This window comes from Lysinibacter sp. HNR, from assembly GCF_029760935.1.
Lineage (GTDB): Bacteria > Actinomycetota > Actinomycetes > Actinomycetales > Microbacteriaceae > HNR.
Map to the genome: position 1 here is coordinate 229622 of NZ_CP121684.1, position 56942 is coordinate 286563.

Genomic DNA, 56942 nt, shown 5'->3' on the forward strand with positions numbered 1-56942 from the left:
CCGACCGTCCCATTATCCTCGGACGGGTCACCTACCGGGGCGACGCGTACCGCTTCGAAGCCTCACTGTTTCGAGAGGCCTAAGAATGCACACCGATGCTTCGCGTGCGGTACTCGGTATCGACGTTGGCGGTACAAAAACACTCGTGGGTCTGGTGGACTCACACGGCAAAGTTTTAGTGCAGGAACAGTGGCCCACTCGGAATACTGCGCGGGCCGTGTCCGACGTTGAACACCTCGGCACGCAGGTCGAACGGTTTCTACGGGGTGTGTGTTCCGGGCACTCTCCGCTCGGGCCGGTCTCGATTGCCGCCGTGGGGGCGGGATTTCCCGAGTATGTGGATGCCCGGGGGCGGCTCACAGCCTCCGAGGTGATCTCCTGGCGACAGCAGCCGAGCCGGGTATTGGAAGAGGTCTTGCAGCGTGTGCTGGGGGACTCCGCGGGCTCGGTGCCCGTGCTGGTGGAGTCGGACGTTCGGGCCGGCGCCGTCGGCGAGATGCTGTTTGGCGCGGCGCGTGATCTGTCCTCGTTTGTGTACGTGTCGCTCGGAACGGGGCTCTCCAGCACCATTGGTAGTGAGGGGCGCATCCTGACCGGTTATCGGGGCGAGGCGATCGCTCTGGGGGAGTGGCCCGTGTCTCCGGGGGAGTTTGAACTTTTGGGTGCTCATAACCTGGAGCAGTACGTGTCGGGAGCCGGTCTAAGCAGGAGGTTTGCCCTGCTCACCGGTGAGCACTTGATAACCCGCGAGATTGCCTCCCGTGCTGCGGCAGGGCCGGGAATGGAACGTGACTTTTTGAGTGACGCGGGCCGGGCCCTTGCCGGGGCGCTCGACTCGATCGTGAGCTTTATCGACCCGGAGCGTATTGTGCTGGGTGGGGGTCTTGGTACCGCCCCCGGGGTGCTTGCGGATGCCCTCGATGCGGAGTTTATGCGTTTGATGACCCGTCGGCCGGGTTCTCCGGCACTTGTGCGTGCCCATAACGGGTCACTTTCGGGACTGCTCGGTGCGGCGGCAACGGGTTGGCGTGCTGTTACTTTTAACGTTTAGAAACTTGTTTACCTTCGAATTGGTAAGTATTGAGCGGAATGTTATGAAAGTGTTTTTGGCCTCGGGTTTCCGCGGTTAAATGTGCGTCTTCTGTGCGGATTTTAAGTGTTTAAGTATTGCAAAAAGAGCATATTTCGTCTTCACTTTGCCAGCGGTTGTGAACACTATATTTGAGTCAACTGTTTTTGACCCGCCTTACAAGTGGGCTGAGTTTATGGCAATGAAAGTGTCACGAAGACCGATAAAAGAGAGAGCTTGTCTATTCAAGTATTGCGCTATTTTGGTGTGCTACTTTAGGGGAAATAACGAAGTGAAATTTTGGAAACTTTCTATAGCTACCCGTGCTCGCGCTGTGCAGGTTTCTTTGGGTTAGTGTTGTAGGTGGCGCTGCTTGCACCGTTGCTGGTAATACGAAAAACATTGCTGCTGTTGGGGGGTATCTGGCGTGTTGCGTCATCTTTTCAGAGCCAGGAGTTGTCCCTTCTTCTCCGAGCTGTGAGGGTGATGGTCGGGCTGTGTTTTCTTAAGATAAAGATTGCGCCTGCGCGGTCACTGCGCTACCAATAAGGCCCATGAGGGTAACCCTGGGTGGTGATGGCCGGCGGGACCGCGTACACGCCGTGCTTTATGTCATTCTTCAGATGGATCCCTTGAGATAGTGCCTTCTGGGGGCACGTCACGCTCTACTGAACCGGACTTTGCCGAACCAATAAATCTCCAGAGCGCTCACTGAGCGTTATCAGAACATTATTTTTCTGGGAAAGTTATGTGAGCGGCCCAGGGGATGAGGTGGAGTGACCTACATTTTTAAGATCGCGCTCTCGACCAAAGAGGGTCTCGGGAGAGGGCGGACGCCTGAAAAATCCGCGGCGAGAGCGAGCGGTCTTGACGATGGATGCCGAATTTGGACCAGATTGTTGTTGCGCGGAGATGGCCCCCAGTCTAATTAAATATTATGAACAGTCTTTTTAAGTATGCTAACTTATCTAATACAAAAAGTTAGATTAAGGAAAGGGTGTTGATGATGCGTAAACAACTAGTTGTGGGACTTGCTTCTGTGGCAATTACACTGCTGGCTCTCACTGCCGGCGCTGTAGGCGCTCAGGCACAAGGGATTGAACATGACGGCGGTGACACGGGGGGCAATAGCGACGTGCCCTACGTGATCGGGGGCGGAGATGCCCGCAAGGGTGAGTTTCCGTTTGTTGCCTCGGTGCAGAACAAGGGTAAGCACGAGTGTACAGGCTCGTTGATTAGCTCGGGTTCTGTTCTTACCGCATACCACTGTGTTAGAGAGCCCATGGATGTTGCCAACTTGACAGTGGTTGTTGGCAGGAATGATCTTAACGATAAATCCTCGGGACACGTCCGAAAAGTTGAACTCATTTTTGCTGACGATAAAAATGACACGGCTGTTCTCTATCTTGACAAATCCATTGACGATATTTATCCGGTAAAGTTTCCCACGCCGGGAACTGATGCACTGCTCCGTCCCGGGAGTCTTGCGACGCTAGCGGGATGGGGCAATATAGATCCGCATCTTCCACATGACCCATCAATTCTTCAAAAAGTGCAGGTGCCACTCCTGAGCCAGAATGAATGTGCGGCTGCCTGGGAACATGTGTCCGGTATGTTTACCGATAAGAACATCTGTGCGGGAAGAGCGGGAATTGGTTCGTGTTATGGTGACTCTGGTGGGCCCCTGTTCAAAAAAATAGGTAGCGACTTCTATCAGATTGGGGTTGTTAGCCGAGGTGGAGGAACTTGTGCACAGCCGGGCGAACCAGGTATTTATGCCTCGACCTCAGTGACAAGCTTCCTGGAGGACATGGAACAGGTTTATCCGAAGCCTGAACCGGTAACTGCCGCTGATTCATGATGAGTGCGAGAAGCACGTGTGAATAGGGCAGGTGTTACTCACGGGAAAGCGGCGGTGGATAAATCGCTGCCGCTTTCTTTTCGGGTGAGAGCCCCGCTCCACTCGTTGCCTTTGAGACGCTTTATCCCCTCGGCTGTGAACAAAGATGTGTCGTCACGGATCTCGCCGTGTTTATACGGTGAGGTATGCTCAGACACGTGGAGTTGCAGGTGCGACCGTGCATTCCACCTACCTCACTTATCAACAGAGGAGGCTTCTCGTGCAGAACTCGCGAATTGCCGTCGTCGGCTCCCTCAACGCCGACCTGGTTGTTCACACCGAGCGTTTTCCCCAGCCGGGCGAGACGCTCCAGGGTTCAGAACTCGCGATTGTATCCGGCGGTAAGGGAGCAAATCAGGCGGTTGCGGCGGGCAAGCTCGGCGGCAACGTTACTCTGATCGGGGCGGTGGGCGCCGATGCTCACGGCGACTTCCTGAAGCAAAGCGTTGCGCGCGCCGGGGTAGACCACACTCACGTGAGAACGCTCGACGGGGTGGCAACGGGAACCGCCGTGATCACGGTTGACGGGCGCGGAGAAAACACCATCATCGTATCGCCCGGAGCCAACGGCCAAGTGGGGAGGCAACACCTGGACGAGGCCGAGGCCGCGTTTAACGATACCGCGCTGGTGTGCCTGTGCCTCGAAATCAACACGCGAACAGTTTTGGACGCGGCCAGGCGCGCGCATGCGGTCGGCGCACGGGTGCTGTTTAACCTGTCCCCCTACGCAGAGGTTCCCGGCGAGATGCTGCGGCTCACCGACATCCTTCTGGTGAATGAACACGAGGCGCACAGCCTCACCGGGATATCACCAAGCGACGGGGGGTGGCTTGCGATAGCGGATGCCCTACAGCAACACGGTGTTGCCGCGGCCGTGATCACACTGGGCGCGTCCGGCAGTGTTGTCATCACGGAAAACCGTGAGATTCACGAGATCTCCTCACCTCGGGTAACGGCGGTTGACACCACCGGATGCGGCGATGCGTTCATGGGTGCGCTTGCCCTGCGTCTCGCCGAGGGGGAGTCGCTGGTTGCGGCAGCCCGCTTTGCCTCAACGGTGGCAAGCTATGCGGCCACTGGCCACGGCGCGCAGGCGTCATACCCCACTCGGGAACAGCTCGTGGAGTTCATCCGCGGTCGGCAGGAGTAACCCGGCTTGGCGAGCCGCCGGAGAGACCAGGATAGTCAGAAGCCCCTACCCAATAGGATTTAGTCTGTTTTCCCCGGTGACAAACTGGCTGTCGCAACTGTCTGCAACTGCTTTGTGGTGAGTGGCCACAATAAGCTGATGACCGTGATCCTGTTTGGTTGTAGTGTTTCTGGAAAATAAGTACAGTCTGTGGAGGTTCGGTTCTGGAAGGTCGACTCGGGTCCTCTTGGTTCTCGGAGTTGAGCGGGGATATTTTGTGTGCAGAAAGATTGTTTTTGACACACCATCGGGTCATGTTGCACGCAACGAGCGCTCAGCAACATTCAAACTCTTATATCTCTAAGTGTGGTCAGGAACTCGTCTCTCATTATCTGCAAGACTCGGAACATGCTCTTTGAAGCGTCCTGGGACGGTCCTAATAGAATGTCAAGCCTTTTGTTCTCTACCGGGCTTGAGGCCACCCGGGATAAGCTGGGTATAGTTCTGGTCAGACCTGATAAGCCGCTTTTTTGAGTACGCTATGAGGGTGTGGAAAAGGTTGCTATGAGGCTTTTGCGAAGAAGTATTGTATGTGTTGTATTAGGAGGACTCTTCTTCACCACCGGGTGTACTACATCGCTGGTGGAGGAAAGCTTCCTGGGGACCCCCGAGAACGCTCCTGCTGATCCTTTAAGCCCCAATGGTGCGCCTGATATTCTCGTGCTGTGGCAGGAGGATAAGACAAAGCTTTCTCTGACGGTGTGGGGTTCTTCTAGCTGCGCAAATTTCCCATCGGCAATTGACTGGAATACGGGGTCGTCTAACCGGGTTAATATTACGCTGGAGGCGCCCGCCGACGAGGTGTGTACCGCAGACTTTGCGCCGAAGACATATATTGTTGCGGTTCCGCAGCGGGCTCAAGGAGCGTCTGTAGACGTGACCGTGACCGGTCCCCAAAAGGGCGATCGATTCACAACCGTTCTTTCGTGAGTGTGGGAATCCGTCCACCTCGGCGACTGCCCAGCGCCCCTATACGCCGGAGAAAGTAAAGACTGCGGAAGAGAAACCGGTGGCAATCGTGACCGATACCGTTTCCTTGGTGAGGGTGATAACGGATTTGTCACCGGCTGCAACGTTCATCGACTTTGAATAGCCCGCAACTACGGCTGCATCAGCAAACGCATTGATCTGATCGAGAGTGACGTTGGTGGTTGTGATGTTGGGTGAACCTTTGGTGGTCACGGAGAGCGTGATCTTGCCGGGCGGGGTGGGGAGGTCACTGGGCCAGGCCGCGGGAAGATCAACGCCGTTTCCCGTATCAACCTGTAGCTCGGAGTTCTCGCCCAAAATCCCGGTAACCGCTTCGTCTGCCTTCTGTGACACCTGATCCGCGATAAAATCCACGGGGTTAGTGCAGGCCGTGAGTCCCCACAGGAGCACTCCCGCGGTTGTTGCCGTGGCAATCTTCAGCGATGTTCGTGCGAGAACTGTCGAAGCCATGAGTTATCCCCTCGTGTTGTATTCCGTCGTGCCCGTTGTCTGCTTGGTTAAGCATCCGCTTTTCTCGGTTTTTGCGACCCTACAACTATTTCGTGATTTCCTCCGTTTTGTCTGTGTTTTCTCCTTGGATACAGTTTTCCCAGTTATTTGCTTACGCGGCGGCGTTACCTTATCCGTAACACCTTCCGCTCATGTTGGGTCCATTGCCTTTTTGTATTTGCTTCTCGAGCGATCGATGTGTAAATGCGTTGATTGCCTCATGAGTATACGTCTGAAGAACTAATCATGCTGAAAACGTGCTGATACCGTCTAGTGGTGTAGAAGGCCCGTGCTACTCTTTAGGCGGGGAGAGGGTTCGCCGCTTTGAGGCGGACTCAATTTTTGCAGTCATTTTTTGGGATTAGGTGAATTTGTTTAGTTCTGCACGTCATAAGGGTCGTTTTGTTTCTGCGCTCATAGCAATCGGCGTGTTAGGTGACGGGAGTGCTGCTTGGGCTGCCCCGGATTTTGGTACGGGACCGATTAAGGGGGGTGCTGTGACGGGAGAACCTCTGGGGGTGCCTTTTATAGGGATCAGTGCGGGTACGAACCACACGCTGGCAATTGGTGAGGACGGTAATACGTATGCGTGGGGCAACAACGCTAATGGGCGTTTAGGTAATGGCGGCACCACCGGTCGCTGACCCCTGTGCCGGTGTCGCTTTCTCGCGGGGTGAAATTTACTCAGGTGAGTGCGGTTAGTTCGTATTCGCTGGCGGTGGATGATGATGGCAGCGTCTATGCCTGGGGGTCGGCCAGTAGCGAACACTCGGTGGTGCTGAGTGAGGATAGCAAAGTCTACGGCTTGGGTCGCAACGCCAACGGACAATTGGGCGATGGTACTCTCGACAACAAAAGTGTACCGACAATGGTGCCACCCCTGGTCTTTGTGATAACAGATGTCACTTTTGATGGTGTATCGGGTACCGGATTGACGAATAATCTTGACGGTACGTGGAGCGTAACGACACCGTCTCATGCCGGGGGTTTTGTTGATATGCATGTGTTCTCAACCCTTGCCGGTACCCCACAGCCTCCGCGTATTTACTCCGACGGCTTTATGCTTGAACTCAGTCCGACGATTTCCGGCCTCCCGGACGAAGCTACCGCGGGCCTTGCCTATGATTTTGAGTTTACCGTGGTGGGGTTCCCCGCCCCGGTTGTGAGTGTTTCAGCGGGTTCTCTTCCCGGCGGGTTTGCTCCGTGGGAAGAAGTTACGTTTTTAATGTACTCGGATCCTGTTGATCTGGGTTCTGTGGTGGCGGATACGGAGGGTAACGTTTCTCTCACCTTTACCGTGCCGAGTAATACGGTTGCGGGGGCGCATCGTGTTGTTGCGATGCAGGGCGGAGTGGATGCTGAGGCCACCTTTACTGTGCTGGAGGGGGCAGACGAGCCTCTTCCGACTCCTCCCGCGGAGGTTGTTCCACCCGTCGATGATCCCCTACCCACGGGGAATGACGGGGATTTGCTGCCCCCGAACGCTGAACCCCTGGAGCGCCTGTCCGAGACGGGTGCGGATCTGGGACGGATTGCTGTCTGGGCGTTAGCGCTTTTGCTCGGTGGTGCTTCTCTGGTTGGTGCAACGGCCTGGGTGCGCAAGCGGAGACTGAGCCTGACCCGGTAACTCCTTCGCCCTGAGGGGTGACCAGCGTGTCCTCTCAGTAACGCCACCACGATGACTAGTGCACGTGGTGGCGTTACTTTTGGGCACCTACCCAAAGATCATGGGGAGGTCGTCCTCTGATTCGTAGTCGTCGTGATCGCTCAGTGAGAGGTCCAGGTCGACCACCACCGGAACGTGGTCGCTGGGGGCATCGCCCTTGCGTTCGTCTCGGTCGATGTGGGCGGCTATCACCTGGTCGCGGAAGGCTTCCGAAGCCATAATAAAGTCGATGCGCATGCCCTCGTCACGGGGGAAGCGTAGCTGTTTGTAGTCCCAGAAGGTGAATCCCTCGGGCGCAAATGGGCGTACCGCGTCGCTTACCAGCCCCTCGAAGCTGTGGAATACGCTGCGCTCCGGCTCTGATATGTGAGTGGAGGTTCCCGGTACAAAGGAGGGGTCTCCCATGTCCGAGTCGAAGGGGGCGATGTTCCAATCGCCCATGAGTGCCAGACGCAGTGCCGGATCTTCGGTAAGCCAGCGTTCTGTGTTGCGGTGTAGTGCGCGCAGCCACTCAAGCTTGTAGGAGAAGTGATCGTGGTCGAGCGAACGGCCGTTGGGAACGTAGAGAGACCACAGGCGCAGCCCGTCAACGGTGACTCCCAGCGCGCGGGCCTCCAGCGGGAGATTGTTGGTATCGGTTACGGGGCCCGTCCCGTCGAGGGTGGGCTGTACCGGTTCGCCAAAGCCCGGCATGCCGTCGAAGGTGGTGGTCACGTCCGTCATCTCGTGTGTGCTGGCAAACGCAACGCCGTTCCACTGGTTGAGCCCGTGAATTTCGAGGTGGTAGCCTGCGGCCTCAAATTGCGCGCGCGGAAACTGGTCGGGGCGGCACTTGATCTCCTGCATGCCGAGTACATCCACTTTTTCGCGCACGAGCCAGTCCACGACGCGATCCACACGGGCACGAACAGAATTTACGTTCCAGGTAGCGATTCTCACGGCATCAACTCTATCGAGCGCAGCTGGGGTTGTGTTGCTGCTCTTGCATAGCGGGTGTGCGATTTTTCGTCGCTGGGGTTGTGTTGCTGCTCTTGCGGCTTGGGGTTTGCAGGTTGGGTGTGTGCGGGCATTTTTGCTGGCCGGGCTTGTGCGATTGGTGGGTGTGTGATTATTCCTCAGCGTAGAGTGTGGCCGATAGCCTGCGTATCTCTTCGCGAACGCGCCGATGCCTGGGGCGAAGACGCGCGTACACGGCCGCATTGGCGGAGGGGAGCAACGGGTCGGAGAGACGCGTCATGGCATCCACCGCGGTGTCCCAATCGGGGTGCGTGCCCGATCCGACCGCCGCGCAGATGGCCGCACCGATTCCCGCGGCATCGTCGGTTTCTGCACTGCGAACGGAAAGGCCCAGCACATCGGCCATAACCTGCGGAAGGATACGCGAGCGCGCACCGCCGCCAGAAACGATGACGGTGTCAAACGAACGGTTCAGTTCTGCCGCCATAGCCTCGGCGTTATCGGCCATGGTGAGGGCGATTCCCTCGAGGATGGAGCGATAAATGTGGGCTCTGCCCTGCGTGCCGGAAAATCCGAGCAGCGCGCCGCGGCGGGTGGGGTGAGCTGCCGGGGCGAGCCAGTCGAGCACGGCAAAGAGCCCGTCGCTGCCGGGTGGGAGGGCCGCTGCCTCCGCGTCGAGCAGAGCCTCCATCTCGTAGATGCGGTCACCGCGGGCTGGGGTGCCCTCGCGTGGTGTGCCCTCGGGCGCGGTTCCCTCGGACAGGATTCCCGCGCTCAGCATGTCCTCCGGCGACGCACCCTCAAGCAGCGAACGAAACCAGCTCACGGTCCACATGCCCCGGCGAATCCCCTCGCTCTCGGCTAGGTATTGGTGGGGTCGGGAGGCAAAGTTGCTCCAGTACGAGGTGCCCTCCGTATACCCTGTCGCGGGGGTCAGAGAAGAAATGTAGGTGCCCAGTGAGAGCAGAAGCTGATTGGGTGAGGTGAGTCCCGCCCCCAGCGCCTCTACCGCTTTGTCGTTGGCTGTGGCAAAGACGGGGAGTCCGATGGCCAAACCGGTTGCGGCCGCGGCCGCGGGGGTGATCGTGCCGAGCAGATCGCCGGGGTCAACCAGATCGCAGAGCATTTCGGGTGACATGCCCGTGCGCATAAACGCGGACGGGTCCTCGGACCAGCGCCAACTGTGCTGATCGATCGGCCACATCCCCTGATACGCGGCGGCGGAGTCGACAAAGCGGCCCACCAGACGGTGTGTGATGTATCCGGAGGATGCGGCGAGTTTTGCAACTCCCGGGTGGGTGGCGCTGTGGGGCAGACCGACCCGCTTATCCATCCAGCTCAGCACGGGCTCCACGAGGGTTCCGTTAGTCGCGATTAGCGCTCTGCAGTATCGAATTGTGCACAGTCCCACCCCGACGATTTTTTCTCGCGGGCCGGCAAATCGGGACAGGGCGGTCTGGCAGGCGGAGGTGATGGATTCCCACAGATCATCCCCGGGGTGCACCGCCAGGCCCGGGGATGGGTGCTCGTAGGGTTTCAACCCGATGCGGGCGGAGGCGTGAACCGTGCCGCCTTCGTCAACAACCAGCACCTTTGTGCTCTGGGAGCCGCTATCAATCGCGACAAAATAAGAGGTCACGATTGCTACCGCGCGAGGGGGAAAATGGTGCCGGGGTTCATGATTCCGTTGGGGTCAAGAGCGGTCTTGACCCGGGTGAGTAGCTCGTAGGCGGACCCGTGCTCCTCGGACGTCCACGCCGTGCGGTACTTGCCTATGCCGTGGTGGTGCACCATTGAGCCGCCCAATTGCAGTGCCTCTTCCACGATGATGGCGTTGAGTGGTTTGTGATACTCGGTGATTTCGTTTTGTGGTTCGCAGCGGATCCAGTAGTCATACACAAAGTAGAGATTGGTACCGGTCTGGTAGCTGTGCGAGGAGTGTGCGCCGAGCATGGTGAGGTCGTCTGCGTGCGGAAATTCCGAGCGAATACGGCGCATTACCGAGGTGTAGAGTTCACCCACGCGAGACCAATCGATGGATACCTCGGTTGTGTATCCGAGGTGGCTGCGGGCAACCATGTCGGCCTTTTCCGCATCGATGGCCGACTGATCCCAGTTGAGACGGTTAAACCACTCCTCGATCAGGCTGTCCTTCACCCGAACATGGGGGATTGTGGAAAATGTCTCTTCGATGGCGGTGGCCGTTGCCTCGGCTAGCGGGCGCGGCCCCTCGGCCACCAAAACCACAACGTTTTTTCCCTCGGAGAAATGAGCAAAGTGCTGGTGGGCATCTTCCGGTGAGTAAACCCGGCACACGGAGGGGCGATAACCGGCGGTGACCAGCGTGCGCAGAGCTTCAATTCCTGCCGCAAAATCGTCAACCAGGTACCCGAAGAAACGGTTGTTTTCCGGTTGATAGGGAAAAATCTTGACGGTAACCTCCGTCACATAGCAGAGCGCGCCCTCGTTGCCGATCACGAGATGGCGGATGTCCGGCCCCGCCGCGCGGCGGGGTACGTTTTTAATACGGGTCACGGTGCCGTCGGGTAGAACCGCCTCAAGCCCTACGACCATATCCTCGATCCCGCCGTAGAGCGTTGAGAACTGGCCGATTGATCGGGTTGCAGTGAGGCCCCCGTATTGTGCGAGGGGCTTTGACTGCGGGGAATGTCCCGCCGTGAGTCCCTGCTCGCGTAGAACATCCTCAAGCTGCTGTAGTGGAACGCCGCACTGCACGGTTGCCATCATGTCGATTGGGTTCACCGAGAGGATACCGTTCATTTGCGAACCGTCCAGAACGATGGAGTTGGGAATCACGATTTCCAGCCCGCCCTCGGTTGCGGTGCGCCCGGTGCGTGGAACAATCGCGATCTGGTTCTCGTTCGCGAACTTTAGCACGGCGGCGACCTCCTCTGTGCTACGCGGGTAGGCAATTGCGCTGGGGAAGGGTCCGTTAAAAATGCCGTGTGCCGCGGTGTACTTTTTGAAACGATCAACGCTGGCCGCGCGGAGGGCGGACTCGTCGGTGTCTACCTGTTCCGGTCCGAGCATCGCAGAGAGGGTATCCGTAATCTGCTCACGGTTCAGCGCGGAGCGGGACGCAAAGCCGGTAGTGCTGATGGGGCCGCCCGTGTTGATGTTGGTGCCCTCGGCGGTGCTACCAACGGTTCCGGTGACGTCCTCGCCGGTATTCGGGGTAGCGTTTGTGCGGGATGAGCTAGCGGACAAGGTATCCTCCATCAACAACAAGAGTGTGCCCGGTGACATAGTTGGCAGCGGGACTGCAAAGAAAAACGAGGGCCCCCATCAGATCGGCGGGAGTGCCCCAGCGACCCGTGGGTATGTGGTCAATAATGCGAGCGTTTGCCGCTTCGTCAGACCTGGTTTTTTCGGTAAGCGGTGTCGCAAAATAACCGGGAGCGAGTGCATTTACCTGGATGCCAAACTCGCCAAGTTCATCGGCGTAGGCTCGGGTAAACCCGACCAGACCCGCCTTAGTAGCGGCGTAAGCCGGGGATTGTTTGCCACCGAGGAATGAAAAGAGTGAGGCAATATTAATTATTTTACCGGAGCGCTGTGGCAGCATAACGCGTGCTGCGGCATGGGCAAACTCAAATGCCGCGGTGAGGTTTACGGAGACCATGGGGTCCCACTTCTCACGGCCAAACTCGGTCACGCTGTCAAGAAGGTTGATGCCCGCCGAGTTGACCAGGATGTCCAGGCCCCCCAATTCCTCCACGCACCGCGTGATCACCCGTTCGGCAGCGCCGGACTCGGTGATGTCGGTGACCATAAAGCGGTAGCGTCCGCCCCTGTCCGTGACCATTTTCTCGGTTGTGCCGTCGTCATCGACGAGGCTCGGAACAAAAACATCGGCGCCCGCCGCCGCGAGGGCCACGGAGAAGGCGCGCCCGAGGCCGCCGTTTCCTCCGGTGACGATGGCTTGTTTGCCGCGCAGAGAGAAGAGACCCGTGTTGAAATCGGTGATGTCCATGGGTTTAGGCCTCCCGTGCGGTCAAGGAGCCCGGTGTAAAAGAAGCTACGGGTGCGGCAGCGGGTGTTGACTCAGACCCGGGTGTCGCTTCCGCGCCGGGTGTCCCGAAACGTAGCGGAGTACCAATCGAGTCCTCATATAGCTGGAAAGGTGCCATCTCTCCCGCATGGTCGCCGTAGGAGACGCGTGCCCTACTGAAGATCTGTTCAACCAGGGCGGAAAGATCTGCCGAAACACCAACGGAGCGGGCCAGATCGCTCGAGAGGCTAAGGTCCTTACACGCGAGAGCCAGGGCAAACCCCTCGTCATAGTCACCGCGTTCGAGGATGCTGAGCACATCACGCTCCACAAAGGTGCTGTTGGCTGGGCTGGCAATCAACGAGTTGCGGAGTACCCCCAGGTCAACACCCGCACGCACACCCACGCTGAGCACCTCTGCCGTTGCAACCAGGTGGGAGAACCAGAGTTGATTAATCATGAGCTTGACGGCGTATCCGGCACCGTAACCACCCACGTGAAGAATCTTTTCGGAGTCTCCCATTGCCTCAAAAACGGGTCGTAGACGCGTGACGTCCTGAGCTTCGCCGCCGATAAAGATTTGCAGGGTACCCGCTGCGGCGCCCGCAGACATGCCGCTCACCGGAGCGTCGAGGATACGCAGATTGCGTGACGCCGTTGCCTCACGAATGGTGTTTGTCACCTCGGGAATCGAGGTGGACATATCCACCCAGGTGCCGCCGTCTTTGATCCCCGCGAGGATGCCGTTGTCGCTGGTGGCGACCTCGTTGACGTGGCGGGGAGTGGGTAGCATGGTGATCACCAGGTCGCTGCTGGCGGCAACCTCGGCAGCTGTTCCCGCCCAGCGAGCGCCCGCCGCGACGAGGTCAGCTGCGGCCGCCCGGTTGAGATCGGTAATAACGAGGGGGAAGCCCGCCCTCTGGAGGTTGTGCGTCATCCCGCTGCCCATGCTGCCGAGGCCGATAAAACCGACGGTGGGGGTTGTGATTATTGTCATTGTTTCTTTTCCGTGAATGGGTCGCCGGTGGGGGCTGTGTAAAAGGGGTTGTGCGGTCGGTGGCGTGCGGCGAGCACGGTGTCGATATGCGGTTCGCCGATGAGGCCGTTGCGGAGCGCGCGCGCCGTAGCTTCGCGATTATTGCGGTATACGGTATCGGCATCGTCCGCGTCGGGGTTGACCCACACCGCCGCGATCACCACGTTTTCTTCGATGGTTGCGCCGGGGAGGGTTCCATCCGCCACGGCGTCTGCAACACCCGCCGCTACGCCCGCTTGGGCCGGACCCCAGATGAGAGTCCCGTGTGTGTCGTTTGTGGGTGCCGCCTTGGTAACAAAAAGGGTGAGTGGTTTCACCGGAACGGAGGGGGCAAGAACGGCAACAAAGGGAACGTGTCCGGCGCTGGGTGAGGCCAACGAGCTGGCCCAGGCCGTGCCGGCGGGGCCGGTGCGTGCCCCGAAGACGGTGTTGATGTGAGCCGCGTTGACGCCGCTACCAATAAAACTTTCGCCAATGTACACTGATGAGTCCTCTCCGCGTTGAGTGCGTGACCCACTCACCATAGAACATAATGATGCCAATGTGCCACTAGGAGTTGTTTATATGGCAATTTATCTTGTTAGAATCGCGCTATGACGGTCGAGAGAAAACCACGCCGCAACGCCTCTGGCCTGGCCCGTGATATTGAAATCCTTGAACTGCTTGGTGGGGCAGAGGCTGCAGAGTCGGGGGGCCTTGGAGTGGTGCGTCTGGCCCACATGACGGGACGAGACAAGGCGGTTATTTCGCGCTCGCTCGCAACCTTGGCCGACGCTGGCCTCGTGGAGCGGAGCGAGGATACCCTGGCGTATCGTCTGGGCTCTCGTCTTTACGCTCTTGCCGGTCGAACGGTAGAAAACCGTCTCATACGGGAGTCGCGACCGGCACTGCGGAGGCTTTCCCAAACGACAAAGGAGACCGCTCACCTGTGCGTTTTGCGCGGTGGAAATGTGCTCACCGTTCTCAGCGAATTGAGTCCGCACGAGTTTCGCACAACGGGCTGGGAGGGGGTGACCACTGCGGCCTGGCGCACGCCCTCGGGTCGGGTACTGCTTTCTGATTGGGATCGCGCCTCGCTTGCCGAGTGGTACGGGGAGCACGGGCGGGATAATCCCATCGTTGGGCCGATACCGCCGAGCGTGGGTGGCTTTTCTGTTCTCACAATCCCGCCGGAGGGAAAAGCTATCGTGACGGATTTTGAGTCTTTGCTCACCGAGATTGGACGTATTCGGAGAAGGGGATACGCGCTTCTTGATGAGGAGTTAGAGTTGGGTGTGGTGGGGGTATCTGCGCCAATTAAGGATTTTACTGGACGAATAGTTGCTGCAATTAACGTGAGTGCACCCAAGGTTCGCATTGGCGATCGCCTGGAAAGTCTTGGCCGCTACGTGGCGGCAAATGCGAGAGAGCTCGCGCGCGCTCTGGGGTATGAAGAGAGCTAAAGCTTGCCATATGCGCAACTCTATTTGTTCTAGAGAAAACTAACAGTAGTGTCGTGGATACCGATGTGCGGGCTCCGGCCCCTCGACGATGAGATTGGTATACAACTATGTCCTCACCCACTCCCACCGGCTTCCTTGACGCACAGAGTGCCTCAGCCGAAGTAATGAATCCGCGAGCGCGACGCTTCCTCACCCGGTTAACCCTGGTAACGGCTGGCGGCATGTTTATCGACGGATATATTTTTGCGGTCATCGGGGTCACTCTGGCGTTACAAACGTTCAAAACCGAGCTGGGAACGGATCCCTTCTGGTTGGGTATGATCTCCTCCTCGACCCTCGTTGGAATCTTTGTTGGTGGATTTTTCTTTGGTTGGCTCACTGATCGTTACGGTCGACGCCCCCTGTTCATTGCCGATCTGTTTTGCTTTGCGGTCACGGCGGTGCTCATGTTTTTTGTCCAGGAGCCGTGGCATCTGTTTGTGCTCGGGCTCTTGATGGGTCTGGCCATCGGTGCCGACTATGCTATTGGCACCCCGCTGCTCTCCGAGTTTTCTCCCCGAGCCATTCGAGGCAGGCTCGGGTCGAGTTTACAAATCGCCTGGAACGTCGGCTACGTTGTAGCCTTTGCCATTGGTTTTCTGATCACAGCCTCTTTTCCCGAGGCGTGGCGCTGGGTGCTTGCCTCCGCCGCGATTCCGGCTATCATCTGTTTGATCGCTCGTCACGGTTTACCCGAGTCTCCGCGGTGGTTGCTCAGTAAGGGCAGGGTTCAGGAGGCACGTGCTGTGCTTGCCAGGCTCGGCTGGACCCTTGAATCGGGAGATTTTGAGGCTGAAAAAGACACCCGCACCCGGGTTTCCGCACTGTTCCACCCCGGTCAATTGGGTCGCACGTTTTTTGTGTCCGCTTTTTGGGTGTGTCTGGTGCTGCCCTACTTCGCGATTATTTTCTTTCAGGCAGATGTTTACGCCACGCTGGGTATTGATAACCCCATTGCTACCGCTCTTTTTGGAACAATCGTCGTTCTTGCGGGCGTAACGCTGGGTTGCCTGCTGGTTGATCGGGTGGGAAGACGCAAGCTTCTGATCGTTCCGTTTTGGGCCACTGCGGCCGCCCTGCTTGTGGTGACATTTGCCGAGTTTTTGCCCGCACCCATAATTGTTATCTGCTTTTTTGTTTACCTGTTCTCGTACGGTGTGGCCTCTGTGCTCTGCGGCGTCTATCCGATGGAGCTTTTCCCCACCGCGATTCGCACCACCGGTGTTGGTTTTGTGACCTCCGTGAGCAGGGTGGGTGCCGCTTTTGGGACTTTTGCGTTTCCCGTTGTTTTGGCGTGGAACGTGCCGTTTGCGATGGCCGCTATGGCCGGGGTGTGCGTGGTGGGTGCTCTCGTTTCGCAGTTCTTTGCCCCGGAAACCAGGGGGCGTTCGCTGACCGATGTCGCTACCGCCGAGCTCTCGCGCCGATCAGTGCGTGAGAGCGGTGCGATGCGGGAACACGCAACCGCTGCACCGTAACCGACTGACACCTCGCTCTTTAGCGGGTGCCTGCGCGGTTACGGAACAGCGAAATAAGTGACACCACGACCACCCCGGCGGCAAACACGGTGATGTGCAGCCACGACGGGAGGTTTGTGCTGACCCAACCGCACATCACAATGATGGCGATGGCGGGTAATAGCCAGCGCACAATTCGGGAGATCGTCTCACCGAGTTGAAGCGAGGCGATGGCGTTGGTGAAGTAGAAGCCGAGCACTCCGACGAGGAGCATGGTTTGCTCCCCCTGGGGCAGCGGTGTCTCGGGTTCCCGAACTGCCGCCCCAATGGCGGCGGATGCCAGTGCCAGCGCGGCGATGATAAAAAACGGAAGGTACATGGTCGAGTCGCGAATGATTCGAAATCGTCTTTTCTGCTGGGCGATTATTAACCGCTCTTCGAGCGTCCGCAGCCCATAGAGGAACGCAGCTCGGGCAAGGAGGGCAATGAGGAGAAAGCTTGCGATCCCCGCCACCCCGCCGAGAACGCTCGGATGGTTTGAGAGCCCCACGATAATCAGGTAGACCGACTCTCCCACAACGATGACGAGAAATAGGCCGAGCCGTTCGACCAGGTGAGTGACGCCGATAATCCCGTAAAAGGATGAGGTCATCCCGCTGGGGATAGCCAGAAGAACGGCCTCAATCACTATTGATGCCAGCCAAAACCCCCAGCGCCATTCTGCGGGGACCGCTATCGAGGCCAGCCAGATGAGTGATGTTGCAAGGCCGTAGCTGAGCGGGCGCCAGAGGCCGATCTGTACCCCGTCAATGATGATCGGGAGTAGCCAGGCGACAAAGAGTATGAGCCGTATCCATGCGCCGCCCAGGGCAAAGAGCCACCCGAGATCTCCGAGAGCGGCCGGCATCGCGATCGCGAACATTGCAATACCGGGCATGGCCGCGATGAGGAAAGCTTGCGTTCGTAAAGAATCCGCCCCAAAGAGATTGATGGTGGCCGTGAGGTTTATCCATGCCCACCAGGGTGGAAACAGCAGGAGGACAAAAACGAGAATGGTTCCGGGTGGGGGATTGTCGTGGGGTACATGAACCGCCACGGCGATGAGGGCTACAAATGCCAGGTCAAAGAAAAGTTCTACCCAGCCCGCGTGCCTATTGGCATCCGGGCTTACGCGCCTGTTGAGGATGTCGTTTAGCGACACGTTTCTCCATTCAACTCTCACATTCCATGACGGAGGTGGGGTGTTTATTGTCTTTCGGGGTTAGAGCCTCATCGCACTCGACTCTACGGTGAGAAAGTAAGGCTGAGTCCCTACGTGTTGGGGGATGAGGGCGGTATTTGTCATAGTTAAAGATTCTTTAGGTTACCAGAGTAATCCATTGAGATTGGATTGGAATTAAGATTTTTCCAGTACTCATATTTTGAAATTCCCTGCGTTAGTGCCCAGGCTATGCTTGAGCTTTGTCAAGAGCTCAAAATTGTGCTTACGCCGAGGCCGGGGCGGGTCTTTGATATCTATCCAGAACGATATGCTGGGAGTCATGACTGATACACGTGAACAACTGATACAGCATATTCGTGAGGAGGCCGTTTTCCACGGTGACTTTACACTGACCAGCGGTAAGAAGGCAACCTACTACATTGATCTGCGCCGTGTGAGTCTTGATCATCGTGTCGCCCCGCTCATTGGGCGGGTGATGCTGCCTCTGATTGATGGAGTGGATGGGGTGGTTGCGGTTGGTGGTCTCACTATGGGAGCTGATCCCATCGCCTCCGCTATTCTGCACCAGGCTGCTGCTCGCGAGGGCAAACAATACGACGCTTTTGTTGTGCGTAAAGAACCTAAAGACCACGGACGGGGTCGTCAGGTGGAGGGGCCCGATCTTGAGGGTAAGCGCGTGATCGTGGTGGAGGACACCTCAACCACCGGAGGCTCGCCGCTCAAGGCGATTGAGGCTCTCGAGAAGGTGGGTGCCATTATTGCTGGGGTGGCCGTTGTGGTCGATCGCAATACCGAGGCCCGTGCCCGCATTGAGGCTGCCGGATATCCGTATCACTACGCCATCGGCCTGGCCGACCTGGGGCTGGAACAGCAGTAACCCACCACGGGGTTGTAGGATCGCTCCAGCCGGTTCGAAGGCTTGATGGAAGCCAGTGTTATGGCCGGTCATAACACTGGCTTCCTGGGGAACTTGTTTAGAGAGCGGTTTCCGCGGGTTCGGTGTTGAGGAGGTCTGCAACGGAGCCAAGCGTTTCGTCTGGGCGGAACGGATACTTCTCAATTTCGGCTTTATCGCTAATGCCCGTCATCACCAAGATAGTGTGAAGCCCGGCCTCGATGCCCGCCACGATATCGGTGTCCATGCGGTCACCGATCATGGCGGTATTTTCGGAGTGGGCTCCGATGCGATTGAGCGCCGAGCGGAACATCATAGGGTTGGGTTTACCCACAACATAGGGTTCCTTACCGGTGGCCTTGGTGATGAGTGCCGCAATGGCACCCGTTGCGGGGAGGGGGCCCTCCTTGCTTGGTCCGGTGGCATCCGGGTTTGTTGATATGAATCGGGCACCGTTATTGATGAGGCGGATGGCTTTGGTGATGGCCTCGAAGGAGTAGTTGCGGGTTTCGCCCACAACAACAAAATCGGGTTTGGTTTCGGTCATCACAAATCCGGCATCGTGAAGCGCGGTGAGGATTCCTGCCTCGCCGATGACAAATGCGGTCCCCCCGGGTTGCTGCGATTTGAGAAACGCGGCGGTGGCGAGGGCGGAGGTCCAGATGGCTTCTTCGGGAACATCTAGGCCCGAAGCGTTGAGCCGTGCGCTCAGGTCACGGGCTGTAAAGATGGAGTTATTGGTGAGTACGAGAAACGGGTTCCCCTGGTTTTTCCACTGTTCAATAAGCTCCTTAGCCCCCGGGATAGCGTGATTCTCGTGAACGAGCACCCCGTCCATATCGGTGAGCCAGCACTCAACTTCATTACGACGTTCAATCACGTGCGCCTCCTGTGACTATTTTGTCCTTCCAGATTAGCCCAGATGTATGGGTGTTGGCTCATTGTGATACCGCACCGCAGTCCGGGCTGCAAAGCGAGCCGGGAGCTGCGGTGCACGAGCGTGTGGATTGTGTGGTGTACGAGCGTTTAGCTGCGAAACGCTGAGACCGGGAGGGAGCTAGGCGCTTTGACCGGTGCTCGCCAGAACGATCTCGCGGACGGTGACGTTTGCCGGTTGTGAGTTGGCAAAGAGGATGGCTTCGGCAACTACCTGAGGGTCGAGCACGCCACCGGCGGATTCCTTCCACGTCTCGTAATCATCTTTGATCTGCTGGTTGGTGGTGTGTGAAAGTAGTTCGGTTTCGACCGCGCCCGGAGCAATTGTGATGACGCGCACTCCTGACCCGCTTACTTCTTCACGGAGGTTTTCGGACATAGCGTGTACTGCAAACTTTGTTCCAACGTAGGCGGTGTGGTTGGGGAACGTCTTGCGACCGGCCACCGAACTAATGTTGATAATGGTGCCGCTACCGCGATCAACCATTCCGGGGAGTACCGCTTTTATGCCGTTGAGTAGGCCAAGAACATTGACGTTAAACATCGTGTCCCACTCCTCCGCAGCCTGTTCGGCAATGCGTCCGAGTAGCATGATTCCGGCGTTGTTTACGATGGTTTCAACGGGACCGTAAACCTCCTCTGCCTCGTGAACCGCCGCTGCAAGAGCGTCGCGGTCAGTGACGTCAACCGCTCGCGTCATGGTGTGGGGGAGGTTTAGCGCATCGAGGCGATCGGCCCGGCGAGCGAGCAGGAGCAGGGCGTGACCGTTGCGAGAGAATGTTTGGGCGGTGGCAGCCCCGATTCCCGAGCTGGCACCGGTGATAACAACGAGGGGCTTGAGCATGGTGATGACCTTTCTAGGTAAAAGAGAGACTGTCGCGGTCGCAGGGAATTCTGGTGTCGAACCCGGATTACAATCGGGGGAGAGATGATGCTGGCTTTCGAGAAATCGGACCAGATACGGTGCCTAGTTTACTAGGTTCCTGGATTATTGCCCAATTTATAATAGGGAAGATATAAGTTTTTCTCGACGCTTTCTCCTGCGAAGATTTAGTGTCGCTAATAACGTGAATTGAGCAAAATATTGACGGTCATCTCCCTGCTTCTGATGCCGATTTTTCTTTAGCTGGGGCTCCTTAAAGCTCAGGTAGCCGTTTTGTCAGCCTCTGTATTAGAGGGCATGTTTGAGGCAGGGCTTGCGTTTGGATGAGTAGATGAATAGGTGTGTTCCGGGTGGGGTGGCACAATCGGGTGGGGTGGCACAAAAGGAGTACGGCCATTGTGAGGTTGGCTTTGTCCGGTATCACATCCCTGTGAATCGTGGGATATTTTATGGTTGCAACCTGGCGGTTTGATCCCCATTGCTATAGCGTTTCTTGGGCCACCCCAAAGGCTATTGCTTAGAAGTATTATAATTAAGGAAAACAAATATTTTTTATTTGGAAAATTACTTGCTCTAAGGAGGAGTGGTGTTGACTGACACAGAAGAGAAAGCTGGACGATCACCGAATAGAAACATTCCGGGTGCTTTAGCAATTACGTTTGGCGCTGCGTCACTGGTATTTTTCTTTCCCATCGTTCTGACTTTGTGCCCATCAGGGTGCTTTCCCGGTTCAACTAATGATTTGGGGATGGCCTTTGGGACTGTGGCTTTTCAAGCCGCTCCATATTCGGTGCTTTTGGGAGTAGCTGGGCTCGCGTGCGGCATCGTTGGGCTTATGATGAGGGAGTATAAAAAAAGAACGGCGGTTATTGGGCTGGGTTTGTCCACCATTGCTCCCCTGAGCGTTGTGGTGCTGTGGATCTCTATGTTCGTGTCCGCGAGCTCCTATGGATCTGACATAGATTCGAGTTCTTGGGGCGACGAATCGCAGGTAGAGGAGGAGGCTCCGCAGCCCGTAGAAACTGTAGATTTAAGTGTGCGCTATGAGGTAACGGGTGTTGGCGAAGCGCGACTTGCTTATCGCGACTATACGGATGGTGATGGTGCTATGGCGGAAGTTTACGGTGAGCTTCCCTGGGTTCTTGACACACGCTCCTCGTGGCCAATTGATAGTGAAATTTTTCTGTATGCGTCTAGTGAAAATGGTGAGATTGCTCAGTGCACGATTACGGTAGATGGCACTATAGTTTCTCTACAGGCATCAAATGGTACCGATGTCGAGTGCAGTATCGCGACCGCGAGCCTATTGGGTGACTGATTGGGAAATCTCTGAACTTTCTGGAGACAGGTCGTCGCTAAAAGGATTGCCTCGGCGGGGCGCGTTGTATAGCTCCTCATCGAGGATGCCCTCGCGTTTAGCCACAATCGTGGGTATGAGTGCCTGGCCCGCGACGTTGACCGCGGTGCGTCCCATGTCAAGAATTGCGTCCACTGCCAGCAGCAGACCAACACCCTCGAGCGGCAACCCCACCGTGGTGAGGGTGAGGGTGAGCATCACGATTGCACCGGTTGTTCCTGCGGTCGCGGCGGAACCCACCACCGAGACCAGCACAATCAGAAGGTACTGCACAATGCTGAGTTCGATGCCGTAGAACTGGGCCACAAATATGGCCGCAATGGCGGGGTAGATAGCCGCGCAGCCATCCATCTTTGTGGTTGCCCCCAGGGGGACGGCAAACGAGGAATACTCGCGAGGAACCCCCAGGTTGCGCTCGGTGATGCGCTGCGTGAGAGGCAGAGTACCGATCGAAGACCTGCTCACAAAACCGAGCTGCACGGCGGGCCACACGCCACTAAAGTACTGCTTGATCGAGAGCTTATTGCTACGGATGATCACGGGGTAGACCACAAAGAGCACGAGCGCCAGGCCGATGTATACGGCGGCGACAAACCAGGCGAGGGAGCCGATGGTGGTCCAGCCGTAGGTGTTCACGGCGTTGCCGATGAGAGCAAAAGTGCCAATGGGTGCAATTCTGATGATCCACCACAGCACCTTCTGAATCACCACGAGGGCTGACTCGTTGAGGCGCAGGAAGGGCGCGGCCTTTTCGCCCACTTTAAGGGCGGCAATTCCCACGGCAACGGCCACAACAATAACCTGCAGAACGTTAAAGCCCACCGTTGAGCTGGCGGTGGCGGTATCGCCCGTAACCGTCACCGCGGTGTTGACCGTTGCACCCACGAAGTTTGCGGGAATAAGTCCCGTGAGGAAGCCCCACCAGGAGCCCACCGAAGAGGGGTCGCCCCCGACCAGAGCCCCGTGATCCGCACGATCCCCGGGCTGGATAACCACACCCAGAATAATGCCGATTGTCACCGCGATGAGCGCTGTGATCGCAAACCACAGGATGGTCTGCCCGGCTAGGCGCGCCGCGTTGGTGACACGCCGCAGATTACTGATGCTCGATACGATGGCGGTGAAGATAAGCGGAACAACCGCTGCTCGGAGCAGGGAGACGTAGCTGGTCCCGAGGGTGGACAGGGTGGCGGCCAGTCCGTTGGGGTTGTCTTCGGCATCCGGTCCAATCTCGCGGGCGATGATACCCGCGATTACTCCAAGCACAAGGGCCACCGTGATTTGAACACCAAATGACTTTGTCCAGGCGGGTAGGCGTGAGGATAAACTGCTCCGGGGTGGGGTGGACGTGGGTGTTGTGGAACTCACCGTAAAACCTTTCGCTCTGCGGGGCTGTACGGCCCACTTGACCAATATGGTATGTACCCCGGTGGATAAAAGCTACAAAAATGACGTGATATTACACGCTGTGGGTAACCAGCTGTCTGTGGAGGAGCGCGCGGTTACCGGGAATGCAACGCAGCATCCACAATCTTTTGGGCTTCCACCTGAACCTCACGCAGGTGCTCGGCACCCGCAAAAGACTCCGCGTAGATTTTATATACGTCTTCGGTTCCTGACGGGCGCGCGGCAAACCAGGCCCGCTCCGTGGTGACCTTCACTCCGCCTACGGCAGCACCGTTACCCGGGGCCTCGCTCAGCACAGCGGTAATGGGCGAACCCGCAAGGGTGGTTGCCATTATTGCGGAGCCCTCAAGTCTGCCTAGGGCAGCCTTCTGTTCCGGGGTGGCTGCGGCATCGACCCGTTCATACACCGGGTTACCAAACTTCTCGGTGAGTTCCCGATACAGCATTGTGGGGGTTTTACCCGTGACGGCAACGATCTCAGCTGCGAGCAGGGCGAGGATAATGCCGTCTTTGTCCGTGGTCCACACCGAGCCGTCCGCACGCAGGAAACTGGCCCCTGCGCTCTCCTCCCCACCAAACGCCAACGAACCGTCAAGAAGCCCGGTAACAAACCATTTAAAACCAACCGGCACCTCAAGAAGCTTGCGTTCCAGGGTGTCGGCGACCCGATCGATCATGCTTGATGAAACCAGGGTTTTACCCACGGCAGAGTCGCTCGGCCACGACTCTCGATTGCGGTACAGGTAATCGATACACACGGCTAAATAGTGGTTAGGGTTCATGAGACCGCCGTCGGGCGTCACAATGCCGTGTCGATCCGCGTCGGCATCATTGCCGGTGATGATGTCATAATCATTGCGGTGCGTAAGAACCGAGGCCATCGCGCTGGGGGAGGAGGGATCCATACGGATCTTGCCGTCCCAATCCAGCGACATGAAGGCCCACTGCGGGTCAACTCCGGGTCCGAGCACCGTGAGATTCAGATCGTAACGCTCTGCAATGGCCGCCCAATAGGACACGGATGCCCCACCCAGCGGGTCGGCACCAATTCGGACACCCGCCCGTCGGATCGCATCAATGTTGATAACGCTCTCGAGGTCTCCCACATAGTTTTCAAGAAAATCGTAGCGGCCAACGCTCAGGGGGGCCTCGCGCTTTACGTCCACAAGCCCGTTCTCAATGAGGGCGTTGGCGCGTGCCGCAATCCACGCGGTGACGTCACTATCGGCCGGCCCCCCGTGTGGCGGATTGTATTTAAAGCCGCCGTCTTGAGGTGGGTTGTGGCTGGGGGTAATGATAATGCCGTCGGCGAGATCGTGTGTGCGGTTACGATTATGGGTCAGGATAGCGTGGCTGAGCGCGGGCGTGGGAACATATTCATCGTCGGCGCTTGCGAGTATATCGACGCCGTTAGCCGTGAGAACCTCTAGCGCGCTTTGCTCGGCGGGGCGGCTGAGGGCGTGGGTGTCTCTGCCGATGAACAGCGGCCCGGTAATGCCCTGGTTTGCCCGGTGCTCCACTATGGCCTGCGTGATGGCGAGGATGTGTGTTTCGTTAAACGAGCCGTTGAGCGACGTGCCGCGATGTCCAGATGTACCAAAAACCACACGTTGTGCGGCCTGTGAAGGGTCGGGGGTGAGGCTGTGGTAGGAGGCGAGTAACGCCTCAACGTCGATTAGATCGGTTGCTGCAGCTGTGGTTCCGGCGCGTTCATGCATACCCCCAGTGTGCCAGTGACTCTCGTGAGATGCATCTGTGTTGCCCAATTTTTATGAATTCGCGATGAAATTCCTGAGGGTTGCGGAGCGTTGCCGATGGAACGTGCCCCTGGAACTCCGCGAGGGAACGGGCGAGGCCAGCCTCACAGAAGCCACAAAACGAATTGTGGGCGGGGCAATATTCGTTATGCTCGAAGCATGGTAAACGACACAAATCTTCCTGAGGCCTCCCGCACCTACAGTTATCTGGGTCCGTCGGGGACGTTTACCGAGGCGGCGCTCGCTCAGGTTCCCGAGGCCCAGGGGCAGGTATGGCGCTCGGTGAACAACGTGGGGGAGGCGCTGCAAGACGTGGTGACCGGTCGTAGCACGGCCGCAATGATCGCGATTGAAAATTCGGTCGAGGGCGGAGTCTCCGTCACGCAGGACGCTCTCGCCACCACTCCCGGCCTTCAGATCATGGGCGAGTACCTGGTAAACGTGAACTTCGTGCTTGTTGCCCGCCGGGGAACAACACTCGATCGGGTTAAGATTATTAACGCTCACCCGGTTGCCTACGGACAGTGTCAGCGCTGGATTAACACGCACCTGCCCGACCACGAGCACATTCCCGCAAGCTCAAACGTGGCCGCCGCTGCTACCCTCTTTAACGGTTCAATCGCGGATGCCGCAATCGCCCCGCCCGCCATCGTCCAGCACTACGATGTGGAGCTTTTGGCGCAGAACATCGGCGATAACGATCGGGCCGTTACCCGCTTTATCCTGGTGGGTCAAAGAATGCCCGCCTCCGAGCCGACGGGGTCGGATAAGACCAGCCTGATCGCCGAACTGCCCGAGGATGAGGCAGGTTCGCTCAACTCCCTCCTCGATAATTTCTCCACTCGGGGTGTGAACCTGGGCCTTATCCAATCGCGTCCGATCGGGGATGCCCTGGGACGCTACCGCTTTGTGCTCGACATTGACGGCCATATTCGCGATGAACGCGTTGCGGACGCCCTGCTCGGTATCAAGCGCTTCAGCCCGCATGTTATCTTCCTCGGTTCATACCCCCGTGCCGACGGGATTGTGAGTTCCCCGGGGCCACGTTACAGCAACGAGGCATTCACGGATGCTCGAGACTGGTTGCGCGACGTGATCGCGGGGAAACCCCCCGCCGACTAGCCACCTCAGTCTCGGGCCGCGTTCACAACCCCGTGGACATCACGGTCAGGGCACCCGAACCAGTAGCGCCCCCGGATCAACAAAACCGTGCGCGGCTACGGCCTCACCAAACTCGTCCCCGTCGAGTTGCACCGCCTCGGGGCGGTCAAGGGTAACCTCAAAAGTGCGCCCGGTGAAATAGGACACTTCCTTGGCATCATTGGTGAGATCAATGATCCTGCGACCCGTCTTGGTTCTGCGCAGCACGCCGTTTTCCCAACCGATGATGCGCCCGATATTAAACCACGAGAATATGCTGCGTGGGCGCAGCGCAACCAGGTCAAGAATCCCATCATCGGGCTTCGCGTTGGGGATTAAAAGGACGCCACCGGGCATCAGTCCACAATTGCCAATCATGACGCTGTAGACAGACATGCTGCTCTTCGCGGAGGAATCAATCTGGTAGCGGATTTTAATCGGTTTTTGCACGATGAGGGCGCGGACTCCCCCCTCCACGTAGGCCAGCCACCCCACCCTTTTTTTCAATCCCGATTGGGTAAGCTGAATGGCTTTGGCGTCGATCCCCAACCCCGCCAAAACCAGAAAAACATGCTCGTCCTGATAGCCGCTCTTGCGGACGATGTTGACGACTCCCAGATCGATCGAGCGGGTTTTTCCCGTAAAGACTGTTGCTACGGCATCGTTTATGTGGCGCAATTCAATACCGAGGTTGCGGGCAAGAATGTTCCCCGTTCCCTGGGGAACAATACCGAGAGGAACCCCACTACCTCGCAGTCCCTCCGCAATCGAGCGAACCGTGCCGTCCCCGCCGGACGCAATAACAAGATCTGCCCCGGCCTCAAGCGCCGCAAGTGCGTGATCTTTCCCCGACTCCGCAATGCTCGTTTCATACCACAGCGTTTCTGACGGCTCCGGCCCGTGCTGTTGTGCTAACACAGCCCTTTTAAGCGCCTGCACCCCGGTTTTTCGCGGATGATAAATCACCGCAACGCGGGAAAAGGACAACTCGGGAGTATCAATAGGGGTTTCTACCATGATAAATACGCTACGTTATCAGCGGGGATTACGTATACCACGCACTAGACTGGCAGGATGATCGATCCAGTACTGCTCCGCGAAAATCCCGACGTCATCAAGCTTTCACAGCGCGCTCGCGGAGCATCGGAGTCCCTTGTCGATGAGGCGCTTCACGCGGATTCTGTTCGGCGCGAGGCCATCACCGAGTACGAGACCCTGCGGGCAGAGCAGAACGCGTTTGGCAAGACGGTTGCTCAGGCGGCGCCCGAGCAAAAAAAGGCCCTAGTGGCGGAGGCTCAAGACCTGGCCGCCCGAGTGCGTGAGGCAAACCAGAGGGTATCTGAGGCGGAGACCGCTTTCACCACGCTGGTTCGAGGCATTGATAATCCCGTTATTGAGGGGGTTCCCTCGGGCGGGGAAGAAAACTTTGTGACCCTCCGCGAGTACGGTGAGCACCCCGATTTTGATTTTGTTCCGCGCGACCACCTCGAATTGGGTGAGCTACTGGGTGCCATCGATATGCCTCGTGGCACCAAGGTGAGCGGATCGCGTTTTTACTTTTTGCGCGGTATCGGTGCCAGACTTGAGATTGCCCTCATGAACCTGGGTCTCGACCGTGCGCTTGAGGCCGGTTTTATCCCCCTCATTACCCCCACCCTGGTGAAGCCCGAGGTAATGGACGGCACGGGTTTTCTGGGTGAGCACGCTAGCGAGGTGTATCGGCTTCGCGACGACGACCTCTACCTCACGGGAACCAGCGAGGTTGCGCTCGCCGGATACCACTCCGACGAGATTCTCGACCTGGCAGACGGCCCCCTGCGCTACGCGGGCTGGTCCACCTGTTACCGTAAGGAGGCGGGCTCCTATGGTAAAGATACCCGGGGAATTATCCGGGTGCACCAGTTTAACAAGCTTGAAATGTTTGTCTACACCACGCCCGACCAGGCGGAGGCCGAGCATGATCGTCTCGTGGCCTGGCAGGAGGGTATGTTGCAGGATCTGGGCCTGAGCTATCGCGTGATCGATGTGGCCGCCGGTGACCTGGGTTCGAGTGCCGCCCGCAAGTTCGATATTGAAGCCTGGATTCCCACGCAGGGTGCCTATCGTGAGCTCACCTCTACCAGCAATTGCACCACTTTTCAGTCCCGACGCCTGGGCACCCGTTTCCGCGCCGAGGGAGGGAAAACCACGCCGGTTGCCACCCTGAATGGAACGCTCGCTACTACGCGCTGGCTGGTTGCTCTCCTTGAGACCCATCAGCGAGCCGACGGTTCGGTGGTGGTGCCCGACGCGCTGCGCCCGTATCTGGGGGGCCGTGAACTCATGACCCCGGAGAACTAACGATTATGGATTCTGAGATAACACCCGTTACCCCGTCTATCGCTGGGCAAAAGTTTATTGCTCTTGACATTGATGGAACAATACTCGACGAGAGCGGAAATATATCGCAGGCCGTACACGACTCAATCGCGGAGGTGGCTGCGGCTGGACACACGATAACAATCGCAACGGGCCGCTCGGTGGCCGACACCCTCCCGATAATGCGCAGGCTCGACCTTGAACCCGAGTATGTGGTGTGCGTCAACGGTGCCATTACGCTGCAGCGCGACCCGGCACATCCGGGCGGGTATCGGCGCGAGTTTGTGGAAACATTTGATCCGCGCGCCGTCCTCACCCAGATTCGCCCCTATTTGGCAAATGCCCACTACGCGGTGGAGGACGAAACCGGATTTTATCGCTACACCGATAACTTCCCCGAGGGTGTCTTTAACGGTTCCGGTGAGAGGGTGTCCTTTGACGGACTGCTCGCGACGCAGGCCACCCGCGTGGTGGTGATCTCACCCGATCACGCGATAGAAGAATTTCTGGCAATCGTTGAGGAAATGGGCCTGCACCGGGTGAGCTACTCTATCGGGTGGACGGCCTGGCTCGACATCTCTCCCGACGGGGTTAACAAGGCCACCGCCCTGAGGCGGGTTGCCGACCTGCTTGGATTTCCCGATGACGTCCTGGTCTCTGCAGGCGATGGTCGCAATGATGTTGAGATGCTCGAGTGGTCCAGCCGACGCGGGATTGGGGCCGCAATGGGTCAGGCACCCGACGAGGTGAAGGCCGCCGCATCACACGTTATCCCCTCGATCGAAGACGACGGGCTGGCACAGCTGCTCCGCTCGCTCACAACTGAGTAAATACGCCTTAGTTGTGCGTCGCGAGGGTGGACAAAACACGCGCCACCCATTTTTACGTTATGCTCTTTCTCGGAGGGCTGTCCGAGCGGCCGAAGGAGCTAGTCTTGAAAACTAGTGGGCGGAAACGTCTCGTGGGTTCGAATCCCACGCCCTCCGCCATTTTTGAGTCTTATCGCTACCTCTCGAATATGTGAGCGATGAGGCTTGTGATCTTCGTTCGGGTTCCTTGCTCTTGTCCGCGGGATGCGACTTTTCGGTGGTTTTGCTTCGCTTAGGGTAGTCCTTGGAAGCTCGTGTGACCCGCCGCCGAGCCCCCGTTAAGATGCAGTGCCAGGTCTGTGCAGGACGCATGGAGGGGCTAGCGGTGAGGAGCAAGATAAACTCATCAAGATTTTTGCCCTCAAAGAGGGCATCAAGGCGTCTTTGCCTTTATTACTTTTGTTCTCGTACACTCACGACTGATCTGTTGTGGAGGGGTTGCTTGCCATCAGGGTCCGGATCGAGAAGGTGGCTGTGAATAACAGTAGGGTGTGAATGCCCAGTGTAGATAAATCTGGATCTCCCGGCAGGTGCGATAAAACGTGCTCGATCCCGCATCGGTTACTGATTGACTCCTCACAAAGTGCAAAGATTCTCAGCCTTTTCTCGACTCTTTCACTACACTGGAACGAGGTCTCCGTGATGTTCTGTGGGTGACCAGCCTGCTGAGGCTATCTCCACAGATACTCGGGTATACCTCAAGAATTTATGGATTATTGCCGAGAACTTAGATTTGGTGGTGTGGATGTTGGCTTCTCATAAGCGTGCACCAGAAGATAACGTACGCCCTTCTGTGAGACACGGACGCCTGAAACGCTCAGCGAGTTGGCGCAACCTCCTCAAGCTGACGGCTACGGGTCTGGCCGTTGTGCTGGTCAGTGGAGCCTCGGTGGGTGCCTACGCTTTTTGGGATCTGACCAGCAGTCGTAAGAGTGACGTTCAGCTTGTTGCCGGGACCCTTGATCATGGAAATACCGATGTCGTTGAGGCGGGCGCGCTTGATGGTGCGGTATCCATTCTTCTTGTGGGAACCGACAGCCGTGCGGGACAACAGCTTGACGATGGGGAAACCGGCGAGCTCAACGATGTAAACATGCTCCTCACTATCTCTGCTGACCACACAAAAGCCAGCGTGACAAGCTTTCCTCGAGACCTGATGCTGCCCATACCCTCGTGTCCGAGCGACACGGGTGAGCTTAACTATTATCCGGCGATGAGTGAGCAACCGCTTAACTCCGCTCTCCAATATGGTGGGCTTGCCTGCGTAGCCCTTACTATTCAGGAACTTACCAAGGTGCAGATCGATCACGCGGTGACCATCGATTTTAACGGGACAATTGCCGTGTCAGAAGCTGTGGGCGGGGTTAACGTGTGTGTTTCTACCCCTATCAACGACCCGATGTCGGGTTTGCAACTCAGCGCGGGGGAGCACACCCTTGAGGGCGTGGAGGCCCTGCAATTTCTTCGCTCACGCTACGGCGTAGGTGATGGCGGGGACCTCGGCCGAATCAGTAACCAGCAGCAGTTTATGTCTAACCTGGTTAAAAAGGTTAAGAGCGAAGAGGTGCTGACCAACCCGGTTCGTCTTTACTCCCTAGCAAAAGCCACCATTGAAAACACGAGCACCTCAACCTCGCTCACTCTTCCCACGATTCTTTCAATCGGTGAAACGGTGAAAGACATCGACCTCAATGACATCAACTTCTACCAGTTCCCGGTGATAACTCACCCATACAACGCTAATAAAGTTGTGCCAGACTACACCACCGCAACCCTTCTCTTTGAGGCGATTCAGAGTGGTACGGCCGTGCAGGCTGGGCAAACAGGACCGGCAACCCAGGTTGACCCCAATAGCATTCCTGCCGAGCAGCCCGCAGCCCCCGAGACCCAGGCAAACGCTCCGGTAGCGTCGCAGCCCGGGGAGACAGCTAACCCGTCCGCTAGCCCCAACCCTGGCACTGAGGTCATTGACAATCTGCGTGGTCAGAGCGCTAAAGAAGTTACCTGCACAACAGGGCGGTAGTGCGCCCTACCTGTGCAGTATCGAACTTTTTCTCCCGAAAGTGCTCTTTCAATTCGAGAAGAGGTAGGGGATTGGTTATGATAGTCGTTGTGCGTTCTATTGAACGTGTGGAGACGTCGCATAGTCAGGCCTAGTGCACCACCCTGCTAAGGTGGAGTCCTCGCAAGGGGACCGAGGGTTCAAATCCCTCCGTCTCCGCCCATTTAGCCCCGGAAAATCAACGATCTTAAAGCCGGTGGTAGGATAGAATTGCAAAATGGTAGGATAAAATCTACCATTCTCTTATGGCTTCTATCAAACAGCGGTTCCTTAAGAGCGGGGAAAGCCGTTTTGATGTGATTTGGCGTGTCAAGGGTGACAGGGTACCGAAGAGCGTAACCCTCAACGCCAAAGACTCAGCCATTACTATGAAGACGCTGCTCGAAGCTCATGACCATGACATCAACCGCGTGACGCGCTTGATCGCCCAGAGCAAAGTTTCCGGACCTATGGTTGATGAGCTGGCGCAAGAGCATGTGGGGGCGCTTCTCCGTCCACAGGGATCCACTATCCGCGACTACGAAGCATACGTCAAAAACCACATCAGTAAGCATTTTGCGGGAATCCGTGCCGCATCCATTGTGCATGACGATATCGTGAGGTGGGTACGATACATGCAGGAGAAAGGGATGTCCCCAAAGACCATAGCCAACGTCCACGGTTTCCTCTCAAGTGTTTTTAAAACAGGGGTTCGTCAAAAGATTATCGAGACGAACCCTTGCCTCGGTATAGCCATGCCAGTGGATGATGAGGCGGGCGACGCTGAAATGTTTCTCACCCTCGATGAATATAGGCTCATTCTTGAACACATTCCCGAGCGCTGGGTTCCTATGTATGAATTTTTGATCGGCACGGGGGCGCGGTTTGGCGAGGCTTCGGCGCTGTCGGTTGACGATTTTACCCTTGATGCAGAGGTGGCCACCGTCCGGATTTCAAAAGCATGGAAAACAGATCGCGACCGTCAGCCCTACATCGGATCACCTAAATACCAATCCCGCCGCACCGTCTCTTTGGAAGCCACGCTGACTCAAATAATCGTGCAGCACATTAAGGAAAATAAGCTCGGCAGTGGGGATTATATATTTCAACGCCCCAATGGGCGACCAGTCGATAATCAAGCGTTCTCAAAGCAATGTTGGAAAAAGGCTGTATTCGCTGCCAGGAGTCATAAAGACGAGACTAGAAGGCTTCGGAAGAGCCCCACGCCTCATGACCTGCGACACACACACATCTCATGGCTACTGAGTGCAGGTGTGCCGCTTTTCGAGGTTTCGCGAAGGGTCGGGCATCGATCTACTGATTTTACGGCCAAAAAGTATGGTCATTTTATGCCCCAAGCTCAGCGGCGGGCGGCCGATGCTATGGCAGAGATAATGGGACGGTAGATACCGGTGTAGCTCGGAGAAACATCCGACAGTCGTGCCCAAAGCCAAAACGTTCTTTCCACGAACAGGGAAGTCCTTACTGCGCTAGAATAATTTTTCTACAACGATAATGACGGCTCCAGCTGCAATTGGAAGCATCGTGGCAGGAATAAGGAGTTTGTCAAACGCTCGAAATAGTGGGGGTCTATTGTGGAGCACGACTTCAAAAAGGCATCTGACGATTACTGTAAAGATGCCGATAGCCAAGCCCACGCAAAGAACAATTTCCCCGGCGGTGGGAGCATGTGCCAGCATACGATAAATGGTTGTAGCTGCTATAAGAGCAGCGTAAATGTTCAGCGTTTGTGTATACCCAATTACTGCCCACTGCTTGCGATACGGCTCAACGCGCCACGCTGTTTTTGGGGTTTCTGACGCAAGAAAGAAAGTACCAATGAGGGCGGTAGCAGACAGGGCCAAAAAGATATCAAGGAAATTTAGCGGGAAAAAAGTTGCTTTAAGTAAAAACATTCCAAGAAGGAAAGCGATTTGCACAATAAAGTATGCCCGATTACCGCAACCCAAGACTCGATCAATGCGAGAGTAAAGCTTTTTGGAGTTCACTAAAAGGCTCAGTGAGAATGCCAGTAAAGATAATCCAAGTGAGAGGTTTCCAAATGCTATAGAAGCTGCGGCACCCATCAGCATCAGACTAGCTAATATGAACATTTTCTCTTTTATCTGCCGTTGCGGCCGTAAGTACTAATCCAGCACCTGCTAGCAGGATCATGAAAAGCGTTGTAATTACAAGTGCACCATCAATTTTACTGAAGGTGGCATAGGTGACTGTCCCAGTGGCCTCAAAAATAGTACCTGAAATGCGAATGACTGATGCTATGCCCCCACTTAGAAAGCCAGTTGCCAGTAGAATCAACGACCCACGCTTCAAGAGATTTGGTGTCTGTTTCAGTGCTGGTGTAACATATCGAACCACTTCAGCTGTGGCATAAATTGCGTAAACGTTCAGCGCTTGGGTGTATCCGATTACCGCCCATTGTGTGCGATACATTTCCACGCGGTGAGAAGTCTCGGGGGTTACTGCAAGCAGCCAGAATATGATAATTGCGGCCGCTGTCGCACCAAGGATTATGAGATCGCGATTCATGGTTTGAACTCGAGCCTCGGTTGTGACCGCTCCCCTGAATGCAAAGAGCCCGAGGAGGAAGGAAAGCTGCACAACAAGATATGCCCGGTTACCACCTCCCAGTGCACTATCAAAGGCTGGGTAGAGTTCCGCAGAGTTAACCACGAGACAGGCCCCGAAGCTCATGAAGCCGAGAAAAACCATTCGAATGCGTAAATTTGAAGCGTATAGCAGGCGGAGAATTGCCACTGCGATGAGAGCAAGGCCGAGAAAGAAAATTATCATTCCCCAGGGGTCATTTACACTCACAGGTAGTCCTCGGTTTCAGAAAGGGATTTTCGTGAAAGATCGCCCCGTAAAGACTTAGCTAATCTTTTAGCCGCACTTCTTGCGGTTTCTAGTGATTGAACCAGTTGTTCGCAGTTTGCAACGGCTGCTTCGAGATCGTTGATGTGTTGTCGAATATCCGCTACAGGCTCTGCCGATTTTATCGGTGAGCCGATAAGCATAGAGGCAAATTCCTCAATGGCATGTTTAGACCCATGTCTGACTATAAAATCTGCGGGAGGATCGTCGTCGATAAGGCGGTCTACGGTTCCTGGTGACCATCCCAGGCCAGATTCGATTTTCCCCTTCGATATCTCCGAGATGTTGACTTCATCGCGCTCGTATCTACCGAGGGTGATCGGCTCAACATTCACGATCTCCGCAAACTGTGGGCGCGAAAGACCCATATGTGCCCGTTTCTGCTTAAGAATGAAGTAAAGAAGAGACCGTCCTCGGGCTTCGATTGTCATAAAATCAAAAATAGCACATCCCATAACAGAACGTGCCTTTTTGTAACTTTATGCATCTTTATGTTTCTTGACATATCTTTTCGCATCTGAAAGTATCTTTCCAAGTGCTTTACAAAGGAAAAAAATGGAAAACATTGTAGTTCCCGAAAGTAAATCTCTCTGTGGAAATACTGGAAAAAAATGCATGTGTTCACGTGGGTTGCGCGATCTGAAGTTTGAGGATGCTATGGGATGCCCTACCATGCGTGACCTCCTTATTAGTGCGGCACGTGACAATGTGAGCATAAAGCGCCGACTTGCTATTGCTCTTCGGTCGCCCGAGTAAGTACATCGTCTGGGTCTACACCGATTGCAGCACAAAGGCTTAGGAAAACCCTGATTGGCATTTCGCGCTCCCCAGCAACATAGCGACGTATTGCAGGATAGCTGAGTCCTGCACGCTTAGCCACTGCCTTCAGGTTGTCACCACGTTTAGCCATTTCGGCTTTAAGTTGGGAATTTATTGCGAGCACTTTAGTGTCAATGTCTTCTGAGGGCATGAAAATGAGTATACCCATATGGTGCCTTGAGTTTACCGAATGAACCTTTATTCTTCATCTGTACACCCAATTGGGTTTACTAAATATCCAAACAGGTTTTTCAATTGCCCAAGCGGACGTTTTTCTGGCTTGCAAATTCCCAAATGGTAAACTAGAGTACCCATATGGTAATTCGAGAAATGCGTATCAGTGAAGAAATAAAGGTATCCCTGGAGCGGAATGACCGATCATTGAAGTGGCTTTCAGAGAAAACCGGAATTCCTTATCAAACCCTCACCCGGCGCATTAAACATCCTGCGCAATTCACGGTACGCGAGTTGCTTCTTATTGAGGAGCTTTTCGGGGTCAACCTTATGACAGGACTTAGCCGAGATGTCTGAAATGTTAGAAAATCTGGTTCGGAAAGAGGACGAAACCACTATCGGTGAACAACACTTCACCGTTAAAGAGGTAGCCACGCATTTCCGCACGTCCTCAAGTTTTGTGCTGAGTCGTATTCACGGAGAAGGCGGGGAAGTGTGGCCGCACAAACGACTTAGTTCACGTCTTTTTGTTTTCACGCAAAGACATATCGATGCCATTGATCGCCTCACTGATCGGTGGCCCGACGGTCTTGAGCAAGAGCAACATCAGCATCGATCTGCGGCTCAAAGCATAAGATTCCTACTCAACCAAAAATGAAGAAAAACTTTTATGACAAACATAAGATTTTCCGCTGATAACCCCATTTCAATGGTCATCCGCTACACCCGTCTTGCTGAAAACCTTATTCTCCCCGTTGTAGGGCCTCGCACGCAAGACCAAGACATCATCCTCAGAAACCTTGCTCACTGGCAGCGCAAACTAGAAATTTCTCTGAACACGGTCAAAGCCGAGACCTCGACGGACACGAAACGATTGGAGCAGGAACGTGACACGTAATTATGCCCCCGGATCACAACTCCTTGTGACCTTTATGGCGCCCCTCCGAACCGCAACCCTTGCAGTGTATCTCGGCGTGGCCTGTTCGCTATGCGTGACAGTTATTTTGTCAGTCCTGCTCGGTCTAGTAGGACTGCTTCTATCCGTACCCATGGTGATTGGTGCTGGTTCTGGATTTATTGTGGTGGGGCGTGATAAAAGCCGAATCATTCTGTCGCTTTCCACCAGGACACTGATTACCGTTCCTCGCTCAGTTCTTGAGCGATTAGATGGTCCTTTCCTCACAGCGGACGCCAGGGAGCACCTCGCTCAGGCTATGCGTCGTAAACGCTTCGTCAGAACCTCTGAGAAAGTTTCATGATGGAGAGCCTGAGGGAGTACGGATCGATGGGTGATCACGTCAACATCGGGGAACTGCGGGCATTGTCGGATGCAGCTACTCCGGGGCCATGGTTCCGCCGACCGGTGCGCGTCTCCTGCCGGGTAGAGAGCAAAAATCTCCTCTGTCAAAATTTCGACAAACCGCTCATCGAACGCCGATGTGACCCAGATGGCACCGAGTTTCATGAGCATGAGGGGACTAGCGATCATGACATTGAGCCTGAGGTAGCAGGAAATTATGATCCCGAGGACGGCGGGATTATAAACGCCGCTGATACTGCCTTTATTATTGCGGCGCGGTCTGCTGTCCCGGCGCTGATCGATCTAGTGGATGAGTTACGGGCTGAACTTAAGGACACACGCCTGTGGGATGAGGTCAGTCGTGCGCGTGCTGCCGCACATAAAAAGCACGGGGAAGAGTCCGTCGATGCGCTCCCGCTCAATGATCCGCGCTGGCTATCAATCCTTGTGGAGGAGATAGGCGAGATAGCGACCGAGCTACACCGACCCGAGGTCGATTCGTCAGCTCTGCGGGCCGAGTTGGTTGATGTGATGGCTCTGGCGTCTGCGTGGCTAGACGCGATAGATGAGAGGCGGGTAGGGACTGATGAGAATTGATCTTGATCTTGATCCGAAGCTGATTTTTCAGCTTGCTGCTGTGGCTGAGCGGGAAAACATCACCGTCGCCCACCTTATTGCAGATCAACTCAGCGGCGTCGTGAAAAACGCCACCGGGTCCTCTGTTGCGCGACTGGTGAGGGCTGGACTCGATGACGGGGCGATCAGTGTACGACTCGGAATGACTCGCCAAGCGGTCGCAGTATCTCGACGTCACGCCGGTCTGAGCCCGAATCGACCGCAAAGGGAAAGCCAATGAACTTTGTACACGCTTCCCAAGATGCAACAGTATGTCTTCGCTGTGACACCCGTGTCCTTTTCCATGACCTGGGGTGGATCTGCCCCGAATGTAGAGCGATATGGTCAATCGGCTTCTGCGACAAAGAAATTTAGTCAGAGAAAGGAACCTACACGTGCTGTGGCAGATATTACGAACCCGAGCAGATAGAAGGAACCGAAGTGGAATTAGTTAAGTATTTAGGGCCGTTTGACACGGAAAAAGAGGTGCTGCAAAGCATGCCGACCCAACCTAAAAATCGGCGAGACGAGATTGTAATGAATAAGAGGCTGCTGGATAGCGCTCTAGTTACCGCACAGGTTACACCAGGCGGCTATGGCATGAGGGTGCTGGACTGGCTCAGCTTAGCGTCTCCACAAACAGTAGTAGTGATCGCGGACATAATTCTACGGTCGCATAATTCCTCCACAGAGCACCCGGAACCCAAATCATAATAGGGCTGCCGCGCAAAACTACGTTTTTTTGGCAGTGAGAATGGGGTCTTTCTGGATTTTCCTTATCTCACTAAGTCGCGCGAAAGGAATTAAATGTTTTTACTTGATCTTTTGAATAATGTGGCGGTGACTGGGCGTTGGGGGAGTCTGTATGTGACGTGGCCAGCGATCCTGGTTGTTATTGCAACGGTTGGGGGAGTGGTTAGGGCGGTTTCGATTAATAAACCCGCCGGCGCAGTGGTGATCGCTGTGATCGGACTGATCGTGGCTGCTTTTCTGGCCGGGGGTTTGGTTGATCTTCTTATGCAGAATATAGGGAGAAAAATCCAATGAAGGCTCTTTCTATTTTCCTCGGGTTAGCCGTCGTGGGGCTGGCCAGTGGCGGATTTGTTTTGTCTTTTGATGCCCTACGGGATCTGGCCATACGATCAGGCACTGACCGGTCACTAGCCTGGATATGGCCGCTCGTCGTTGATGGTTTTATCGTGATTGCGACGGTATCGGCATTTGCTCTAGCCCAGGCGGGCCGCCGGGTGACATGGTATCCCTGGGCTGCCCTCGGGCTTTTTTCGTGTGTGTCCGTGATCGGTAACGCCATTCACGCGGTCAACCGTGTAGACACGTTGGGAGTGGCCACCCCGGTGGCGGTGGCGGTGTCCGCGATCCCTGCTATCGCGCTTCTTGTGGCCAGTCACCTCCTTGTTGTCATGATCGGATACTGGACACAAAAACCAGCCACAACTCCCGTCACGGTCACGGACGTGGCTCAGGAAACGCAGGAGGTAGTGTCTGTGGTGACCGGTCACGGTCAGGTGTCTGCTGTGTCCGGTCAGCCATCTTTAGCGGCTGTGCAACCGGTGGACACGGTACCAGACGGGGTGCTGACGAAAACTGATCGGGTACAGATTATTGCTCAGGATCTCGCCGACGGGGTTGTGTGGACAAGCACACAAATCGCACAGCGGTTCGGTTTGAGTGATCGCACCGCACGGCGGGATTTGGGGGCCGCACGAGAGATAGCAGGAGGTACAGCAGCATGATTCGTCGGATGGATCCGTCCCGGGCGCAGGCCGCGTTGATTGTAAAAACGGTGGCGAAATTTACGCCGCTGATTCGAGATCGACTGGCGCAAGTCGGTCTGGGGGCGGATACGCCATTAGTGATCGCGGAGGTGCAGTATCGGGCCTGGTGCGCTGCAATCGATGTCACAGTGCCCGAGGTCGAACGGTACGTACAGGGCACTATTGCGCTTTGGATCCGTGACCATGTGCGGCGCACGGTTCGTGAGAGCATCGCACCGAGTACTGCCGCAGCGGTGGTGTGTGCGGACCCAGCAGATCAGGTAGAGAGTTCGTGGGAAGCGGAGCGGCTGAGCACGTACATGATTCGGTATATCGGTGGGGAGACGGTACACCGAATCTTTCGTGGTACGTACCGGCCTTCTGCAACCGGTAGTGTCGCCCGCACCACACGAGTTATTTGCGCAGCGCTTGACCTGGCTGATACTACGCACACCGTCAGCCGAGATGCTCTGGTTGCGTGCCTAGAGGAATCTGACTCGCACGCCCTGTACGAATCTGCCTCGGCGCTGGCATCACAGCGAGCAGTCAGCATGAGACACGCGCACTCTCTGAAAAACGTTGCTCGTGATCTGTATTTTGTCGCGGCAGGCGTTTACCGAACAGAAAAATCGTCTGCCGCTACAAATTTCCCATCAGATTGGGACACACCATGAGTAACCCAGATACTTGCTTGCGTGCGGAGCTGGCCCAGACACTCACAACGAGTGAGGAACGTCGGATCGACGTGATTGACGAGCTGCATAAGCATCTCGCGGTTCAGGTGCGGCGCGCTGAGCGCGCAGAAGCCGCTCTCACACGCTTGCACAAGGACCGTAATGTCTGAGGCCTGGCAGCTCACCCGTGCGATCGCGCGTCGATCATCGGTACGGGTAGCAGTTGTCGATAGCTACGGCACGATCCTCAACGACTACTCCCACCGACACCGGCTGAGTGCGGTCGCGCCCACGGTACCCTGGGCGGTCAACCTCGCCGACGCGAGCGGCGAGTTCCATTTGCTCGCGTTTGACCTGGACACAACCCATGCCAGCGCCGAGATAGTTCAGCAGGAATCCGACCAGCTCACGGCCTGGCTGGCTGAGTGGGGTGTGCCGGTGCTGGTATGCCGGTCAGGGCCGACCGGCGGTCGACACGTCTGGGTCGGCATGGCCGAACCCTTACGGACAGAAACCGTGGCCATGCTCGCCACCGCTCTCAAACGTCGCCTCACCACATTGGATATTGCTCCGTTGATGAACCCCTCGACCGGGGCTGTCCGGCCCCCGGGTGCCCCACACCGGCAGGGTGGACACTCAGAAATCTTGTCCGGCCACCTGAGGACACTCACCCATCCCATCACCCGATCAGAGCCGATCGAGCGCTGGGTTGGCGTAATGGCTGCTGCGGACATGGCCGAGGATATGGCCACCATCGGCGAAACTGTGACCACCAGCGCCGCGCGTACAGTGGCGCGTGATGCCACGGGCCGGTCACACATCAGCGGTCAACACCGCCCACTACCTGCGGCCAGCCAGACAGCGTTGGCCACCACGATCACCGGGTCCGAGGACGCATCAGCACTCATGATGCGTGTCCTCGTCGGCGCGGCCGCTGCCTGCTGGACGCTCGACCACGTGCGTCAGCTCGTGACTACGGCCCCCGGGTTAGAGTATGCGCGGACGCGACGCGAGGGAAAGACCCGCACACCGCGCCCGCCACACGGTCAGCAGTCCACCGAAAGCATTCTGATCCGTCAGTGGGAGCGCGCCGTCAAGTTTGTTGCCGCAGCGCCGCAACATCGCGGCTGCGATGTTGAATTTGATGCACGTGCATCAGCGATCACGGACCTCGTAGCGCGAGTGCAGGAACGGGCAGACGCTATGCCCGGACGATGGGCCACCGGTGCCGGACCCACCATGCGCCGTGTCCTCGACGCGCTCTGTCTATTCGCGCTGCGCGGCGTCACCGCCACCGTCGAGGCCGATCAACGCCGCCTGGCCCTACTGTGTGGTATCGGCGCTCAAACCGCTCGCCGTAGCCTTGCGCGGCTCACAGAGGACGGCTGGCTCGCTCTTGACTCGGAAGCGGTCGGGAGCCACGGCCACCGATGGACGCTCGCCCCGACAGACGTTTTCCACACCCCCACAACAGATGGTGGGCCACAAGGAAACCCGCCCCCCGCAGGGGCAACCCGAATCTCTCTCCTGGCAACCCTCACCGACAGACTGACCCTGGCCGCGCACGATATTTTTACACCTCGCGGACTGGGTCACCACGCAGGAAACCTATACGCACGCGCAAACGAACAACCAACTACCAGCACAGAAAACCCCACGTCGCTTCGCGACCTGGTAAAAGCAGGCCTGGTCACGAGTACCCCGTCTGGCTGGATACGCACACCCCCACACACTCGTGACATGGTCGCCCTGTGGTACGGCACCACCGGCACCCTCTCAGCACGAGCCCTACGTTTCGCAGATGAACGCGAACTCTGGGCATGGTGGCGGGCTGAACTCACCTGGATGTGCGCACCACAACCCAAAAGACGCCCCAAGCCCTACACCAGCCTCTTCGTACTCGGGCCAAACGAAACCATCCACGGTGCCCATCCGCGCCATGACCGAGGCCGAAGCCGCGGCCGCGCGGACTTCGCCGCAGCACGAAGAATACTCACCCGCCCCGCCCAGACGATCACCCGAGCATACGAGGACATATACCGCACAGCCACACGAGAAGCGGAGTTCACACAATGACCCCGGATCTCACACACTTTTTCAGCGGGACTGGGTGTTCCACCCAGGCGAGGGTAACCCCTCGCGCTCCCAAGGAGGCGCTTCGCGCCCGTCTCTTTATTTTTGTTTCTTCCTGGCATTCCATTGTCGTTCCTCCGCACACGGGCCACAAGCGCTGCGCGCCAGCTCCACCGAAAATTTTTGCACGCGGTCGCAAGCTCCCTTATTTCGCGCAAAATTTTTCTCCCCGCTGCCCTACGGGTTGCACCCCGCGCGCTGCGTCTCGTCAATTTCATTACCAGGAAGCAACAAAAAATATTCAGCACAAGTGAAGGGGGAACACATGTCTCAGCAGCACGTCACGGTTTACACCCAAGACCGATAGTGCTGAGCGACGCCATCGCCGCCGAAATCCGCACCATCGTAAACCAGCTCTACATCGGATACCTAAAAACATCCACTAAACAACACACAAGGAGAAGAAACAATGAACACAACAATTATCGGCGCTCTCACCGCAGACCCCGAAGTACGCACCACCACGCAGGGCAAACCCTACGTAGTATTCACCGTGGCGCAAAACCGGAAGCACCTGAACCGTGACAAAACCACCACCTACGTACGTATCACCGTCTGGGACGAGTGGTCACAAAACATTGTTCAGTCCCTCACAAAAGGCATGCGAGTAATCTGCGTAGGCACCCTCGACACCCAAACCTGGGAAACCCGAACCGGTGAAAAGCGCTCCACTCTCATCCTCGATCCCATCGCCATCGGCCCCGATACGCGCTGGGCCACCATAACCACCACCAAAAACCCACCAGCAGCCCCGGTGCCGCCAGCAACTCCGGCACCAACGGATACTCCCGAAAACACCCTCACCGCCTGGCCCACCACCCAACCCGGAACCGACATCACCCACTAAAACACCCGGCGCTGGCAGAATAACCACTCACACCAAAGGAGATAAAGCAATGAAGGAATATTTCCGGCTTCAAACAGAACTTTTCGGATACTCAAAGCAATCGATTCCGACGAAGGAAGGGCGGCATGAAATCACGTAAAATAGCTACTGCAGTGCTGGCAATCTCGGTCGGCCTGCTCGCAAGCGGTGTATGGCTTCTCCAAAACGAGCCCACAACTTCAATCTATACTCCACCGGTGGAGGCCGATATTACTTCGCTCCCGAGTATCCCCGTGGCCGAGGCCCGCGAGCTGCTGGACAAGTTGCCGGTTGCCGAGTGGGACTGGTCCCAGGATTACGATAGAGCCGGGCAATTTGGGGACGGGTGGCAAGATCCTGATGGGAACCGCTGCGACGCCCGTAACGACGTTCTGCGTCGGGATCTGAATCAGACTGTTTTCGACACAGACAATTGTAGAGTGCTCTCGGGCGAACTCACCGACCCCTACACCGGCCAGGTGATTGCGTTCACGCGCGGCACCGAAACCTCGTCCGAGGTGCAAATAGATCACATCGTACCCCTACATAACGCCTGGCGCACCGGTGCGATGCAGCTCACCCTAGAAGAGCGCATCGCCCTGGCAAACGACCCCATGAATCTTGTCGCGGTCCAGGGCCGAGTAAACCAGCAAAAACGTGACAGCGCGGCCGATACATGGCTACCGCCCTCAACCGAGTTTCACTGTACCTATGTGCAAACCCAAATCACCGTCAAAGCAAAATATGGACTCGCGATCACCCCACCAGAAAAAGCCGTGATGCATAATGTTCTGTCTACCACGTGTGAGTAAGCATGAAGATTATGCAAAGAAAGCCATCTGAATTCGATGAAACTGTAGGGGGTATCCGACTTTCAGAACTCGCAGCACTAAAGTCACGGTGGGACGGTAATGCCGCAGCACAGATCTCATCTGCTGCGCTTGAAACCGCCCGGATATTTCTACAGTCCACCGAGAAAATGAAGATCAAACACCCTGGCGTATTCCCCACCGAAGAAGGGGGCGTACTCATCGAATGGGCTGATTCTTCTAGCGTCCACAGCATCGAGGTTTTCAACGGCGGCCGCTTCGAGACGTTCTCGCTACGTGCAGGTATTGATAGTAAACTAGAAGAAGACTGAAGGAGGCTTGTAGATGGTAATGCGTACAGACACAGCAGTGGTGAATCCTCGCGAGCGTGCCCGCCGCATCGACGAAGGCATCCATAGCGCAGCTATGGAAGGACTACACCCCAGCACTCAATGGCGCAAAGATGCCGCCGAATACTCAAACGGGCATATTGACACACACGAACTCGTCGCTCGTACCCGTGCCCGGTACGGTCTTGACTAAAATTCACGACCCCTACATCGACCCCCACACCGGGCTACTCCGTAACCTGGTAGGAGCGAAAACAAAGATCGACCTCGACACCGCCGAGGTCGATCTTTCACTGTCACGTCTCGCCGAACTCCTCGAAAACCCACCCCCACCCACCGGGGATCTCGACGAGCTACAAGCCATCCACTACCACCTATTTCGTGACGTGTATGACTGGGCCGGTGAACTCCGCACCGTAGACATCTGGAAAAACACCATCGGTTCGACCGCTTTTCAATCACGCACCGCCATCCCCATCGGAGTCAACTACGTCGCTCAACAGCTGCGCGATGAAAACATGCTACACGGGTTAAACCGCCAACAATTTATTGACCGCCTGGCGGTGCACTACGACGAACTCAATTACGCCCACCCATTCAGGGAAGGTAATGGCCGCACTCAGCGAATCTTTTGGAGCCGCATCGCGGCTGATGCCGGATGGCACCTCGACTGGCGCCGCACCAGCGGAACAGAAAACGATACCGCTTGCAGCCGTGCAATGGAACACGGCGACCTCACACTACTCCAACATATGTTTACCCGTGTCGTGCAAGCTCCGATAGAGATCCCCGGGAACGCCACGGTACAGCGCGCTGAGCAGATCTCACGACTATCACTCTAGAATCACAACCACACTCAGCGTGTACGCGTCTGGGCATTGCCGCCCAGACGCGGGCGTTTCCCTCGTGCTCCCCGTTCAATTTGGCAATAAAACCATAAATTACCAACGGTTCATCCCCGCTGCGCGGAGAACATACGACCTCGAGCTATTTGGGAGGAGTCTACGAAACGGTTTTTCTAGTCCCCACGAGGTTGAATAAATGAGCGGGGGTATTCCTGTGTGGGTCTGGGCATTGCCGCCCAGACGAGGGCGTTGCCCTCGTGCTCTCCACATAAACGGACGCTACGCGTCTGTGTTCCCTACCCGCTACGCGGGTAGAAATAAAGCTCTTTCGCCATGCTGGACCATGTAGAGTACCACCCACTCCACCACTCCACGCAAGCGCTGCGCGCCAGCTCCACCGAAAATTTTTGCACGCGTCGCTTCGCTCCTTATTTCGCGCAAAATTTTTCTCCCCCGCTGCCCTACGGGTTGCATTCCGGGCTCCGGGGCGGAATGAAGGGTCTTGCCAGCAGGCAAAAAAAATTGGCTGCTACGCAAACACAAGAACACCCGTAACCAAGGAGCCCCAATGTCACACGTCACCGTTTATAGCAAACCCAATTGTGTTCAATGCACTGCCACCTACAGGGCCCTTAAAAACGCTGGTATTGAATACACCGTTGTGGATCTCATCGACGACCCTACCGCTCTCAAAATGGTGACGGATCTTGGACACCAACAAGCACCCGTAGTCGTCACCGCCAACGATCACTGGTCAGGATTCCGACCCGACCTTATCAATAACATCCGCTAAACCAGACCTGTCTAGATGTAAAGGATAGAGAATAATGGCCCCTCGCATAAGCACCCCCGCTTCCACTACTCTCACTGAGTGGCTAGATCGTCTTATGACCGGTCAAATCGGTCTTCAGGATCTCCCGCCCGAAGTTGCCGCGTTTTACTATCTCGGGCACCACCACGGCACCCAGACCCAACAGCCACTCATTGACCACTTGCGCACACACCGCTGGATCAAATCCGACGAAATTATTAACGTGGCGTACGAGCTTATAGACACAATCAGCAACAGCGAAATCAATGTTGGAGAAATCGACTTTGCAGTACTTGTCCTCGGTATTCTCTGCCCCCTCGCACGCGGAGAACGCCCCAGCGATTACATCCACTAACCCTAAGAAGAAAGAAAAGAAAAACCAATGATCAACACCAACACCACCATTACCCCCGGAACCATCTTCTACAGCTCATGGGGATACGAGCAAACCAATATTGACTTCTACGAGGTGGTGCGCGTCACCACCAAAACGGTCACCCTACGCCCTATTGGTGCGAGTAGAACGGAAACGATTAGCGCCATGAGCGGCACTGTCACTCCGAAACCGGGTGAGTTCACCGGGCAGGAGTTCCGCCGTACAATAATCAACTACGGCGATGCCCCAATGGTGAGAATTAACGCGATTGCAAACGCTAGCCTGTGGGAAGGCAAACCTCTGTTTACATCCTCCTGGTACTAAATACGTGAAGGCCCCCGGCACAACCGGGGTCCTTCACGTTTAACCGAAATCGCTTTCAGACCACAAAGGCGTTTGATCTGTTTCAGAAACTCCTGCGGCCAACACCATTTCTAAAGACTCACCGCGCAAGAGCGCATCACGTAACGCTAAGGATCGGCCCCGAGCTCCACGCGTATCCCTCAACGGCCCTGCGGGTCGGTGCCGACGCTGCGCCCACTGAGCCCGATTCTCTTGCGGCGTGGTCGGCATCATATCGGCCACGTTCTGACACAAAGGATTATCGCACTGATGCGCCAACACCGGTGTGTCACGTACCGACTGCACACCGTAGGCCAACGCCCACGCAAACCGGTGCGCTATCACAACATTCCCGCTCTCTATCCAAAACCTTCCGTGACCACGGCCGGAAATCGCACCAACCCACCAGAGACAGGACGACCCCGGAACGAGCCGAATAAACGACTGATAGCGCCGCACGGTCCGTTCAGACCGTATCGCCCGATCAAACGGTTCCACCGTCACCCTCATAAGCAGCACTAGAAATAGGGAAAGACGCAGCCCCGCTATCGGTGTCCATAGTATGCACCGGTGCTGACACAGACGATTCTTCTTCGGAAAGCGATTCATCAACCTTCTTCAACCGACGCAACTCCACCCGTGAAATTTCAAGCAAATCCGCAATCCGAGCATCCGACTCGCCCAAGACACTTAAATCTAAAATAATTTTCCGTTGCTGCGCAACTATCCCGAGCCGCTCCGCTTCCAATCCAAGAAGTTCTTCCTCCGCGAGAAAGAAACCAGTGAGGGCATCATCAATTTTCGTCTCGCGTTCGATACGTTCCGCATCCAACGCAAGACGACGTTCTCGGGCGCGTGAACGCGCCCGAGTTTTATCTATATTTCTTGCCAACTTTTTCCTTTCTCTTAACTATTTCTTTTCATCAATACCTAACACCATAACAAACTTTTTCCGTTGCTTTCTTCACATCTTACATATCATCTATGTGTATTTTTCTCGCTCTGCTACTTACACACCTCATGCACTACAGTGAGTGGTGGTCGAAAAACACGATTTTCTGCGTCATAATGAGTTCATGATGACTGTTCATAAGCTGACCGCCGGTACCGGTTATACGTACCTGACGGATCAGGTTGCGACCGGTGATTATCTCCGTGACCCTAACCGGGAACTTACCGATTATTATGTAGTGGACGGTCAGCCTGCGGGACAATGGTTCGGTTCTGGTGCACAGATTCTAGGCCTTAAGGGTGAGGTTACTGAAGAGCAAATGGAAGCTCTTTTTGGGGAGGGACGTCACCCTAACGCCGATCAGCTCATTGCGGAAGCTATGGAGCAGGGGGCTACTCTGGAAGAAGCTATGCACGCTTCTCAGCTGGGGCGTGCGTATCCACAGTTAGAACAAACTGAGGATGATGGGTGGAACGACGCTATTAAAAAAGCATATGAAGAGTTCCGGGTAACGAATGATCGTAACCCGGATGCGGGTGTTGAACGGGATTTATTACGGTGGAATACAGCAGGAAAATTTTTAGCAGAAGGTATTTCTGATGTTGAACGTCACCGTTTTCTTGCGGAACGTGGCAGGGAACAACGCCAAGCTGTAGCTGGATTTGACCTGGTCTTTACACCGGCTAAAAGTGTTTCTGTTTTGTGGGCGATCGGGGACGAACACACCCAGAAAGCTATTAAAGAAGCTCATGATGCGGCCTGGCAGAAAACAATAGAGTGGGTAGAAAAAGAAGGATGTGTGACCCGTCGAGGTGCGAAAGGGATTGCTCAAGAATCTGCAGACGGGTTGACTGCAGCCGCATTTGAACACCATGATTCCCGTGCGGGAGATCCGAACCTGCACACGCATGTGGCTATCTCCGCGAAGGTTCGTGCGTCTTCTGACGGGCAGTGGAATAGCCTGGATGCGCGGGTGCTGTACTCACTCAATGTGGCTGCATCAGAGCAATACAACGCCCGAATAGAGCAGGAGATCAGTAACCGTTTAGGACTGAAATTTGAAGATGTCTCCCGCGGTCGTGGAAAACGTGCGGTCCGCGAAATCGCGGGTGTTTCTTCTGAGTTAGTGCGTTCTTTTTCATCACGTCGGCAATCTATTGAAGCCGAATATGACCGACGACTGCAGTCCTATAGGGAACGTCACGGAACCTTGCCTTCTAAGAAGGTTCAGTACGCAATGCGACAGGAAGCAACCCTGTCTACTCGTCAAGCAAAAGGTGAAATAAAACGGCTTTCTGAACAGCGTATCGGCTGGCAAAAACAGGCTCACAGTATTTTAGGAAGCCGTAAAGCTGTTCGGGAAATGCTCGATGCTACCCGCACCGCTGAAAAAACCAGCACCTATTTTTATGAGGTGACTGACGGTCTCAGCGTTGATTTAGCAACCTGTGATTTGGGCCAGGTTGTCGAACACATTACTACGAGGATTGGAGAATCTCACACCACTTGGACGACGTGGACGGTGCAGGCAGAGTGCAGCCGTGTCGCACGTGGACTTGTGGCTGTACACGGTGGGAACGTAGCGGATGTCACCCAGGAACTCTCGGCTGCAGTGCATCGTACCGGATTGATTTCTGTGGAAGCCCCGGCAGCTAACCAGGTGCCGTATGTGATGCGTCGACGCTCCGGGGAGAGCATCTACACGATACAAGGCGGCGGGCGGTTCACCTCTCAAAAAGTGTTGGATAACGAAGACTATTTATTGAAAGCATCAACAACCGAGCGTTCGGTTGTTGTCGAGAAAACCCATCTGACATCCGCGATTAAACACTTTGAACATCGTCAGGGTCGAACCCTAAACGACGGGCAACGAGCCTTAGCTGAAAGCTTCGCCTGCAGCCCGAGAGCATTGGTTGCAGGGATTGGACCAGCTGGATCAGGTAAGACCTCTGCGATGGCTGCGATGGCTGCAGCTGTCACACACAGCGGTGGTAATGTCATTGCGTTGGCACCGTCTGTGGTGGCTGCTGATGTATTGGGGACTGACATTGGTGCTCCTGCACACACCCTCCATAAATTCTTACTCGTACATAACGAGTGGGAGCATATTCCAGCTGAGTATCGACTCACCCAGTCGTCGGTGATCCTGGTTGATGAGGCCGGTATGGCTGGCACCGGTCGCCTCGCAGATATCCAACGAGTCGCTGACCAGTATGGTGCCCGGGTGCGGCTGTTGGGAGATCCTGCCCAGTTATCATCGGTGGATGCTGGGGGAGCGTTACGTATGATTGCTAACCGTACCCCCACTGTCACGTTGACACAGGTTCACCGGTTCAAAGACCCTGCAGAAGCAAAAGCATCACTGCTGATTCGTGACGGTGTGCCGGAAGGTATCGCCTACTACGCTGACCGTGGACGACTTATCGGGGGAGCACGTGCGGGCATGTTGGAAGAGATCTTTGCGAACTGGGAAACCGATACCCGCTACGGGAAAAACTCGCTGATGGTGGCCACCACAAACGAGGAGGTTGCCCAACTCAACAGCCAAGCTCGTATCGAAAGAATCAGTAATAAGCTCACTCACCCGGGCCGAAACGATATCCAGCTGCACGACGGAACTCTTGCCTCACGCGGTGATATTGTGGTGACCCGGTTCAACCAGTCCTCCCTGACCAACCCGACACACACAAAAACAGTACGCAACGGAGACCTCTGGCAGGTATTACGAACCCGAGCAGATGGGTCCATGCTGGTCAAAGATCCGGAGACTAAAGCAAAAATTGTTTTGCCGGCTGAGTACGTGGCTGAGCATGTGGAACTGGGATATGCCACTACTGCGCATCGCACGCAGGGCATCACAGTGGACAGCGCACACGTTCTGGTGGACTCATCGATTGCCCGCGAAAACCTGTACGTGGCGCTGACCCGTGGTAAAGAAATGAACCGAATGTATGCGGTCACAGATTCCCCGGTGGCGTATACCTCCGAGTACGCACCCACCCCAGCATCAGCAGCACAAGACATTATCGAGCTTGCTCTACTACGTGAAAACGCAGAGAAAGCCGCTACCGACCATATACAGGACAATCTTAATTATGAGTATTCGCTCGAAAAACTTATTCCTGAGTATAAGGATGCGTATACCCGTCTGCTGGATCCAGAGCTTCGTGAACGTATGCAGCAGGCCATTCTCGACGGGATGACTCCTGAACGGGGCGCACGGGTGCTGGCGGATGAATCCTGGCCCGCACTTGAACAACGACTTATGCTCCACGAAGCAAGCCTCACCACGGATGGGCAGGGAAATGTTGCAGAGCGTCTGGCAGACATAGTTCGAGAGGCCGAAGCCTCCCGGGACTTTAACGATGCCCGCAGCGCGGCCCAAATTATGCATTACCGTGTGGCGGAGCCCGATGTTACGCATCTGGATCGTTCGTTACCGCCGGGTATACCCATGCTCAGCGCTGAGCCTCTTCCCGGGCAGCATGCAGAGGTTCACGCGTGGCTGAGCCGACATGTCGACCTCATCCGCTCCGCTTATGCAGAGTTACGAGGAACGTCCGTTGTAGAGCCTCTCTCCGTCGCATCTGAAACGAAGGCGCACCATCAGGAGCAGCCGCAGCTGAAACCGCGTCGGCGAGTAGCCTTCGAAGAAGTCGCTACTGAATCCAGAACACGACCGACCATTCAAGCCGAACGGAACCTACCTGACCCAGAGCGTCGTGCACGTATACAGCAGGCCATTCTCGACGGGATGACACCCGTACGCGGCGCACGGGTGCTGGCGGATGAATCCTGGCCTGCACTCGAACAACGACTCATCCAGCACGAAGCACAGCTTGCGAAAGACGGGCACGGAAATGTGGCCGAGCGTTTGGCACGCATGGTTCGTGACGCTGAATCGGCCCGAGACTTTGACGATGCCCGCAGCGCGGCCCAAATTATGCATTACCGGGTGGGAGACCCCGAACCTCGCATCCAAGAAAAACAACGTGAAGCTGCTGTGAATCGGACTGACCCGAGTCGTGCTGCAGAGCGTCGTGCACGCGAACAGGCACAAGCTCAGAACGCGCCGCGACAGCAACAACGACCCTCGTTCGGACGTGACCTCTAACCTCGATCAGCTGTGTGAGTGAAGGTCTTCTGAGCGCAGAGGAAGTTTTTGTTCGGTGGTGGGTTCGTGTTTTTGGTGACGACCGCAGCGCAGAAAGATTCCCAAACGACCAAACAAAACTCCGTGGTGTCGGTCCCAGTGGTTGACCCACCATGACGATAATGTGCCTTCGGCTTCATCGGTGAGATACATGAGCCAGAGGGCGTGTAACCGGTCGACCGCTTCGGGATGGTCATACCATTGAGGACACCACGCATAGTTATCGGGTACCCACTCCACCCGACTTAACCGTTTCACCACCCACATATAAAACGGTGCCCAATGAGCCTCCGCCACCCCATCCGGAAGATCAACCGGTGGATGCGGCGGACCCTGGGCGTGAACCGGGACCTCGTCCATATCGAGCGATGCAAAAACAAGTGGTTGAGAAAGCTCATCATCAGACATAATTGATCTCCGGTGCGCGGGAGAGTATTTTCATGAGTTCGGGATCCTCGAACGAGGGAATGATTTTTATCATGGTAGATACTCCGTTCGAGGTTCGAACCACAGCGTGCCACTCGGGAAGGTCCGCAAGCTCCGCCACGGTGATGACATCTGTTTCTCGTGTGGAGCTGGAATGACTCGTGGTGATACCCCCAGAATGTTGTGACGTCGTGATGGGTTTATCATACTTACCAAAAAGCGCCGCCAACATCCGCAGCCATTCAGTATCATCGCTGCCACCTCCATACACCTTAACACCCGCAGAGTCCCACAACAGCTTCCAGCGGGACTCCCCGAAGAGGGCTACTCCTTGTGACTTGGACTGCCAATAAGACGACACTACAATTCCCATTGACCCAAAGTAGGTGTACCAATCAGGAAGCTTCTTGAGCTTCACGACATTCCCACACTCGTCTAAATCTGCAACCAAGGGTAAAGGCAGACGCCCTCCACGGCGCTGGGCTTCACGTTTACAGGCGTTCAAGACTGCCTCCACCAGGGCAGATACAAACGCTGTCACGGTGCCCGCACTTTCCTCGGAGAGCATCAGGAGAGTGTCCTTGCTCGTAATAAAGTGATCAGGCTCAAACTCGGGAATCCCAGGCTGCGGGGTCACCCATTGCATCAGACGATCATGTACCATCGGGGAGGCCATACGTTGCGCGGACGCAGCCACAGAACCGCGTGTGCGATCAGGTTGCCGAGACATTCCGAACAAAGATGCCGCTGCTCCCCGGTGGCGGCCTGTCTGGTGCAAAATGTCATACGGAGTGGTGAAGTCTTCCCCAGAAACCCAATCAAACACGTCACTAAGCGTGCCAGTTGGAGTAATCGCGGCCGCCAAAATACACCAGGCTAAAAAGTCTCGACCCTGCGAATCAAACTGCTTATCTCCCTTATCACTTTCAACAACGTTTGCCGTTTCAAAAATTACTGCTAAATCATGAGCCTCTTCAGAATTCGTAATTCCCGCCAAAAGATTGATAGTAAAGGCAGGCCGGGACGCCTTACGAAAAATGTTTTGCTGATCAAAAACCCAAATCCGCCCTGCTGGATGAGCCGCTTGTCGTAATGCGATAACTTCTCGGATCCCATCGACCTTATTCATCGTCAACATGTAAGCTCCGGGAGCATAGTATGAGTGCCGGACAACCTCACCAAAAGTTTTGCCGCGACCCGGCGCCCACACATGCACACTGCACTGCCGAAACCCCTGATAAACCCAGCCGCGATCACCCACAAGAATTTTCCCGAGATGAAGCCCCGGCGCACCGTGCCCCACTAAATCAGGATGGAGCTGAGCGAGTTCGCGTGTGCGGGCTCGCTCTTGTATCCGTCGCACATGGGAAGGAGAGGACATTCTGCTCGTGGACTTTTTATGTGCATTACGCGGCCGGGTATTCGCTTGAGGTTTTACCGCCCACAGAACGAGTCCGACCAGGAAGATGGTGCTTCCCAGAATAAGCAGCCAAGTGGTTGCGGCAGGCCACACCGCACGATCATACATGAACGCAAGAATCATCTCTAAAGGATTTACCGGTAGCGGGGCACTGCCCGGTGTCAGGAAATTACCGAGGTGAATAAGCCCCCACAAACAAAAAATAACTAGAGCAAACCCGCACCAGACGACTACTTTTCCGGTCCTCATGACTTTTCTCCTTACGTGGCACGTACCGCTTCAATGGCCCCAGCCCAGGCTTCGTTCGTATCGTGAATTCGCTTCTCTGGCTCCGTGAGCTTGACAGAAAATGGAATACCGGGGAACTCGCCGGTTTTGAGCATGAATTTTCCACGGCCGGGAGGAGGAGTCACTTCATTTGTACTGGGATTTACGGTGCCTTCGGAAGACCAGGATACGAGCCATTCTTTCTCCTGATTAGAAAACCGGCGTACCTTCTCTAATAAAGGCATTTCGTTACGGGCAAGACCACCAAGGTAGAGCACCGCGGAGCGTTCCACAAATCCAATAGCTATTTTGGTCAGCTCCGGGGTGGACAGCTCCAAGTCTTTCATTGAGTGCGTGATTTGGAGTTGTCCGAGACCTTCGGTCCGGTTGATACGGGTGATCCCGTCGATCCGGTAGACGCTGCCTTCCCACGCGCGGAGGATCTGCCACAGCTCATCCATAATCATCATGTGGTGTACTTCAGGAGCAAGCGGGATCCCAAACATATCTTTTTCATCCGCTAAGATTTTGGCGCAGGATGCTCCGGCTTGACCATATGACCAGCACACCAACTGAATGGCTGCGCGAAGGAGGGTGTCGTTTTCATCGACGCCTGCCACGTTGAAGCAGACGGAAGCATCCAACGGCATTTCTTCTGTCGTATGTCGACAAAAAACATCCCCGAAAGGGCCGTGTTTCCCGAGACCGTTGAGCCCTGTAAGAAGGTCTCGGACCTGTGCGTCATATTCCTTATCAGTAATTTCAAGAATCTGGGCGCGAATCTGTGGATGCCGCGACGCCACCACTCCTTGTACGTCAGAGGGCAACGGTTGACGATTCTCGTGAGCTGCATTTTCAGACGCAATTTTAATAGCAATAGAAAGGATGGTGGTTTCAGAGTTTTTCTCGGTGAGGCTCCGTTGGAGGAGGAACTCGATTAACCCTTGGAGAACGTTGAGGCGTCGCCCGTGTATTCCAGCTTCGACCGTTTTTCGGGTTTCGGGGGAGAGCTTGTGTAACCAATTTTTCCACGGCCCACAATCCAGGGGATTAATGCCACCGATACTTCGCCCCAGGTTGATAACTTTGCCACCGTTTTCCAGAGTAAATCCAACATAATCCGGTTTCAGATCTCCTAGAACGAGTACCAGGTGTCCGACGTCAACGAGGTAGGTTGCAACGCGTACACCCAGTGACGATTTACCGCGCCCGTTCAGGCCCAACATGAACCCAGAGGGAGAGGAGGTAATCCCATTAATGAAATAGCTGATAGGGTCCCCGCACACGGTGGAATGATTCAGAAGGTTGGTTCCTAATGGGGCACCAATGAGGTGTGATGAGGCACTTAGAATAAACGGAAAGAATCCGCAGATTTGGGCACTGCTAGCCTCAAATTCAGGCGGTGCTTCTACGTAGAGGTGTGCCCCGTGATTGCGTCCCGCAATCCCGGACGAAGATAGACCCGGCACATAGTCACGGGTGGTAGAGGTGTTATTGGTTTCATTACGGAAGATAAATTTATCGATCAGATCATCAAAAAATCCCATTGTTGGGGCTCCTTACAAAGCTTCTAAAACGGAAGGTTTGATAGTGGCGTGCCGACTGGGGATGCTTCCCAGTCCCAATGCCAGAGCGAACGCGGCGTCCTCGTTACCGAAAGAATCCCGAATTTGGAGTTGCACCCCGGTATTACACGCCCGACGCGCGGCAGCTTCTGCTCGCGCAAGTTTTTCGTGATCATCGACCGTGATCGTAATCAGAATTGAAAAACGATACACAGCCGCACCTTTCGCCTGCTCGGCTTCTGCGGCGCGTGCTTTTTGTAGTTTCAGGAGTTGAGCCTGAGTAACAGCGTTACCCTGTTGATTGATCTCAAATTGCGCGTTATTGACGGCCGCACCCACTCGAGCGGCACTGGCCTCAGGCGACATGGGACGGTAGATTAATGTCACGCGTTTCTGCTCTGATACAGAGTCGGGTTGCAGAAGAGCATGAAGACTATTTTCACGAAAAATACCAGCGGGCGGTTTCCACGCCTGCAACGTTCGCGAAAATCCTGAACCATGACGATAATAATCATGGTGGGCGGTTGCGTAGGACGGTCCTACATCATGCCACGTCAAACCTGTACCGGTCTGAGTCATTCGGGCTGTTTCAACAGCTAAGGCCGTTGACGGATTATATGCGCAGTATGTTTGGTCAATAATGTCTTCAGGTTCAAGTAGAGCAACGGCTCCGGCACCTGACCCCGCGAGATATTCAATCAGCGAGGGAATGATAACGCTTACATCAGCGGCGAGCTCGTCGGGAGTGCGGCTTTTTAGTCCCTCATCCTTGATTTCGGCGGCGCTGAACGTCACCATGACACGCTGTTCAATCCGGGGCACTCCCTTATTGAGAGAATCCACAATAAGATCTACTGTTGAGGTCGCGTTCTCAGGAACTTGGCCGACCCGACTGCGGTGCCGTGCCGTGTCCACTGCTGCTGGTAGCCGCATTCCCGGATCACGAGTTGATTGTGTGGTGACTATGACCTGAACAATGTCTAATGTGGTAGCAATATTACGCAGATACGCGGCCCACCCATCAACCAGACCGTCAATATCATCCTGGTCACGAAGCCCGGTGCCACCGCCTTCAGCACCAAAGAAAATAGTGCCAGTGTGGGCTTTTGGGTCCCATAGAAAAGCAAAACGACGCCCGTAATGGTCGTGATATTGACGCATCTGTGTACTAGCCAAAATACCGGGGGCACGGTATGACGAGTCTGGCAGCGTCGACGCGGGACCTGCAATATATGTCGTGGCGCCTTTACGTTTCGCTTTGCGAAAAAGATACCGACCCACCCAGGTTTCAGGACGCGATCTTCCACGACTTTTTCCCGTTTGAAGCACGATAACGCTCGTGATGCCAAGGAGCAAGGAAATCATGCTGTAGAGCACTCCGCCGCTAAACATCAGAATAAGCGTAATGGCAGCCGCTACGAGTGCGACCGCACTAGCGGCCATGCCTACTCCTAAATAACCTGCCTTCTTTGGGATGGAGATGTTTCCGTATGTATACCCTTCAGTGCTCATGATTTCCTTACTCCTTCGAATCAATGCCCTGGTCAAGTTGGGCAATTGTGGATTGAAATTGGTATAGGGCCTGGTTCCGCATGATCGCGCCGCGATCCCCGGCACCTGTCGTTGGTTGTGATGCGAGCGGTATCTTTTCGGGCTCAGTCGGGCCAGAAGGCTGTTTCTGTGATGACCCTGCCCCTGATGCGGTTTGAGCCTGGTCACCGGTGACGGTGTGGGGGGTTTCTTTGTTTTCCTGGTCTTTCACTCCGGACGAGGATGTTTCAGATGGTTTGTTGTCGGGCTGGTTAATCCCAGACGTAGTATCAGGCGAGCCAGTCGAGCTGCTGCCCATGCCAGGAGTAGCCCCGGCTGCTCCTGAACCGGAGTTGCCCCCAGCAGCCCCTGTGCTGGCTCCGGCCGCTCTCGTACTGGCACCTCCACCAGCACCAGCCGCCGCACCGGCGGAGGCTCCACCAGTGATTGCTCCAGTAGCGAGAAGTGCCGCACCAAGAAGCATGCTTCCAGCGCCACCACCGGATGAACCGGAAGCCATTGAGGGGACGATTACTCGCAAAAGTGCGGGGAGTGCTATTGCCGCAACACAAATGATGGTAACCCCGTATAGCATTTGTAGAACGGTTTGCCCACCTGGTTGGTCACCGGAAATTCCTCCGGTGATTCCGCGCATCAGTGCTATGCCGCTCCCGTAGATCACCCCAGCCACCGGCTTATAGAGAACGAGGGCGAGGATCCACCCGAGCACTTTTT

At 55.8% G+C, this 56942-nt stretch carries 59 protein-coding genes and 2 tRNA genes (2 of these 61 running past the window's edge); 39 read left to right on the top strand and 22 right to left on the bottom strand.

From position 1 onward, the window contains the following. The 5 genes from FrondiHNR_RS00930 to FrondiHNR_RS00950 form a co-directional block, all read left to right on the top strand. Window positions 1-83: the final stretch of a GntR family transcriptional regulator gene (locus FrondiHNR_RS00930; protein WP_279353385.1), read on the top strand. It extends 676 nt beyond the left edge of the window; 83 of the gene's 759 nt are visible here — the last part of the coding sequence; its start codon lies off the left edge, out of view; it ends in the stop codon at window positions 81-83. Between the two features lie 2 nt (window positions 84-85). After that, window positions 86-1051, top strand: a complete 966-nt coding sequence (locus FrondiHNR_RS00935; protein WP_279353386.1) for an ROK family protein — start codon at window positions 86-88, stop codon at window positions 1049-1051. Between the two features lie 1024 nt (window positions 1052-2075). After that, a complete protein-coding gene (locus tag FrondiHNR_RS00940; RefSeq protein ID WP_279353387.1) occupies window positions 2076-2930 on the top strand; it encodes a serine protease in 855 nt (284 codons plus the stop codon). 259 nt (window positions 2931-3189) lie between these two features. Continuing rightward, on the top strand, window positions 3190-4119 hold the full coding sequence (locus tag FrondiHNR_RS00945; protein WP_279353388.1) for a ribokinase: 930 nt from the start codon (window positions 3190-3192) through the stop codon (window positions 4117-4119). Window positions 4120-4662: 543 nt separating this feature from the next. Then, window positions 4663-5088 carry a hypothetical protein gene (locus tag FrondiHNR_RS00950; RefSeq protein ID WP_279353389.1) on the top strand — a complete coding sequence of 142 codons (426 nt, stop codon included), beginning with the start codon at window positions 4663-4665 and terminating at the stop codon, window positions 5086-5088. 39 nt (window positions 5089-5127) lie between these two features. On the opposite strand, the gene FrondiHNR_RS00955 is transcribed toward FrondiHNR_RS00950, so the two are convergent. Next, the gene (locus FrondiHNR_RS00955) at window positions 5128-5598 is read right to left on the bottom strand and encodes a hypothetical protein (RefSeq protein WP_279353390.1); all 471 of its coding nucleotides are present in this window, start codon (window positions 5596-5598) and stop codon (window positions 5128-5130) included. A 404-nt stretch (window positions 5599-6002) separates the two neighbouring features. Here FrondiHNR_RS00955 and FrondiHNR_RS00960 point away from each other — a divergent pair, with 404 nt between their 5' ends. After that, on the top strand, window positions 6003-6281 hold the full coding sequence (locus FrondiHNR_RS00960) for a hypothetical protein (protein ID WP_279353391.1): 279 nt from the start codon (window positions 6003-6005) through the stop codon (window positions 6279-6281). Window positions 6282-6325: 44 nt separating this feature from the next. After that, window positions 6326-7264, top strand: a complete 939-nt coding sequence (locus FrondiHNR_RS00965) for a hypothetical protein (RefSeq protein WP_279353392.1) — start codon at window positions 6326-6328, stop codon at window positions 7262-7264. Between the two features lie 87 nt (window positions 7265-7351). Here FrondiHNR_RS00965 and FrondiHNR_RS00970 read toward each other — a convergent pair whose 3' ends face one another. The 6 genes from FrondiHNR_RS00970 to fae form a co-directional block, all read right to left on the bottom strand. Beyond that, a complete protein-coding gene (locus FrondiHNR_RS00970; protein WP_279353393.1) occupies window positions 7352-8242 on the bottom strand; it encodes an exodeoxyribonuclease III in 891 nt (296 codons plus the stop codon). Between the two features lie 169 nt (window positions 8243-8411). Then, window positions 8412-9899 carry an FGGY-family carbohydrate kinase gene (locus FrondiHNR_RS00975; RefSeq protein WP_279353394.1) on the bottom strand — a complete coding sequence of 496 codons (1488 nt, stop codon included), beginning with the start codon at window positions 9897-9899 and terminating at the stop codon, window positions 8412-8414. A 5-nt stretch (window positions 9900-9904) separates the two neighbouring features. Then, window positions 9905-11488, bottom strand: coding sequence for an FAD-binding oxidoreductase (locus tag FrondiHNR_RS00980; RefSeq protein ID WP_279353395.1), 1584 nt, complete (start codon window positions 11486-11488; stop codon window positions 9905-9907). Then, window positions 11478-12254, bottom strand: coding sequence for an SDR family oxidoreductase (locus FrondiHNR_RS00985; RefSeq protein ID WP_279353396.1), 777 nt, complete (start codon window positions 12252-12254; stop codon window positions 11478-11480). Before FrondiHNR_RS00985 ends, FrondiHNR_RS00980 begins: the two co-directional genes overlap by 11 nt. Window positions 12255-12258: 4 nt before the next feature. Then, window positions 12259-13269, bottom strand: coding sequence for an NAD(P)-dependent oxidoreductase (locus FrondiHNR_RS00990; RefSeq protein ID WP_279353397.1), 1011 nt, complete (start codon window positions 13267-13269; stop codon window positions 12259-12261). Next, window positions 13266-13790 (bottom strand): formaldehyde-activating enzyme, encoded by a 525-nt coding sequence (gene fae / locus FrondiHNR_RS00995; protein WP_279353398.1) that lies wholly within the window; start codon window positions 13788-13790, stop codon window positions 13266-13268. The genes FrondiHNR_RS00990 and fae overlap by 4 nt, the downstream gene beginning before the upstream one ends. Window positions 13791-13901: 111 nt before the next feature. Between fae and FrondiHNR_RS01000 the strand changes: the two genes are divergently transcribed. Both FrondiHNR_RS01000 and FrondiHNR_RS01005 read left to right on the top strand, forming a co-directional pair. Beyond that, entirely contained in the window at window positions 13902-14750 is an 849-nt protein-coding gene (locus tag FrondiHNR_RS01000) for an IclR family transcriptional regulator (RefSeq protein ID WP_279353399.1), read from the top strand. Window positions 14751-14857: 107 nt separating this feature from the next. Beyond that, on the top strand, window positions 14858-16267 hold the full coding sequence (locus FrondiHNR_RS01005; protein ID WP_279353400.1) for an MFS transporter: 1410 nt from the start codon (window positions 14858-14860) through the stop codon (window positions 16265-16267). Between the two features lie 19 nt (window positions 16268-16286). Here the strand turns inward: FrondiHNR_RS01005 and FrondiHNR_RS01010 are convergent, their stop codons facing one another. Then, window positions 16287-17447, bottom strand: a complete 1161-nt coding sequence (locus FrondiHNR_RS01010; RefSeq protein WP_279353401.1) for a low temperature requirement protein A — start codon at window positions 17445-17447, stop codon at window positions 16287-16289. A gap of 340 nt (window positions 17448-17787) precedes the next feature. Between FrondiHNR_RS01010 and pyrE the strand changes: the two genes are divergently transcribed. Continuing rightward, window positions 17788-18345: an orotate phosphoribosyltransferase gene (pyrE, locus tag FrondiHNR_RS01015; RefSeq protein ID WP_279353402.1), complete on the top strand. Its 558-nt coding sequence runs from the start codon at window positions 17788-17790 to the stop codon at window positions 18343-18345. A 97-nt stretch (window positions 18346-18442) separates the two neighbouring features. Here the strand turns inward: pyrE and FrondiHNR_RS01020 are convergent, their stop codons facing one another. Continuing rightward, complete coding sequence (locus tag FrondiHNR_RS01020) at window positions 18443-19240, bottom strand: HAD-IIA family hydrolase (RefSeq protein WP_279354438.1); 798 nt, start codon at window positions 19238-19240, stop codon at window positions 18443-18445. 180 nt (window positions 19241-19420) lie between these two features. Beyond that, window positions 19421-20143, bottom strand: coding sequence for an SDR family oxidoreductase (locus tag FrondiHNR_RS01025; protein ID WP_279353403.1), 723 nt, complete (start codon window positions 20141-20143; stop codon window positions 19421-19423). A gap of 787 nt (window positions 20144-20930) precedes the next feature. Here FrondiHNR_RS01025 and FrondiHNR_RS01030 point away from each other — a divergent pair. Further along, the gene (locus FrondiHNR_RS01030) at window positions 20931-21500 is read left to right on the top strand and encodes a hypothetical protein (protein ID WP_279353404.1); all 570 of its coding nucleotides are present in this window, start codon (window positions 20931-20933) and stop codon (window positions 21498-21500) included. Here FrondiHNR_RS01030 and FrondiHNR_RS01035 read toward each other — a convergent pair. Continuing rightward, on the bottom strand, window positions 21486-22820 hold the full coding sequence (locus tag FrondiHNR_RS01035) for a dicarboxylate/amino acid:cation symporter (RefSeq protein WP_347567135.1): 1335 nt from the start codon (window positions 22818-22820) through the stop codon (window positions 21486-21488). The genes FrondiHNR_RS01030 and FrondiHNR_RS01035 overlap by 15 nt on opposite strands. 221 nt (window positions 22821-23041) lie before the next feature. Continuing rightward, entirely contained in the window at window positions 23042-24664 is a 1623-nt protein-coding gene (gene pgm, locus FrondiHNR_RS01040; RefSeq protein WP_279353406.1) for a phosphoglucomutase (alpha-D-glucose-1,6-bisphosphate-dependent), read from the bottom strand. 64 nt (window positions 24665-24728) lie between these two features. Here pgm and FrondiHNR_RS01045 point away from each other — a divergent pair, with 64 nt between their 5' ends. Both FrondiHNR_RS01045 and pheA read left to right on the top strand, forming a co-directional pair. Continuing rightward, window positions 24729-24869, top strand: a complete 141-nt coding sequence (locus tag FrondiHNR_RS01045) for a hypothetical protein (RefSeq protein ID WP_279353407.1) — start codon at window positions 24729-24731, stop codon at window positions 24867-24869. Next, on the top strand, window positions 24863-25825 hold the full coding sequence (gene pheA, locus FrondiHNR_RS01050) for a prephenate dehydratase (protein WP_279353408.1): 963 nt from the start codon (window positions 24863-24865) through the stop codon (window positions 25823-25825). Before FrondiHNR_RS01045 ends, pheA begins: the two co-directional genes overlap by 7 nt. Before the next feature lie 45 nt (window positions 25826-25870). Here pheA and FrondiHNR_RS01055 read toward each other — a convergent pair whose 3' ends face one another. Beyond that, the gene (locus FrondiHNR_RS01055) at window positions 25871-26860 is read right to left on the bottom strand and encodes a diacylglycerol kinase family protein (protein WP_279353409.1); all 990 of its coding nucleotides are present in this window, start codon (window positions 26858-26860) and stop codon (window positions 25871-25873) included. Window positions 26861-26917: 57 nt separating this feature from the next. Between FrondiHNR_RS01055 and serS the strand changes: the two genes are divergently transcribed. From serS to FrondiHNR_RS01085, 6 genes are all read left to right on the top strand, one after another. Continuing rightward, the gene (gene serS / locus FrondiHNR_RS01060; protein WP_279353410.1) at window positions 26918-28183 is read left to right on the top strand and encodes a serine--tRNA ligase; all 1266 of its coding nucleotides are present in this window, start codon (window positions 26918-26920) and stop codon (window positions 28181-28183) included. Between the two features lie 5 nt (window positions 28184-28188). Further along, entirely contained in the window at window positions 28189-29031 is an 843-nt protein-coding gene (locus tag FrondiHNR_RS01065; RefSeq protein ID WP_279353411.1) for an HAD family hydrolase, read from the top strand. Window positions 29032-29102: 71 nt separating this feature from the next. Continuing rightward, window positions 29103-29190 (top strand) — tRNA-Ser (locus tag FrondiHNR_RS01070). 529 nt (window positions 29191-29719) lie between these two features. Beyond that, window positions 29720-31093, top strand: a complete 1374-nt coding sequence (locus FrondiHNR_RS01075) for an LCP family protein (RefSeq protein ID WP_279353412.1) — start codon at window positions 29720-29722, stop codon at window positions 31091-31093. A 109-nt stretch (window positions 31094-31202) separates the two neighbouring features. Then, window positions 31203-31291, top strand: a tRNA-Ser gene (locus tag FrondiHNR_RS01080). Window positions 31292-31377: 86 nt separating this feature from the next. Beyond that, a complete protein-coding gene (locus FrondiHNR_RS01085) occupies window positions 31378-32517 on the top strand; it encodes a site-specific integrase (RefSeq protein ID WP_279353413.1) in 1140 nt (379 codons plus the stop codon). Between the two features lie 84 nt (window positions 32518-32601). Here the strand turns inward: FrondiHNR_RS01085 and FrondiHNR_RS01090 are convergent, their stop codons facing one another. From FrondiHNR_RS01090 to FrondiHNR_RS01100, 3 genes are read right to left on the bottom strand one after another with little or no spacing between them, the layout of a single operon-like run. Further along, window positions 32602-33198, bottom strand: a complete 597-nt coding sequence (locus FrondiHNR_RS01090; RefSeq protein ID WP_279353414.1) for a hypothetical protein — start codon at window positions 33196-33198, stop codon at window positions 32602-32604. 10 nt (window positions 33199-33208) lie between these two features. Further along, a complete protein-coding gene (locus FrondiHNR_RS01095) occupies window positions 33209-33949 on the bottom strand; it encodes a hypothetical protein (RefSeq protein WP_279353415.1) in 741 nt (246 codons plus the stop codon). After that, entirely contained in the window at window positions 33946-34374 is a 429-nt protein-coding gene (locus FrondiHNR_RS01100) for a hypothetical protein (RefSeq protein WP_279353416.1), read from the bottom strand. Before FrondiHNR_RS01100 ends, FrondiHNR_RS01095 begins: the two co-directional genes overlap by 4 nt. 766 nt (window positions 34375-35140) lie before the next feature. On the opposite strand from FrondiHNR_RS01100, the gene FrondiHNR_RS01105 reads away from it, so the two are divergent. The 19 genes from FrondiHNR_RS01105 (at window position 35141) to FrondiHNR_RS01195 (ending at window position 45876) form a co-directional block, all read left to right on the top strand. Continuing rightward, entirely contained in the window at window positions 35141-35356 is a 216-nt protein-coding gene (locus tag FrondiHNR_RS01105) for a hypothetical protein (protein ID WP_279353417.1), read from the top strand. Further along, entirely contained in the window at window positions 35349-35657 is a 309-nt protein-coding gene (locus FrondiHNR_RS01110) for a hypothetical protein (RefSeq protein WP_279353418.1), read from the top strand. Before FrondiHNR_RS01105 ends, FrondiHNR_RS01110 begins: the two co-directional genes overlap by 8 nt. A gap of 12 nt (window positions 35658-35669) precedes the next feature. Next, complete coding sequence (locus FrondiHNR_RS01115) at window positions 35670-35897, top strand: hypothetical protein (protein WP_279353419.1); 228 nt, start codon at window positions 35670-35672, stop codon at window positions 35895-35897. Next, the gene (locus tag FrondiHNR_RS01120) at window positions 35887-36258 is read left to right on the top strand and encodes a hypothetical protein (protein WP_279353420.1); all 372 of its coding nucleotides are present in this window, start codon (window positions 35887-35889) and stop codon (window positions 36256-36258) included. Before FrondiHNR_RS01115 ends, FrondiHNR_RS01120 begins: the two co-directional genes overlap by 11 nt. Continuing rightward, window positions 36255-36896: a hypothetical protein gene (locus tag FrondiHNR_RS01125; protein ID WP_279353421.1), complete on the top strand. Its 642-nt coding sequence runs from the start codon at window positions 36255-36257 to the stop codon at window positions 36894-36896. The genes FrondiHNR_RS01120 and FrondiHNR_RS01125 overlap by 4 nt, the downstream gene beginning before the upstream one ends. Continuing rightward, window positions 36886-37155, top strand: a complete 270-nt coding sequence (locus tag FrondiHNR_RS01130; protein WP_279353422.1) for a hypothetical protein — start codon at window positions 36886-36888, stop codon at window positions 37153-37155. Before FrondiHNR_RS01125 ends, FrondiHNR_RS01130 begins: the two co-directional genes overlap by 11 nt. A 626-nt stretch (window positions 37156-37781) precedes the next feature. Next, window positions 37782-37961, top strand: a complete 180-nt coding sequence (locus FrondiHNR_RS01135; RefSeq protein WP_279353423.1) for a hypothetical protein — start codon at window positions 37782-37784, stop codon at window positions 37959-37961. Then, complete coding sequence (locus FrondiHNR_RS01140; RefSeq protein WP_279353424.1) at window positions 37958-38668, top strand: DUF2637 domain-containing protein; 711 nt, start codon at window positions 37958-37960, stop codon at window positions 38666-38668. Before FrondiHNR_RS01135 ends, FrondiHNR_RS01140 begins: the two co-directional genes overlap by 4 nt. Continuing rightward, window positions 38665-39363 carry a hypothetical protein gene (locus tag FrondiHNR_RS01145; RefSeq protein ID WP_279353425.1) on the top strand — a complete coding sequence of 233 codons (699 nt, stop codon included), beginning with the start codon at window positions 38665-38667 and terminating at the stop codon, window positions 39361-39363. The genes FrondiHNR_RS01140 and FrondiHNR_RS01145 overlap by 4 nt, the downstream gene beginning before the upstream one ends. Further along, a complete protein-coding gene (locus FrondiHNR_RS01150; RefSeq protein ID WP_279353426.1) occupies window positions 39360-39533 on the top strand; it encodes a hypothetical protein in 174 nt (57 codons plus the stop codon). Before FrondiHNR_RS01145 ends, FrondiHNR_RS01150 begins: the two co-directional genes overlap by 4 nt. Then, window positions 39526-41439: a hypothetical protein gene (locus FrondiHNR_RS01155; protein WP_279353427.1), complete on the top strand. Its 1914-nt coding sequence runs from the start codon at window positions 39526-39528 to the stop codon at window positions 41437-41439. Before FrondiHNR_RS01150 ends, FrondiHNR_RS01155 begins: the two co-directional genes overlap by 8 nt. A gap of 466 nt (window positions 41440-41905) precedes the next feature. After that, window positions 41906-42343, top strand: coding sequence for a single-stranded DNA-binding protein (gene ssb / locus FrondiHNR_RS01160; protein WP_279353428.1), 438 nt, complete (start codon window positions 41906-41908; stop codon window positions 42341-42343). Window positions 42344-42468: 125 nt separating this feature from the next. Next, the gene (locus tag FrondiHNR_RS01165) at window positions 42469-43173 is read left to right on the top strand and encodes an HNH endonuclease family protein (protein ID WP_279353429.1); all 705 of its coding nucleotides are present in this window, start codon (window positions 42469-42471) and stop codon (window positions 43171-43173) included. Between the two features lie 2 nt (window positions 43174-43175). Beyond that, window positions 43176-43502: a hypothetical protein gene (locus FrondiHNR_RS01170; protein ID WP_279353430.1), complete on the top strand. Its 327-nt coding sequence runs from the start codon at window positions 43176-43178 to the stop codon at window positions 43500-43502. A gap of 13 nt (window positions 43503-43515) precedes the next feature. Beyond that, window positions 43516-43713 (top strand): hypothetical protein, encoded by a 198-nt coding sequence (locus tag FrondiHNR_RS01175; RefSeq protein ID WP_279353431.1) that lies wholly within the window; start codon window positions 43516-43518, stop codon window positions 43711-43713. Next, window positions 43706-44362: a Fic family protein gene (locus FrondiHNR_RS01180; RefSeq protein ID WP_279353432.1), complete on the top strand. Its 657-nt coding sequence runs from the start codon at window positions 43706-43708 to the stop codon at window positions 44360-44362. The genes FrondiHNR_RS01175 and FrondiHNR_RS01180 overlap by 8 nt, the downstream gene beginning before the upstream one ends. Before the next feature lie 571 nt (window positions 44363-44933). Next, a complete protein-coding gene (nrdH, locus tag FrondiHNR_RS01185) occupies window positions 44934-45158 on the top strand; it encodes a glutaredoxin-like protein NrdH (protein WP_279353433.1) in 225 nt (74 codons plus the stop codon). Between the two features lie 34 nt (window positions 45159-45192). Continuing rightward, window positions 45193-45531, top strand: a complete 339-nt coding sequence (locus tag FrondiHNR_RS01190) for a hypothetical protein (protein ID WP_279353434.1) — start codon at window positions 45193-45195, stop codon at window positions 45529-45531. Window positions 45532-45558: 27 nt separating this feature from the next. Further along, entirely contained in the window at window positions 45559-45876 is a 318-nt protein-coding gene (locus FrondiHNR_RS01195) for a hypothetical protein (protein WP_279353435.1), read from the top strand. 502 nt (window positions 45877-46378) lie between these two features. Here FrondiHNR_RS01195 and FrondiHNR_RS01200 read toward each other — a convergent pair. Next, entirely contained in the window at window positions 46379-46786 is a 408-nt protein-coding gene (locus FrondiHNR_RS01200; RefSeq protein ID WP_279353436.1) for a hypothetical protein, read from the bottom strand. A 187-nt stretch (window positions 46787-46973) separates the two neighbouring features. Here FrondiHNR_RS01200 and mobF point away from each other — a divergent pair, with 187 nt between their 5' ends. Beyond that, entirely contained in the window at window positions 46974-50960 is a 3987-nt protein-coding gene (mobF, locus tag FrondiHNR_RS01205; RefSeq protein ID WP_279353437.1) for a MobF family relaxase, read from the top strand. A gap of 6 nt (window positions 50961-50966) precedes the next feature. Here mobF and FrondiHNR_RS01210 read toward each other — a convergent pair whose 3' ends face one another. The 5 genes in view from FrondiHNR_RS01210 to FrondiHNR_RS01230 are tightly spaced (at most 12 nt apart) and all read right to left on the bottom strand, a layout consistent with a single transcriptional unit that may run on beyond the window. Next, window positions 50967-51407 carry a DUF4913 domain-containing protein gene (locus FrondiHNR_RS01210; protein WP_279353438.1) on the bottom strand — a complete coding sequence of 147 codons (441 nt, stop codon included), beginning with the start codon at window positions 51405-51407 and terminating at the stop codon, window positions 50967-50969. Next, on the bottom strand, window positions 51400-53094 hold the full coding sequence (locus FrondiHNR_RS01215) for a TraG/TraD/VirD4 family protein (protein ID WP_279353439.1): 1695 nt from the start codon (window positions 53092-53094) through the stop codon (window positions 51400-51402). The genes FrondiHNR_RS01210 and FrondiHNR_RS01215 overlap by 8 nt, the downstream gene beginning before the upstream one ends. An 11-nt stretch (window positions 53095-53105) precedes the next feature. After that, complete coding sequence (locus tag FrondiHNR_RS01220; RefSeq protein WP_279353440.1) at window positions 53106-54659, bottom strand: hypothetical protein; 1554 nt, start codon at window positions 54657-54659, stop codon at window positions 53106-53108. Between the two features lie 12 nt (window positions 54660-54671). Next, complete coding sequence (locus tag FrondiHNR_RS01225) at window positions 54672-56189, bottom strand: SCO6880 family protein (RefSeq protein WP_347567111.1); 1518 nt, start codon at window positions 56187-56189, stop codon at window positions 54672-54674. Window positions 56190-56196: 7 nt separating this feature from the next. Continuing rightward, window positions 56197-56942, bottom strand: partial view of a hypothetical protein gene (locus FrondiHNR_RS01230; protein ID WP_279353443.1) — the 3' portion only. The gene runs 643 nt beyond the window's last position; the window shows 746 of its 1389 coding nt (coding positions 644-1389); its start codon lies beyond the right edge, outside the window — the gene reads right to left on this strand; it ends in the stop codon at window positions 56197-56199.

What these genes read in the sequence shown, in the direction of transcription:
- FrondiHNR_RS01225 (WP_347567111.1), bottom strand. Translation starts at nt 56,189, where the DNA reads ATGAGCACTGAAGGGTATACATACGGAAACATCTCCATCCCAAAGAAG.
- ssb (WP_279353428.1), top strand. Translation starts at nt 41,906, where the DNA reads ATGAACACAACAATTATCGGCGCTCTCACCGCAGACCCCGAAGTACGC.
- serS (WP_279353410.1), top strand. Translation starts at nt 26,918, where the DNA reads ATGATCGATCCAGTACTGCTCCGCGAAAATCCCGACGTCATCAAGCTT.
- FrondiHNR_RS00950 (WP_279353389.1), top strand. Translation starts at nt 4,663, where the DNA reads ATGAGGCTTTTGCGAAGAAGTATTGTATGTGTTGTATTAGGAGGACTC.
- FrondiHNR_RS01065 (WP_279353411.1), top strand. Translation starts at nt 28,189, where the DNA reads ATGGATTCTGAGATAACACCCGTTACCCCGTCTATCGCTGGGCAAAAG.
- FrondiHNR_RS01150 (WP_279353426.1), top strand. Translation starts at nt 39,360, where the DNA reads ATGAGTAACCCAGATACTTGCTTGCGTGCGGAGCTGGCCCAGACACTC.
- FrondiHNR_RS01055 (WP_279353409.1), bottom strand. Translation starts at nt 26,860, where the DNA reads ATGGTAGAAACCCCTATTGATACTCCCGAGTTGTCCTTTTCCCGCGTT.
- FrondiHNR_RS01110 (WP_279353418.1), top strand. Translation starts at nt 35,349, where the DNA reads ATGTCTGAAATGTTAGAAAATCTGGTTCGGAAAGAGGACGAAACCACT.
- FrondiHNR_RS00990 (WP_279353397.1), bottom strand. Translation starts at nt 13,269, where the DNA reads ATGACAATAATCACAACCCCCACCGTCGGTTTTATCGGCCTCGGCAGC.
- FrondiHNR_RS01125 (WP_279353421.1), top strand. Translation starts at nt 36,255, where the DNA reads ATGATGGAGAGCCTGAGGGAGTACGGATCGATGGGTGATCACGTCAAC.
- FrondiHNR_RS01105 (WP_279353417.1), top strand. Translation starts at nt 35,141, where the DNA reads ATGGTAATTCGAGAAATGCGTATCAGTGAAGAAATAAAGGTATCCCTG.
- FrondiHNR_RS01170 (WP_279353430.1), top strand. Translation starts at nt 43,176, where the DNA reads ATGAAGATTATGCAAAGAAAGCCATCTGAATTCGATGAAACTGTAGGG.
- FrondiHNR_RS01090 (WP_279353414.1), bottom strand. Translation starts at nt 33,198, where the DNA reads ATGGGTGCCGCAGCTTCTATAGCATTTGGAAACCTCTCACTTGGATTA.
- FrondiHNR_RS01025 (WP_279353403.1), bottom strand. Translation starts at nt 20,143, where the DNA reads ATGCTCAAGCCCCTCGTTGTTATCACCGGTGCCAGCTCGGGAATCGGG.
- FrondiHNR_RS01220 (WP_279353440.1), bottom strand. Translation starts at nt 54,659, where the DNA reads ATGGGATTTTTTGATGATCTGATCGATAAATTTATCTTCCGTAATGAA.
- FrondiHNR_RS01155 (WP_279353427.1), top strand. Translation starts at nt 39,526, where the DNA reads ATGTCTGAGGCCTGGCAGCTCACCCGTGCGATCGCGCGTCGATCATCG.
- FrondiHNR_RS01100 (WP_279353416.1), bottom strand. Translation starts at nt 34,374, where the DNA reads ATGGGTCTTTCGCGCCCACAGTTTGCGGAGATCGTGAATGTTGAGCCG.
- FrondiHNR_RS01210 (WP_279353438.1), bottom strand. Translation starts at nt 51,407, where the DNA reads ATGTCTGATGATGAGCTTTCTCAACCACTTGTTTTTGCATCGCTCGAT.
- mobF (WP_279353437.1), top strand. Translation starts at nt 46,974, where the DNA reads ATGACTGTTCATAAGCTGACCGCCGGTACCGGTTATACGTACCTGACG.
- FrondiHNR_RS01165 (WP_279353429.1), top strand. Translation starts at nt 42,469, where the DNA reads ATGAAATCACGTAAAATAGCTACTGCAGTGCTGGCAATCTCGGTCGGC.
- FrondiHNR_RS01145 (WP_279353425.1), top strand. Translation starts at nt 38,665, where the DNA reads ATGATTCGTCGGATGGATCCGTCCCGGGCGCAGGCCGCGTTGATTGTA.
- FrondiHNR_RS00985 (WP_279353396.1), bottom strand. Translation starts at nt 12,254, where the DNA reads ATGGACATCACCGATTTCAACACGGGTCTCTTCTCTCTGCGCGGCAAA.
- FrondiHNR_RS01215 (WP_279353439.1), bottom strand. Translation starts at nt 53,094, where the DNA reads ATGAGGACCGGAAAAGTAGTCGTCTGGTGCGGGTTTGCTCTAGTTATT.
- nrdH (WP_279353433.1), top strand. Translation starts at nt 44,934, where the DNA reads ATGTCACACGTCACCGTTTATAGCAAACCCAATTGTGTTCAATGCACT.
- FrondiHNR_RS01045 (WP_279353407.1), top strand. Translation starts at nt 24,729, where the DNA reads ATGAAATTCCTGAGGGTTGCGGAGCGTTGCCGATGGAACGTGCCCCTG.
- pyrE (WP_279353402.1), top strand. Translation starts at nt 17,788, where the DNA reads ATGACTGATACACGTGAACAACTGATACAGCATATTCGTGAGGAGGCC.
- FrondiHNR_RS01115 (WP_279353419.1), top strand. Translation starts at nt 35,670, where the DNA reads ATGACAAACATAAGATTTTCCGCTGATAACCCCATTTCAATGGTCATC.
- FrondiHNR_RS01195 (WP_279353435.1), top strand. Translation starts at nt 45,559, where the DNA reads ATGATCAACACCAACACCACCATTACCCCCGGAACCATCTTCTACAGC.
- FrondiHNR_RS00940 (WP_279353387.1), top strand. Translation starts at nt 2,076, where the DNA reads ATGCGTAAACAACTAGTTGTGGGACTTGCTTCTGTGGCAATTACACTG.
- pheA (WP_279353408.1), top strand. Translation starts at nt 24,863, where the DNA reads ATGGTAAACGACACAAATCTTCCTGAGGCCTCCCGCACCTACAGTTAT.
- FrondiHNR_RS01085 (WP_279353413.1), top strand. Translation starts at nt 31,378, where the DNA reads ATGGCTTCTATCAAACAGCGGTTCCTTAAGAGCGGGGAAAGCCGTTTT.
- FrondiHNR_RS01130 (WP_279353422.1), top strand. Translation starts at nt 36,886, where the DNA reads ATGAGAATTGATCTTGATCTTGATCCGAAGCTGATTTTTCAGCTTGCT.
- FrondiHNR_RS00955 (WP_279353390.1), bottom strand. Translation starts at nt 5,598, where the DNA reads ATGGCTTCGACAGTTCTCGCACGAACATCGCTGAAGATTGCCACGGCA.
- FrondiHNR_RS01030 (WP_279353404.1), top strand. Translation starts at nt 20,931, where the DNA reads ATGGCCTTTGGGACTGTGGCTTTTCAAGCCGCTCCATATTCGGTGCTT.
- FrondiHNR_RS01190 (WP_279353434.1), top strand. Translation starts at nt 45,193, where the DNA reads ATGGCCCCTCGCATAAGCACCCCCGCTTCCACTACTCTCACTGAGTGG.
- FrondiHNR_RS01140 (WP_279353424.1), top strand. Translation starts at nt 37,958, where the DNA reads ATGAAGGCTCTTTCTATTTTCCTCGGGTTAGCCGTCGTGGGGCTGGCC.
- FrondiHNR_RS01005 (WP_279353400.1), top strand. Translation starts at nt 14,858, where the DNA reads ATGTCCTCACCCACTCCCACCGGCTTCCTTGACGCACAGAGTGCCTCA.
- FrondiHNR_RS00935 (WP_279353386.1), top strand. Translation starts at nt 86, where the DNA reads ATGCACACCGATGCTTCGCGTGCGGTACTCGGTATCGACGTTGGCGGT.
- FrondiHNR_RS01000 (WP_279353399.1), top strand. Translation starts at nt 13,902, where the DNA reads ATGACGGTCGAGAGAAAACCACGCCGCAACGCCTCTGGCCTGGCCCGT.
- pgm (WP_279353406.1), bottom strand. Translation starts at nt 24,664, where the DNA reads ATGCATGAACGCGCCGGAACCACAGCTGCAGCAACCGATCTAATCGAC.
- FrondiHNR_RS01175 (WP_279353431.1), top strand. Translation starts at nt 43,516, where the DNA reads ATGGTAATGCGTACAGACACAGCAGTGGTGAATCCTCGCGAGCGTGCC.